The sequence below is a fragment of the Xylocopilactobacillus apicola genome (assembly GCF_033095985.1).
Taxonomy (GTDB): Bacteria; Bacillota; Bacilli; order Lactobacillales; family Lactobacillaceae; genus Xylocopilactobacillus; species Xylocopilactobacillus apicola.
In genome coordinates, this window is sequence record NZ_AP026802.1 from 2,187,087 (window position 1) to 2,244,757 (window position 57,671).

Annotated in this window: 22 protein-coding genes (2 of these 22 cut by a window edge); 12 read left to right on the plus strand and 10 right to left on the minus strand. The window is 39.1% G+C overall.

Annotation, left to right across the window (positions count from 1 at the left end; all coding sequences use genetic code 11):
- From R8495_RS10815 to tkt, 7 genes are all read left to right on the plus strand, one after another.
- Positions 1–289, plus strand: partial view of a helix-turn-helix domain-containing protein gene (locus R8495_RS10815; protein WP_317635467.1) — the 3' portion only. It extends 26 nt beyond the left edge of the window; the window shows 289 of its 315 coding nt (coding positions 27–315); its start codon lies beyond the left edge, outside the window; its stop codon occupies positions 287–289.
- A gap of 41 nt (positions 290–330) precedes the next feature.
- Positions 331–1,224, plus strand: coding sequence for an IS3 family transposase (locus R8495_RS10820; RefSeq protein WP_317636634.1), 894 nt, complete (start codon positions 331–333; stop codon positions 1,222–1,224).
- 286 nt (positions 1,225–1,510) lie between these two features.
- Positions 1,511–7,471, plus strand: a complete 5,961-nt coding sequence (locus tag R8495_RS10825; RefSeq protein WP_317635468.1) for an immunoglobulin-like domain-containing protein — start codon at positions 1,511–1,513, stop codon at positions 7,469–7,471.
- Between the two features lie 541 nt (positions 7,472–8,012).
- Positions 8,013–9,965 carry a BglG family transcription antiterminator gene (locus tag R8495_RS10830; RefSeq protein WP_317635469.1) on the plus strand — a complete coding sequence of 651 codons (1,953 nt, stop codon included), beginning with the start codon at positions 8,013–8,015 and terminating at the stop codon, positions 9,963–9,965.
- The gene (locus R8495_RS10835) at positions 9,958–10,245 is read left to right on the plus strand and encodes a PTS sugar transporter subunit IIB (RefSeq protein WP_317635470.1); all 288 of its coding nucleotides are present in this window, start codon (positions 9,958–9,960) and stop codon (positions 10,243–10,245) included. The genes R8495_RS10830 and R8495_RS10835 overlap by 8 nt, the downstream gene beginning before the upstream one ends.
- A gap of 24 nt (positions 10,246–10,269) precedes the next feature.
- Complete coding sequence (gene ulaA, locus R8495_RS10840) at positions 10,270–11,544, plus strand: PTS ascorbate transporter subunit IIC (RefSeq protein ID WP_317635471.1); 1,275 nt, start codon at positions 10,270–10,272, stop codon at positions 11,542–11,544.
- Between the two features lie 21 nt (positions 11,545–11,565).
- Entirely contained in the window at positions 11,566–13,545 is a 1,980-nt protein-coding gene (tkt, locus tag R8495_RS10845) for a transketolase (RefSeq protein ID WP_317635472.1), read from the plus strand.
- A gap of 49 nt (positions 13,546–13,594) precedes the next feature.
- On the opposite strand, the gene R8495_RS10850 is transcribed toward tkt, so the two are convergent.
- The 7 genes from R8495_RS10850 to R8495_RS10880 form a co-directional block, all read right to left on the minus strand.
- Positions 13,595–14,281 carry a tryptophan synthase subunit alpha gene (locus tag R8495_RS10850; protein ID WP_317635473.1) on the minus strand — a complete coding sequence of 229 codons (687 nt, stop codon included), beginning with the start codon at positions 14,279–14,281 and terminating at the stop codon, positions 13,595–13,597.
- On the minus strand, positions 14,281–15,564 hold the full coding sequence (gene ulaA / locus R8495_RS10855; RefSeq protein ID WP_317635474.1) for a PTS ascorbate transporter subunit IIC: 1,284 nt from the start codon (positions 15,562–15,564) through the stop codon (positions 14,281–14,283). The genes R8495_RS10850 and ulaA (R8495_RS10855) overlap by 1 nt, the downstream gene beginning before the upstream one ends.
- Before the next feature lies 1 nt (position 15,565).
- On the minus strand, positions 15,566–15,859 hold the full coding sequence (locus R8495_RS10860) for a PTS sugar transporter subunit IIB (RefSeq protein ID WP_317635475.1): 294 nt from the start codon (positions 15,857–15,859) through the stop codon (positions 15,566–15,568).
- Positions 15,856–17,871 (minus strand): BglG family transcription antiterminator, encoded by a 2,016-nt coding sequence (locus tag R8495_RS10865; protein WP_317635476.1) that lies wholly within the window; start codon positions 17,869–17,871, stop codon positions 15,856–15,858. Before R8495_RS10865 ends, R8495_RS10860 begins: the two co-directional genes overlap by 4 nt.
- Before the next feature lie 209 nt (positions 17,872–18,080).
- Positions 18,081–19,667 carry a mucin-binding protein gene (locus tag R8495_RS10870; protein ID WP_317635477.1) on the minus strand — a complete coding sequence of 529 codons (1,587 nt, stop codon included), beginning with the start codon at positions 19,665–19,667 and terminating at the stop codon, positions 18,081–18,083.
- Between the two features lie 150 nt (positions 19,668–19,817).
- Positions 19,818–21,404: a mucin-binding protein gene (locus tag R8495_RS10875; RefSeq protein WP_317635478.1), complete on the minus strand. Its 1,587-nt coding sequence runs from the start codon at positions 21,402–21,404 to the stop codon at positions 19,818–19,820.
- A gap of 167 nt (positions 21,405–21,571) precedes the next feature.
- Positions 21,572–27,133, minus strand: coding sequence for an immunoglobulin-like domain-containing protein (locus R8495_RS10880; RefSeq protein ID WP_317635479.1), 5,562 nt, complete (start codon positions 27,131–27,133; stop codon positions 21,572–21,574).
- 53 nt (positions 27,134–27,186) lie between these two features.
- On the opposite strand from R8495_RS10880, the gene mazE reads away from it, so the two are divergent.
- Positions 27,187–27,423 carry a type II toxin-antitoxin system PemI/MazE family antitoxin gene (mazE, locus tag R8495_RS10885; RefSeq protein WP_317635480.1) on the plus strand — a complete coding sequence of 79 codons (237 nt, stop codon included), beginning with the start codon at positions 27,187–27,189 and terminating at the stop codon, positions 27,421–27,423.
- On the plus strand, positions 27,416–27,784 hold the full coding sequence (locus R8495_RS10890) for a type II toxin-antitoxin system PemK/MazF family toxin (protein WP_317635481.1): 369 nt from the start codon (positions 27,416–27,418) through the stop codon (positions 27,782–27,784). Before mazE ends, R8495_RS10890 begins: the two co-directional genes overlap by 8 nt.
- 139 nt (positions 27,785–27,923) lie before the next feature.
- On the opposite strand, the gene R8495_RS10895 is transcribed toward R8495_RS10890, so the two are convergent.
- Both R8495_RS10895 and R8495_RS10900 read right to left on the minus strand, forming a co-directional pair.
- The gene (locus R8495_RS10895; protein WP_317635482.1) at positions 27,924–33,887 is read right to left on the minus strand and encodes an immunoglobulin-like domain-containing protein; all 5,964 of its coding nucleotides are present in this window, start codon (positions 33,885–33,887) and stop codon (positions 27,924–27,926) included.
- Positions 33,888–34,085: 198 nt separating this feature from the next.
- Positions 34,086–38,831: an immunoglobulin-like domain-containing protein gene (locus R8495_RS10900; protein WP_317635483.1), complete on the minus strand. Its 4,746-nt coding sequence runs from the start codon at positions 38,829–38,831 to the stop codon at positions 34,086–34,088.
- Between the two features lie 335 nt (positions 38,832–39,166).
- On the opposite strand from R8495_RS10900, the gene R8495_RS10905 reads away from it, so the two are divergent.
- Both R8495_RS10905 and R8495_RS10910 read left to right on the plus strand, forming a co-directional pair.
- Entirely contained in the window at positions 39,167–44,458 is a 5,292-nt protein-coding gene (locus R8495_RS10905) for a KxYKxGKxW signal peptide domain-containing protein (protein WP_317635484.1), read from the plus strand.
- A gap of 225 nt (positions 44,459–44,683) precedes the next feature.
- The gene (locus R8495_RS10910) at positions 44,684–49,261 is read left to right on the plus strand and encodes a lectin-like domain-containing protein (RefSeq protein ID WP_317635485.1); all 4,578 of its coding nucleotides are present in this window, start codon (positions 44,684–44,686) and stop codon (positions 49,259–49,261) included.
- A 331-nt stretch (positions 49,262–49,592) separates the two neighbouring features.
- Here R8495_RS10910 and R8495_RS10915 read toward each other — a convergent pair whose 3' ends face one another.
- Positions 49,593–53,687, minus strand: coding sequence for a bacterial Ig-like domain-containing protein (locus R8495_RS10915; RefSeq protein WP_317635486.1), 4,095 nt, complete (start codon positions 53,685–53,687; stop codon positions 49,593–49,595).
- A gap of 363 nt (positions 53,688–54,050) precedes the next feature.
- Here R8495_RS10915 and R8495_RS10920 point away from each other — a divergent pair, with 363 nt between their 5' ends.
- Positions 54,051–57,671, plus strand: partial view of a bacterial Ig-like domain-containing protein gene (locus R8495_RS10920; RefSeq protein WP_317635487.1) — the 5' portion only. 2,475 nt of this gene lie beyond the right edge of the window; 3,621 of the gene's 6,096 nt are visible here — the first part of the coding sequence; its start codon is at positions 54,051–54,053; its stop codon lies off the right edge, out of view.

Genomic DNA, 57,671 nt, shown 5'->3' on the forward strand with positions numbered 1-57,671 from the left:
ACGAATGGAAGTCATCAATTGGACTGTTGAACATGACAAGAACTATAACGAGGCAATCAGGAAATTTGGATGTACTTACCAGCAAGTCTATACCTGGGTTAAACGCTACGAAGAGTTAGGAGATGAAGGGCTCGTTGATCACCGCCATGAACCTAAATCACTTAATAACCCTGAAATTTATAAACTACAATCTGAGATCAAAGATCTTAAGAACGAACTGGATGATCAGAAGATTGTGAAATTACTTGAAAAAAAATCGCAGCCTACAGAAAGGAGGGATCAAGACTAAGCAAATTCCCCCACGAAGCCACATACCAGGCTATCAAGGAACTGCAAAGTGATCCCCCGCCCAATTTAGGCCGAATTTCAATTAAACGCCTAACCGAGCTCGCCCAAATCAGTCGACGAGCTTATTACTATTGGCTTAAAGGTGGACGCAGCAAAGGTGACAACGAAGACGAATTTAACGAGCTCCTATTAAATCGCATCAAAATTTTCTTTGAGAAGAGTCATCAAACCAAAGGATATCTCAGCATGACAGCCGAGCTCAACGTGTGGTTGCGCTCTATGCGCCTGCCCCAAGTCAATCACAAGCGCGTCCAGCGCTTAATGCGCCAAGCCGGCCTCCACTCGGTGATCAGACGTAAAACTCAGCGCGAGGCAAAGATCAAAGCCGACTACGTCGTCGAAAATATTTTGAACCGCGAATTTACCCGCAGCAATATCAATGAAGTATGGGTCAGCGACTCCACGCAGGTCCAATACGGCAAACGCGCTGGGAGAAAAATTTGGCTTTGTGGCGTGCTTGACCTTTATAGCGGCGAGTTGCTGGGGTGGTCTCTTAGCCAAAAGAAGACGACCCAAGCAGCTATTATCGCTTTTGATCAAGCCTTTGAGCGCTTTCCTTTAGCGCACCCTTTGGTTCACACCGATCGTGGCTCAGCTTACACGTCATTTGAATTTCGAAACTATTTAGATGATCATCAGGTCCCCCAAAGCATGTCCCGGCCTGGCACACCGCACGACAACGCCGTGATCGAATCTTTTTGGAGCCAGTTTAAAACTGAGTGGCTCCTGCCAAGAACCAGACAAATTGATAATCTAGCTGAATTGGCCAACCTTATCAACGACGGGCTGAACTATTTCATGACCGAACGCCGGACTTTAAAGCACCAGGGCCTAACCCCTTTCGAGCTAAGAGAGACTATTTTGAAAAAAAATTAATTTACCCAAAATATTGTAATAATTAAAGATTTTCCACTCCCAAAAAGGAGTGCCGAAAAGCTTCACAAAACCGTCGTCCCGGAGAGGTGGCGGTTTTTGTGTTCCATTTTAATTTACATGGTGTGCACTTAGCGGGGCTCCAAACATAGCGAGTACAGCACTGTTACTGCTGTCTCCTGTAGCCGGTGCATTTACAGGTGTTGCTCAGGCAATTACTGTTCATGCTGACGATAGTTCTTGGGATTATGATGTTGATAATCCTGGGTTAGGTCAATATGACAAGCTTTTGCAAAATGCAGGGCCATCCGACGGTCAAGTTGACTGGTATCCTGCTGAGCATTTCGCTAGTAGCTCTAACATTCGTGCTTCTAAATTGGTCCAACAATTAATTGATCTTTCCATTGCGACTAATGATGCTAGCTCTAATGCTCGTCATGTCCTATTTAATGATACTAAGGGAGGTAACCCTACTGCTGGCTATGATAAAACTTATGAAAAGTATAAGCTTGCTCTAGGCTTTATCGCCCAAATCCTAGCATTCAACAACCAAAAACCTGGTGTCGGATCTTATTTACACCAAGGGTTTGAAAGTGACTTTGATAGCGATGGAAAGTTAAAAGAGGGTATTTGGGCTCCAAATAAAGAGGATGTCATTGCTACTACTGGCAAGACTCCTGACCCTGATATTCTAGCAATCCCCAAAATTGGCGAAGGCGTCAATATTTCTGACGTTTTAGGCACAGCTTTCTTCGGTAACCCGAATGAAGCTTATGCACAGCTTTATATCAATGGGTACGATAACGTTGCACAAAATGAAGAAAATATTATTCATGAATCTACCTCCAGCATTACTCTTATGGCTCAAAGCAAGATTACTGGCCGGAAAGCTACTGCCGTTTTCAAGCTTAACAATAAGACTTTCAACGTCTTGCCTGAGAAAGTTTTGCTAGAGAATAATATTGACAGCTCTCCTTCCTCTAAAGGTGAATGGGGTACTAGAAATTTTCCGGATTCTGAAGGTTCACCTCGTCTTGGTGATAGTACCGCTGGAACCTTTAATCAGCGTACTAACCTCAAGAATGGTTTGACTCAAGATCAACAGAAATTAATCGGTAGTGGTGGTTCTACTGCTTGGGTTGATCCTGATACTGGTTCTGGGACTATCGTGGTGCCGAGAGGTACTGATGCTGCTACTATCGCTAAGAAGATTAAAGCTCTCGGTTATCAGAGTAACTTCAATATCTCTAACGTTGCTCCTATGAAAGCTATTCATGGCGATAATGTGGCTGGTACTCTCGCTACTGATAAGAATTCTTACAACGCTTCTGGGGTAGTTGGCAGCGGACCTTCTTCCGTTACGTTTGGTGATAATTCTTTATCAAGTCTTAACCCTGATTTGAATGCCACCAGCATTAGTAACGATAATTTTAAACCTGCTGATGGAACTCCTGTAGATAACTACATCGGCGTAGCTGATCCTCGTTTGACATATGATCATACTTCTAACACAATTACCGGGGCTAATAATCTGAAGTCTGACTTCAGTAATTCACTCTTGTTTAATCCTTTCAATACCAACAACAAGGATGAGACCGGAATTGGTAAGGGTGGTTACAACAATGATGTTGCTAAAAAGATTCCTAATCAGGCTGACGCTCTTAATGGTAATACCGACACTCCTACGGGCGCTAGTTCTACCGGTAGAAATCAAGAATTTCAAGGCTATTTAGGAAATAAATCTTCAGACACTCCTGCCGGACCTAATCTTCATTTTTGGCCTGCGTTTGGTACTAATCTTGATCAAACGGTAGCATCTAATAGTACAAATACTATTGCTAATGGTTCTCAAGGTAAGGATGCTTATGGGGACAGCACTTATGCCTTCGGTGGAGCACCTGACGCTTTTGGTGGCGGGGATTCAATTTTTGATCCCGTTCCCCCTACTAATACACCTATGAAAGTTAAAGATAACAACAACGGTGTAGACGTAAAATTAGGTGATGTTGTTCACGCCTTTGAACCTAGTAGTGGAGTTAACAAAACTAAATCTCCATTTATGGTTCGTGAAGCTTGGGATGATACTCATTCTATCTTCGGAACTGCTCCTTTTACTGGTATGTCTGAAGAAACTATCAAGAATCAAATCGCCAATAATGGTTCTTTTAACAACACTTCTGGTGATGAGATTAAGAAGAGTTTCACCTTCACTATGCCTTTAAACAACACTGTTTTGAAGTCTTACCGGAATCCTTACAGTACTGTTATTTCTACCGCGCTGCCTTTTTCTAGAGGAGCTACTGGATTTGTATCAGGTGATGATTATGACGCTAATCCTTTGACTGCTGCTGGTCAGGGTGATCCTTTTGGTTTAACTCATAATGCAGCTAATGATCCTGCTGATATGAATGATTCAAGCAAGGGATTTAATGGTAAATACAAATATGAAGCTGACGGAACTCTATTAACAGGTATATCTGTACCTACTAATCCTTGGTATGTTAATCACAATACAGATAATTCCACTATTGGTTACAACGACGAGATTAAAGATACTAAAGGAAATGCAAATATCAATATTAAAGGCAGTGGCAGTGGCAATGAGCATGCACAATCGCTGCATTTAAGTGATGTTACTTGGGAATCTAAACGTATCGGTGACACTACTACAAGCGGCGGTTCAGGTAGTTCTCATAGTACTCTTGAAGTTAAGATTGATGTTCCCTCACCGACCGAAAAATTAGGTATTTATAATGCGAGTGATTTAGTAGAATTTCATCCATCGTCAGGAGGAGTAACCTCAACCACAGGTGTCGATAATGCAGATTATGGCAAAACCAACAATAAATATAGTACTTGGATTGACGATATTGATGCTACTGGATCAGGTCTTAAAGGACGTAACATAGTTAATACAACGAGTGCACAGTATAAACGCCCACATCCAGATAGCAGTGATGGTTCTTGGAACGCAAATTTAGACTCAACGCTTACTGATGCTCAATTAAAAGCTGTCGACGACGCTAACAATAATGATAATTTTGCTAACAATGACGATACACATCGTACGGGTACAGTCAATTTGCCGTTTTTGGATCCAGTTAATGCAACCAATTGGGGTTCACATGTATCTGGCGGTTCAGGATCTCCAGGGAATAATTATATAGAATACCATACACAAGGTTGGTTAGTACCGGATATGTCAAAGGTCCCTGATGACGTAGATGCTTCAGATTGTGTTGAAGAGAAGGCTTATGATTCATATAATGGATGGCATAGTACTGGTAAAATAATCATAACTAAGTATAAACAGCATCATACCGAAACACATAAGCAGTTTGCTAAGAACGTCGGCTATGTCTTGATCAATGGAACTGGTCTTAGTGAAGCTCAAAAAACTAAACTTTCTACATATCAAATCCCTAGAGGAAAAGATAGTGGTACAGCTAATATCTTAAATGGCGTTCAAAATAACGCAAGATTTGATGCTGTTGGCAATCGTCCGTTCATTTCTCCAGTAAATGATGATTTTAATTATCGTGGTGGATTACTCGGAGTTATGAGTATTCACGGTAACGAAGATAACCCTGGTATGGGAGTGAGTCCATCATACCCAGCTGGAGATACTGATGCTGTGAGTGGCGCAAAAAATTCTTGGGTTTCTCAGTCTTCAGACTTGGCGGGAAGCATTTACAATAACTTTTTAAGAAATCCAATGCCTACTGTAGGCAACCCTGTATTTTTGAAGACCCCGGGACTTTCAACAGTTTCTAGTACTGTCAGAGTAGATGGAAAAGGTCAATTTGCTTCAGATACTGATTTACATTATGGTTTAGCTTGGAATGATTCTTCAGATTTACCTCAAGTGAAGATTAAACGTTCTTTGAATGTTCAGTATTTAGTTCCAGTATCTGTTGCCAGAGATGTTGCAACTACTTGGACTCAAGAAGTAAGAAGAAGATATTATTCAGATGGAATAGTTAATGGAACAAGGGCTTGGCATTGGGATAGACAACAAGATGCAAAGACCACTTATGACAATTATGAACTATATTTGGGTGACGTAAAATTAGGAAACGTTGGCGACGGAGCTCCACAAGATGATGATAATAGGAATCCTATACGCACCAACGATCATAAGGGAACAAACCTAACAAAATTCAATGCTATTAATGCTGCTGATTCAAGTTTGACAAATCTCCGCCCAGTAAACAATCAGATTGCCTACACACGTATTGATCAAAGCTTCCCTCACTATGATTCTGAGTTATTTGACCAAGGTTCTAATACCAAGGCACTAACTGTTGATCGTGGTACAGGCGAGAAATTTGTTGGTACATCAACCGAAAAATCAACAACACCTGAAACAATCGGTACTTCAGACGATTACTCAATCGGTATTGTTAAAGCGCCAGATAAATTCTTTAACGTTGACGATAAAGGTGTCTTGAAACCAGGCGAAACTGGCTTCAAGACTTTACCTGAAAACGAGGGCTATGTTAAAGGTTCAACTCAAAATGCTGCTGATGGCAAAAAAGGTATCAACAGTACTATGGACGTTGATGAAAATGACAACGGAATGGCAATCAGTGATCCTACAAGTTACTCGAAGTTGTCTGATGCTTACAACGTGAACATTTCAGCTGATGGCAAGGTTACTGCTAAAGATGACGATGAAAATTCTAAGTCTAATCAAGAAAACCGTGTTGCCCTTGTTCAACAATTAATGGACAATGGCGGTAACGCTAATGCATATTACTACATTCCATCATTACCTCGTCTCTATGAGAACTGGAACAAAGCTCGAATCAATGTGGTAGTTTACGACAAAGCTGCAGTTCCTGCTCCTACTAAACAAGACACGAAACCATCATTTGCCACAACTGATGTTTCAAGAGGAAATGATCCGTTCAACGTTAAACTTCGTCCATACACCACTGTCTATGATGATGGTGCAGTATTGACTGAAGCAAACGTTCCACAGAACTTCAAGAATATCTTGGCAAAGAGTTTAGTTGCCGGTAATCCTGATTACGCAAATAACACTGAGAAATTACAACAATTATTAGTGAATGCCTTCCTTGGTAGCTGGCAACAAAACAACGGCAGTTTCGATGAAACTGATAGCGGTGCTGGCGTTAAATCACCACTATATCTATATGGCGGCTTTGGAATCAGTAACTCTGACTCTAAGAACTCATATGACAAGTGGCCAACAGGTTACGCAAATCCTGAAGATAACACTTCTAAGTATCACGAAGCTCTTACCAACTTCTCTGGTGACTTCTATCGTGGAGGAGCAGATCTAAAGGATGCGCAAGGAAATACAATCGCTAATACAAAAGTTCCTGCAAGTTCAATTAAGGTTGATATCAGTAAACTTGATTTAACTAAAGCAGGCAGTTACCCAGTAGTATATACTTACACGAATCCAAGTAATGATAAGGATACGGCAAGTATAACAGTACCAGTTCAGGTAACAGATCAATCGGCACCAGTATTTGCCTTCCAAGGCACCAATGATGTAACTATTAATGTGGGAGAGAACTTTGATCCAACAGCTTATAAAGTAGTTGGTTCATGGAATATCTTCAACAAGTACAATGGTGACTATGATCAATTAGTTAACTACGAAGGAATCGCTAAAGATAGTCAAGGTGATCCAGACGTAACCATCTCTGGTACAGTTGATACAACGGTTGCTGGTATTTATCAGTTAACCTATAAAGCTACTAATGCTTCAGGTATTCAAACCGTAATGACCCGCTATATTACAGTATTACCAAAAGAAGCACCATCTAGCGAATGGAGTATCTCAGACTACAACGGAGTAGGATATGTTAACTATGTTCCAGGTTATGGGATCAATGTCTGGAATGCACCAGCAGGTACATTTACAGGTCAAAGATTACAACATGGAACAGCGTGGAAAGTCTTCCAGAAGGCGACAAATTCAAAGGGACAAACCTTCTATAACGTAGGTAAGAACCAATGGATCGATGGACAGTATGTTTCATTTGCGCCAGTAACAGGTGGCATGGAGACATTAGATGGAATCGTAACCATCAAGTATGTCCGAGGCTATGGAGTTAACTTATGGAAAGACTCAAATACGACGGGCGGATACTATGAAGGACGTAAGTTACAAGATGGCACCGAGTGGAAGACATTTGGCCAGAAGAATGGCTTCTACAAAGTTGGTGAGAACCAATGGGTGCAGGGTGACTATGCTTCATACCGTGCTAAATAGATAGATTAAGAGAGATTTGGTTCAAGAGACCAGGTCTCTTTTTATTTTGGGCAAAAAAAATGGCAGTTAACTCTGTTTTCGAGTTAACCACCTATGAGTATGGATCTAGTAGTGATTTAATTATGGAAGCAAATTGAAAGCACTTGTTTAATCTAGTTAACGCCTTATTGTTAGGAGGAAAGAAGGCTTCCGATAAAGGTCGTCATTAAAACTAGAATTGCTGGGGAATGTAATTGAAAATAAACAGAATTTATAATAAGAGGATTTAGTAGGCACTATCATCCCAGCAAAAACAAGCAACTTTGAGATTGTTATCGTGCCATTCGATAACGTTTATATTATATCATAACCTGTACACAAAATAAAGAATCAAGAATTTACATTTTGGAGTGATGCCTGAGCGGTTTCTCTCCTTTTTTGGTTCATAATGATTTATATTAGAGCTACAAGCCGCCAAAATGTCTAGTGCAATGGACATAATGCTGGAAACGCTTTCTAGTTTTGGATTTTATAATTAATTACGGGGGGAGGTGCCAAGTAAATGTTGACCGAGGTCGAAAAAGAAATCATAAATTTTTTGCTTAATACCAACTCTTTTATCACGGCGAAAGAAATTGCTAACCAACTACTGCTTTCGACGAAGACGGTTTATCGTGCTATTAAGCATCTTAACGCGATCCTGTCTTCCGGCGATTTAATTATTAGTAAGAAAGGAAGGGGGTTCAAAATTAATTATGATAATTATCTCAAAGAAATGCTTAAACAGCGCAGTATTGGCAGCTATTCGACTGATAATCGACGCCAATCGGTCTTAACGCGTTTACTTATCTCAGCTCCACGAACTTTGCGAATCAGCACGCTTTTTAATCAATATTACCTAAGCAAAACGATTGTCAACGAGGATCTTAAGTTAATCCGCGATTTTCTAAAATCGTATTCGCTCAAGCTTGAAAGGAAAGACTATCGAGTAAAGATTAGTGGAACAGAAGCTGATATTCGCCATGCCCTCCAAGATCTGCTGATTAAACAAAACTTTCCTGATTTTTCTTTGGCTACGAGTCGCGGACTTGATTTTTTCCTGATCAATTTCTGTTTAAAGCAACTGGATTTCATCAACGCTGAATTAAAGAGCGAAATTACTTATCCATACAACGTAAATATTATGTCGCATTTGTACATCTTACTTACCAGATATCCAAAACTTGCGCTTAATCCCCCAATTCTAACCAAGCTCACTGATTACGACCAAATGATAATTAAGCAAAATCAGCAGTTGTATTCAATTGCCAGCCAAGTGATCAAACACGTCGAAGAGTTCCTGAACACCAAGTTAGAGCCAAATGAAATCTATTTTCTCCTTCAATATCTTTTGTCGTCCCGCTTAAATATTATGGACAAAATTGAAGATGAAGGATTTCAAAATCACTTAGTGCAAGGAGTAACTAATTTTTACATTGAAAACGTTGTTTTGGAATTACAAATTGGGGAAATTAATCAGGATTTTAAAAACGATCTCCAAAATCACATCCGGCCGATGATTAATCGCCTTTACAATCAAATCAATTTAAATAACGTGCTCTTACCTGAGATAAAAAGGGAATATTTCCAGCTGTTTCAAACAGTTGTAAGGATTTCTAGTAAAGTTGCTGTCAAGTTCGAATTACCTCCGATTTCTGCTGACGAGAGCGGATTTATTACGCTCTATTTTGCCCGTTATTTGGAACAAAATCGTCACTACATCCGGGTGTTAGTTGTCTGTACCACAGGCGTTGCAACGTCCCAATTAATTAAGACGAAAATTCAGGCTTACTTTAACAATATCGTCGTGGTTGGCGATGCTCCCAGCAGTAACGTCCAGCAACAAATTGTCGAGAATGCGCCGATTGATTTGATTATTTCAACAATTCCTTTAAATAAAACTTTTGAGATTCCGGTCGTCGTAGTTGGCGCGCTGCTCAACCAGCAAGATAAAAAAAGAATTGAAGATACTATAACCCATAATTATCTTAATCAAGGAAGTGAAAAAATGTTAAGTGAAGTTACTAATGAGTCTTTAATTAGACTCAATATTGAAGCAGCCAACTGGCGGGACGCGATTATCAAAAGTGCAGAGCCCTTAATTCAGGCCGGTTACGCTACTGAGGATTACGTGAAAGGAATGGTGAAAACGACCGAAGAATCTGGCCCCTACATCGTTATTAGTAAAGGGGTGGCTTTGCCCCACGCTCGACCTGAACTGGGGGCCAAGAAAGTCGGGATTACTGTCGCCACTTTGAAAAAACCAATTAATTTTGGTAATCGCAGTAATGATCCAGTTAAATTTGTTTTTGCATTATGTGCCATTGATAATAAGTCGCACTTAAAAGCAATGTCAGAATTAGTAAATTTTATTAGTGATCAGAAATTTCTGGCGCAATTAATTCAGGCAGCTAACCCGTCAGAGGTTTACACGTTAATCAAAGAATTTGAATCGAGGTATAACGAAAATGAGTAAGAAATTTTCAATTTTAGTCGCTTGTCGCACCGGAATGGGGTCTTCCATGATGCTAAAGATTAAAGTTAATCAAGTGGTCAAAGAGAATAATTTCCCATTTGAAGTGTCACACGACGTGATTGATTCTGCCAAAGGAATTGATCCAGATTTATTAATAACCATGGAAGACCTGGTTCCTGATGTGAAAGATGACGTCCGTCAGGTCATCGGGATTAAAGATTTAACCGACAAAGAAGAAATTAAAACAAAACTACAAAATTTTCTCGATCAACAAACTTGATCTCATAAAGGAGAGTGATGAATTATGAATGGAATTCTATCTTTAATCGTTGACTTATTAAGTACAGCTTCAATCATGATCGGACTGATTTCTTTTGTCGGGTTAGTTCTTCAAAAGGAAAGCCCCACCAAAGTAATTAATGGAACATTAAAGACCATTGTCGGCTTCTTGGTATTTAGTATTGGGAGTGCGGCTGCGACGGTGGCTTTGAATGATTTTCAAGCGTTATTTGCTAAAGGATTTCACTTACAGGGGGTCTTGCCTTTAGCTGAGGCAGTAACTGCTCTTGCCCAACAAAGATTTGGCACCGTAGTTGCTTTAGTTATGACTTTAGGATTTGTTGTTAATCTAATCGTAGCGCGAATCACACCGATGAAATACATTTTCTTAACTGGGCAACACAATTTGTACTTATCAGCGCTTTCGACCATTATGTTGAAATCGGTCGGCTTAAACAACACTGCAATTATCATCATCGGTGGCTTGATCGTGGGATTTATGTCAGCTGCCATGCCAGCGATTGCTCAACCTGGAATGCGCAAAGTAACTGGCGGCGATGACATTGCTTTAGCTCACTATGTTTCACTAGGGTACGCTCTTTCTAGTTGGGTAGGCGGTAAAGTAGGAGATCCTAAAGACAGTACCGAAAAGTTGAAGTTACCAGGTTGGCTCAGTATTTTCAAAGATTACGTCATTGGGGTCTCAATTACGATGGTGATCTTCTATTACATTGCTGCTTTATTTGCTGGCAAAGCGCAGGTCGAACATCTTTCAAAGGGAGTTAATTGGTTGATTTATCCCCTGCTCCAAGGCTTACAATTCTCGGCAGCTTTATATGTAATCATTACCGGAGTTCGTCTGCTTTTAGGTGAAATCGTGGGGGCATTTGTTGGAATTTCGGAGAAATTAATTCCAAATGCTAAACCTGCTCTCGATGTTCCGGTGGTCTTCCCTTACGCGCCAACGGCAACGGTAATTGGTTTTGTCTCGGCATACTTAGCTGGACTATTAATGATGTTTGTTTTTGCCATTTTTAAAATGCCCGTAATTATTCCAGTCGCTGTTCCGTACTTCTTCATTGGTGCGACTGCTGGGGTATTCGGTAATGCAACTGGTGGTTGGAAAGGCTGTGTCATTGGCTCATTTATCGTCGGGATCTTGATTGCTGTTGGTCCATCGTTAGTTTATCCCGTTCTTTCGTCGATCGGCTTGAAAGGAACTGCTTTTCCAGAAACAGATTTCAATGCGGTTGCTTTAATCATTAAATTTATTGGTCAGTTAGTTCACGGTATTTTTTAGGAGCAAAGGAGTCAGTTAATAATGGAACAAAAATTAGATCAATTATCGGTCAATACAATTAGAAATTTAACCCTGGACGCAGTTCAAAGAGCCCATCACGGACATTTAGGAATGCCTTTAGGAGCGGCTCCGATGGGTTACATCTTATGGCGTTATTATATGTCAGTTAACCCTGAAGATCCAACATGGTTCGATCGAGATCGATTTGTCTTAAGTGCAGGTCATGGATCCATGCTCTTATATGCTTTATTACACCTTAGCGGTTTTCCTTTAACCATTGAGGATATCAAACAATTTCGCCAGTTAAACAGTATTACCCCTGGCCACCCTGAATATAAGAAAACCATCGGGGTGGATGCGAGTACCGGTCCTCTTGGACAAGGTTTTGCGATGGGAGTCGGGATGGCGATTGCCGAGGCGCATTTAGCCGATCGTTTTAATCAGCCGCATTTTCCGATTGTTAATCACTATACTTATGTAATCTCTGGCGATGGCGATTTTGAAGAAGGAGTTTGTCAAGAGGCTGCTTCAGTCGCGGGGAATTTGGGATTAAATAAACTAATTGTGCTATGGGACGCCAATCAAGTCACTTCTGATGCTGAATTAACGGCTTCAAATACTGAAGATGAAATGCTGAAATTTGAAGCGATGGGTTGGAATACGATCGAAGTACATGATGGCAATAATTGCCTCGAAATCAAATCAGCAATCGCCCAAGCTAAGCGTTGTTCTGATCGGCCAACCCTCATTAAAGTTAATACTATTATTGGTTATGGTTCGCGTTTAGCAGGGACTAGCGCGATTCACAGTGATCCCGTTTCAGATGAAGAAGCGCAATACATGAAGAAGCAGTTTGGCTTTGCCGATCAAGAGCCTTTCTATGTGCCGGATGAAGTCGCAAAATGGTTTGATGCAGTAGGCGATCGAGGTGTTCAAGCTGAAGAGACCTGGTTGAATTTATTTGAGAAATATCGCCAGAAATTCCCCGATTTAGCAAATCAATTAACAAAGATCATGAAAGGTGAACTAACAGAACCTGATTTTGAATCGCTAAAGATTGAAGGAGAAATGGCGACTAGAGCTGCTTCAGGGCAAGTTCTAAATACAGTTTACCCTCAAATGCCGATTTTGGTCGGCGGAAGTGGCGACTTAGGGACGTCTAACAAAACAACGATCAATGATAAATTCTTCATGGCAAAACATCGTTATTGGGGCCCTAATATTTATTTTGGAATCAGAGAGTTCGCAATGGCTGCCATTGCTAATGGAATTACTCTACACGGTGGATTAAGAGGCTATACGGGAACGTTTTTGGTTTTTTCTGATTATATGAGAAGTGCTATTCGGCAAGCAGCGATTATGGGAGTCCCAACGATTTTCGTCTTTACACATGATAGTTTGTATGTAGGTCAAGATGGGCCAACTCATCAGCCGGTGGAACAGTTGATGTCTTTAAGAGCAATGCCTAATATTAACGTATTTCGGGCTGCAGATGACGAAGAGGTCAAGGCAGCTTGGCAATTGGCATTGGCGGCTAATAAGACGCCAACTGCGATAATTTTAAATCGACAAGCAGTGCCGCAATTGGCAGGCAGCGATCGACTGAAAGCTCAAAAAGGCGCTTATGTTATCTCAGAAGCGGCCAATAACAAACCCACCGGGATCATCATCGCAACTGGCTCGGAAGTTGCCCTCGCAATTAAGACCCAAGAAATTCTAGTGCAAAAGCAAATCTTTGTTCGAGTTGTTTCGATGCCTTCTTGGGAGCTATTTGCGCTCCAATCTGCTGAATATCAGGCTGAAGTTTTACCAGATGAGATTGAATGCCGGATGTCGATTGAACTTGGCGCAACCCTTGGCTGGCAGCAGTATGTCGGACTTAAGGGTGTGACTATGGGTTACGATCACTTTGGTGAATCTGCACCCGCAGTTGATATTATTAAAATGATCGACTTTAATCCAGAACACGCAGCAAATTTGTACGTAGCAGCTTTTGCTTAAGATAAATAGCGATTAACTCAAGAACAGAGCTAACCGCTATTTTTGTGCTTTAAAAAGTTTGTAAGTACTGACTTACTCCTGGTAGACCTTGAGTTTCATAGTGCTTCAGTAGTTGTGAACCAATAATTGATCCGTCAGCTCCATTTTCTATGACTCGTTGGACATCTTCATTGTTTTTAATTCCAAATCCAACATAAATTGGAAGTGAGGTCATCTGTCTAATGGACAGAATAATTTCTTTGTAAGGAGCATGTTTCAGATCGATCAACGAGCCAGTCTTGGCATTCGAGGAGGTTAAATAGATAAAAGTATTAGACTGCTCAACTTTTTGTCGAATAGTTTCTAAGGATAAGCCTGGTGAAATGATCGAAACAATATTAGGATAAATTTCTTTTGGCAGCTCATGATCGACACAAAGGATCGCATCGTATAAAGCGTGATCCAGCTGGCCAAATCGTAATTGCTGAATCCCTTCATAATAAGTCATAATCACAATTTTGAATTCATAATTTTGTTTAATTTGTTTCAACGTATCGCTGATATCGTTGATAGTTAATCCATTTTGCAATAAGCACCTATTAATCTTTTGAATTAAAGGTCCGTCTTGGTATGCGTTTGTTACGGGAATGCCTAATTCAATTGTCTTAACATGATTGGCTGCTAGTAAATCCATTAATTGAAAGAATGTTTTGCGCTCCGGGTAGTTAATTGGAATGAAGAAGATCGGCATTGTCATTAAGCACCACCGATTGCTTTAAGAAAGAATCCCAGGATTGGACCATAAACACAGTAGTCAGTTTCGCTTAAGATTCGCATGATTGGCGCAAAACTGCCGACCAGCGGTAATAGCAATGCTTGACCGAAGATTAAAAGGAATCCATTAGCGCACGATCCCAGAATTGCTCCTCTGGTTCCGCCATGAGCGTTGCCGAAAATTGCGGTAACTGCTCCAGTAAAGAAAGTTGGAATCAAAGCCGGAAAGACAATCACCGGATAGTTGGCCGCTCCCAGAATTAACATCCCAATTAATCCCGTGGTTAAACTGCATAAGAATCCAACGATTACTGAAGTTGGATAATTAGGGAATAGTAACGGAACATCTAAACCTGGTTTCGCATTTGGAATCAGCTTATCAGCAACCCCGTGAAATGCTGGAATGATTTCAGCTAACATCATTCTGACTCCAGTAATAATAACTGTAATCCACATTCCAAACTCAACCCCTTTAGTGATACTAAAAACAACAATGTCTTTGCCGCCGCTGACATTTTGCATAATCCAGCCGTTGCCTGAAAATAGTCCGAGAAAGAAGAATAAAAGAGTCATCACAATCGTTAAAGCAATGGTCATTTCTCTTAGAAAATTTAGTTTCTTAGGAATCTTCATTTTTTCCAAGTCATGATCTTTGTTTCCGAGAAATTTCCCTAAAATCGAAGCTACTAACAAGCCAGATGAGCTAGAATGACCTAGAGTAAAGCCGTCGGCTCCTTTGACTGGTTTAATTAGGATATTTACATAAGCACAAGATAATGTCATATACAGACCTAAAATTACTGCGCCAATTAACACGAGCGGTACAATTGTTAGCTTGGTATTGAATTTGAGCAGTGCTGCAATCATTCCGGCGAAAAAGAATGAAACATGCGGCGATAAATGAACGAATTTTAATGGCGTAAATCGCGCCAATAGAATGTTAACCAAGAATCCTAATGCGAAAATTAGAGCCATTTCGGTCCCGATTGAGGCTAAACTGGAAGCTTGGGTTGCACCAATATCGGTTAAATTCGGTGCTTTAACCCTAAAAATTCTTGAAATCATTAACTGCAGCGGCAGAAGTGCCGTACCTAAAGTCTGGCCTCCCACATTGATCATCGTGAATCCGATAATTGCCTTTAGAGTACTGGGCAAGATCTTATCCCAGCTTTTCTTCTCAGCTGCCATGCCGACAATTACAACAATACCAATAATGAAGATGGGTTGGCTAAGGACATTATTTATAAAATAAAGCAGAATTTTCATTTCAATTCTCCTCGCTTTGATTTATTTTGGCAATCGCAGCTAATAGTTCCTTCTTCAAATAATCTTTGTCCATTAAATTATTGATTCTAATTACTTCAGCTTTGGTCTCAGATAGCTGATCAGCAAAGTCTGAGGTTGTAACAACGATGTCATAAGAATTAGGATCCACCGAACCAATATCTGAAGCATCGACAACTCCTTCAATATTTTCTCCGTCCAATATTTGTTGAGTGAATAACCGTTCCATCATTGAACTACCGACACCAGCACCACAAACTGTTACGATTTTAATCATTTTTTATTTCCCTCCCGAATAATTTTGTAAATTTCTTCACTTGTTTGACAACGATTAATTTGTTCCACTACTTTCAAGTTGCCCAAAAGCTCTACAAGTTCAGATAGAGCCAAAAGGTGACTTTGATTGTCAGTTGCACATAAGCCAATAACCAGCTTGACAGGATCGTTAGTTGGATGGCCGAAATTTATCGGCGTTTGTAGCGTCACCAGACTAAATCCAATCTTTAAAGCACCTTTTTCTGGTCGAGCATGCGGCATCGCAATCCCTGGAGCAATAACGATATAATTACCATTAGTTTTGACATTTTGAATCATTGCCGTGACGTAATTGTTGGTTGCATCTCCATCTTTAACCAAGAGATTCCCGCACTCTTTAACTGCGTCTTGCCAATCCTTAGCTAAGTATTTTGTTTTAATTGTATTAGGAGTCAAGACTTCCGTTAACATAGGCTCATAACCATCTTTCTTTAAATTATTTTGTAGCAAGTGTTTTAAATCGACATAGACGAGCCGTTTTTGCTGCTCAGACAAGCGTACATGTCTTGTAAAAATCGATATTATTTCATCAATATTAATTTCATGAAGCGGAATTCGAGAAATTTTCTGAATTCGGTCGACATCTTGAGTTGGAAGCATGGGATTAACTTTGATCGTTGGAGCTTTTTCTGAAGAGAAGTCAATGGTAGAAATTATGAGATCGACCTCATTTCTTCTTAGCCAATTATCAGCCTCTCGTTTACTGAAAGTTCCTAGAAAGTTAAATTTAAAAATCCCCTGCAGTTTACTGTTTAAGAGCTGTGAAGTGCTTAACCCCGAATTGCAGACCACGATAACCTTCTTAAGCTTTCGCACCTTAACGTGTTTCCTTTCAAGTGAGGCAGCAAAGAAAAGGGTTAAAAAAGATATCTCCTGTTTGCTGAATTTAACATCTAATTTCAATTCCAGCTGAGGAATTGCTTTAGTTACCGCTGAATTTAAATTTTGAAATTTAGTTACGATTTGTTCGTAAAGAGGATTATTTAATTCTTCCTGGGAGCGTATGCGATTATACGCGGGCCGAAGGTGAGTTAAAATTCCCTGAAAGAGCTTCTCGTCTTGATCAAAAAATGGTTCTGCAAAGAAAATTCCAACGTGTTTGATGAAATCGATCGTGATAAAATTCCAAAACAGCCAGTCATCAGCAACATTTTCGTTGATGTCTGCTAAAGAGGCCTCAGCAATCAAATTTCCCAAATAATTCATTTCGGCAGGTCGCTTAACACAATTAGGAAACAATTTATTAAATGATTCATTTTCCGTCATTGTTTCGATTTCTAAATAGTGTTTATCAGGGACTGCTAAATTATTCTCAATAAAGAAGCCCTGATTTGTTCTTTCATAACTTGCCCAAAAGTAAGAAATGATTCGATCAAACGAATTCTGAGAAACGTGGCGCTTAAGAGTTTTAAAGATAATACTGATTGTTTTCTCAATCTGCTCAATATTTTCTAGTTGGTCAAATATATTTATTTGCGCGGTTGGGTACAATGAAGCAATTAATTTCCTGATTGTTTCCTCATCGCCAACTAGCACATAGCCCGTAAATGGGATCGACTGAAGTTTAATTCCTTGACTAGATAAAGCCTTCTTTACTTCCCTGATCTCTTTAATAATTGTGTTTTTGGAAAGGCTATATTTTGCCATCAGATTTAAGATACTTAAGTTCTTGGTATTCAGTAATACATCAAGCGTAATCTGCCTCTTACGGAAGTTACTATCCAAATACAAGATATCTTTCTTGTTAGGTAAAATGTTTAAGAATGATGCGTTAATAGACTCTGGATACGTAACTTTTTTATTTCGAACAAGAATTTCATTAAAGCCCGCCTTAGAAAGGAAATCATTGAGCTTTGCGAGATCAGCTAAAATAGTTTTCGATGTTACATTAAACAACTCACTTAATTTATCGATTGTAAAACTTTCTTGTTTTAAACAAATGAGTCGGAATAATTCAGGTAGCCGGCTTTCCATTGTTTTCCCTCCTCAATGAAAAGTATATCTGCTTATAAAATCGCTTTCAAAGACCAATTTAGCATCCAACTTTGGAAATAATTTGAACTCGACAGTTTGAATTATTTCCAAAATTATGAGGAAAATCAAAAAATAAAATCCCCAACCAGAGTTGGGGACAATTTTTTAATATAAATTAGATATTTGTATATATAGTTCGTTATTTCGATTTACATTTTGAGGTAAACAACATCGACAATATCATCTTGAGTAACAAAGTCTACTTCTTGAGTTTGAACCTGTTGATTTGGACGATACCCTACAAAGTTAGGCAATGGAAATGCATCCCATCTGGCTGTTCCCCACTCACCATAAGTCTTTTGACCAGTAACCATATTGGTATAAATAGTTCTTTTGACTACAGCAACCTGTTGGTAGTTTCTTGAGGCACCATTTGGTTGATGAATGTTAATAGTTCTGACTGCCGTTCTAGACTCAGAACTTTGTGTTATCCGAGGTTCAACTTTAACAGTCACACTCTGATTACCGCTACCATCAATAGTAATGCTTTCTTCTGGAATAGAAACAATATCATACTTGCGTGGCGCATGATAATTTGGCGTAATCACATCACCAACGTAACCAGTATATTTCTGAGTTCCGACGACGGTATCGCCATAAACGTAGTTAATATTTACAGTTTGTTCCACTTCGTCATAGTAGACATCGATCGTTGTATCCCAACAATAAGCGTCCACTGACAGGGCTGGAATTACTGCTTGATCAGGTTCATATCCTGGAATTTCTTGTGGTCGATATTGATTCCATTGAGCCTTAGACCAAGGTCCATATGTTATAGTTCCATCAGAATTGACATTAATTAAACGTTTGATTGTAGCAGTTTGTCTATCTGTTGATACTGATCCATCAGGCAGGTGCAGATTAATTGTCCGAGTCACGGCTTTAGATTCATAATTATTGGCACTCGCTGGCGTAGTATCCCAATCGTAAACCGTTACTTGATCTCGTCCCTTCAACGACATTAAATCATCAGGAGTATATTTTGTCCCTTGCTTATAACCGCTGGTTGCAATCCATCTCCGAGAAGTGACTACTTTATCAGTGCCTGGGACCGTTGTACCAATCATAGGAACTTCAAATATTGTGCCATAAGATGGAGCTCCTTTGCTCAAATCTACCTTAGGTCCTACAATCAAGTGATTAAGACTGCAAGTGGCACTAAATACTGTAGAATTGTTCTGTAGATGAGTCATATCAAAATTGCTTAAATTTAGAGATTGTAAACTACCACATTTATAAAACATATCTTCCATATTTGTAACATGACTGGTATCAAAGCTGCTTAAATCGAGATTTAAAAAGCAAATCGATCCACTAAACATACATGACATGTCAGTTACATGAGAAGTGTCAAAATTCTTAAAATCAACGCTCGCATTTTGAACATTAACGTAAGAAAACATCTTAGAACAATTTTCTGGAGCAATCACTCCTGGATCAAAAGTAATTTTAAGATTTTTGCAATTCCAAAAATTAATTCCTTCAGGAACAATTTTGCCTTCTGCCAAATTTCCCGCATGAAATTGAAGAGTGTAATTATTATCATCGTTCTTAATGTAATCCCATTTACAAGTGCCAGAGACTCCAGTTTTAACAATTTCACCGTTCTGACTACCCCTTTCACTAACTGAAGCCGGTGTAGCAGTTTCGGCACCAACATTTTGAGCAGTAACCATCATCCCCATGGATAGAGCGAGGACACTGCTGGAAATAAAAATAAAACTTTTCTTTTTCAAACTTTTCTTCTCCTTATAAATAAATTTTTTGCTATTTTAGTATACTATTTGCGAATTCGATGTCAACATTCAATAAGTACAGCAAGTACTAATATCGGATGATATCAAATTTATCTTTGAAAATTTCCGCCATTAATGGTTAAAAAGAATTTAAATTTTTCGATAGAAGATATCAACGAGATTGTCTTCAGTTAATGCATTCACTATTGTCGCTGGAACAATTTGATTTGCCTGATATCCTTCAAACTTAGGGAGCTTGAATTCTTCCCATTTGGAAGTTCCCCATTCACTATAAGTCTTTTCACCAGTAACCATATTAGTGTAAATAGTTTGCGCAACAACAGCTGTTTGCTGATAACTTCTTAAGGCACCATTTGGTTGATGAATGTTAATAGTTCTTACTTTCGTTCTTGTTCTAGTAGTTTGCGTAATTTTTGGTTCCACTTTAACAATCACAATCTGGTTCCCACTACCATCAATAGTGATGCTTTCCTCAGGAATAGAAACAATATCATACTTGCGTGGCGCGTGATAATTTGGCGTAATCACATCACCTACGTAACCGGTATATTTCTGAGTTCCTACTACTGTATCACCATATACATAGCTAATATTTACGGTTTGTTCCACTTCATCATAGTAGACATCGACCGTTGAATCCCCACTGTTGGAATCAATTGACCGTGCAGGAATCACTTCTTGATCAGGTTCATATCCCGGAATTTCTTGTGGTCGATATTGATTCCATTGAGCTTTAGACCAAGCACCGTATGTTCTAGTACCATCAGGATTAATGGTAACAAGACGCTTAATTGTTGCAGTTTGCCTTTCGGATATGACTGATCCATCAGGCTGATGAACATTAATCGTGCGAGTGAAAGCCTTAGATTCATAATTATTGGTACTAACTGGTGTCGTGTCCCAGTCATAAACTGTCACTTGATCACGATTTGTTATCCCTGATAATGCCATTCCAGTATATCTCGTTCCTTGAGCGTAGCCGCTTGTAGCAATCCAATTAGAAGAAGTAACAACTTTATCCGTCCCTGGCACAATTTCTCCGGGAGTCGGGACTTTGAGATCCTCATACGAAACTGAATCATTCAAATTTACCTTTGGTCCCAATACTAAGTGATTTAGATCAAAAGTAGCAGCAAACATTCCACCACTGTACTTTGTATTACTCATATTAAAGCTACTTAAATTTAAGCTCTGAATCTTGTCGCATTTACAAAACATACCTGACATATCCGTGACTTGGCTAGTATCAAAAGAGCTTAAATCAAGACTGGTCAGATAGTAAGAACTATCAAACATACTTGACATATTAACAACTTTAGACGTGTCGAAATTAGTGAAATCAATGCTTTGAATTTCTTCTTGCAATCGATAAAACATAAAAGAACAATTTTCTGGTGCAACGACTCCCGGATCAAAACTAATTTTTGTCCCCGTAAATAAATTGTCTAAATCTTTGGGAATGATCGCACCTGCTGCCAAATTTCCCGCATGAAATTGAAGAGTGTAATTATTATCATCATTCTTAATGTAATCCCATTTACAAGTGCCAGAGACTCCAGTTTTAACAATTTCACCGTTCTGAGTGTTTGGTAAACTACCTCTTTCACTAACAGAAGGTGTAGCAGTCTCAGCACCAACATTTTGAGCAGTAACCATCAACCCCATAGATAGAGCGAGGACACTGCTTGAAATAAAGATAATATTTTTCTTTTTCAAACTTTTCTTCTCCTTATAAATAAATTTTTTGCTATTTTACTATACTATTTATGAAGACGATTATCAAACTTAGATCTTTGGTGTTGATCAATAAAACCGCAAAAAACACCCCTTTTTCCCAAAATAAAAAGAGACCTGGTCTCTTGGGCCAAATCTCTCTTATCTATCTATTTAGCGCGGTATGAAGCATAGTCACCCTGCACCCATTGGTTCTCACCAACTTTGTAGAAGCCATTCTTCTGACCAAATGTCTTCCACTCGGTGCCATCTTGTAACTTACGTCCTTCATAGTATCCGCCCGTCGTATTTGAGTCTTTCCATAAGTTAACTCCGTAGCCTGGGACATACTTGATGGTTACGATTCCATCTAATGTCTCCATGCCACCTGTTACTGGCGCAAATGAAACATACTGTCCATCGATCCATTGGTTCTTACCTACGTTATAGAAGGTTTGTCCCTTTGAATTTGTCGCCTTCTGGAAGACTTTCCAAGCTGTTCCATGTTGTAATCTTTGACCTGTAAATGTACCTGCTGGTGCATTCCAGACATTGATCCCATAACCTGGAACATAGTTAACATATCCTACTCCGTTGTAGTCTGAGATACTCCATTCGCTAGATGGTGCTTCTTTTGGTAATACTGTAATATAGCGGGTCATTACGGTTTGAATACCTGAAGCATTAGTAGCTTTATAGGTTAACTGATAAATACCAGCAACCGTTGTATCAACTGTACCAGAGATGGTTACGTCTGGATCACCTTTACTATCTTTAGCGATTCCTTCGTAGTTAACTAATTGATCATAGTCACCATTGTACTTGTTGAAGATATTCCATGAACCAACTACTTTATAAGCTGTTGGATCAAAGTTCTCTCCCACATTAATAGTTACATCATTAGTACCTTGGAAGGCAAATACTGGTGCTGATTGATCTGTTACCTGAACTGGTACTGTTATACTTGCCGTATCCTTATCATTACTTGGATTCGTGTAAGTATATACTACTGGGTAACTGCCTGCTTTAGTTAAATCAAGTTTACTGATATCAACCTTAATTGAACTTGCAGGAACTTTTGTATTAGCGATTGTATTTCCTTGCGCATCCTTTAGATCTGCTCCTCCACGATAGAAGTCACCAGAGAAGTTGGTAAGAGCTTCGTGATACTTAGAAGTATTATCTTCAGGATTTGCGTAACCTGTTGGCCACTTGTCATATGAGTTCTTAGAGTCAGAGTTACTGATTCCAAAGCCGCCATATAGATATAGTGGTGATTTAACGCCAGCACCGGTATCAGTTTCATCGAAACTGCCGTTGTTTTGTTGCCAGCTACCAAGGAAGGCATTCACTAATAATTGTTGTAATTTCTCAGTGTTATTTGCGTAATCAGGATTACCCGCAACTAAACTCTTTGCCAAGATATTCTTGAAGTTCTGAGGAACGTTTGCTTCAGTCAATACTGCACCATCATCATAGACAGTGGTGTATGGACGAAGTTTAACGTTGAACGGATCATTTCCTCTTGAAACATCAGTTGTGGCAAATGATGGTTTCGTGTCTTGTTTAGTAGGAGCAGGAACTGCAGCTTTGTCGTAAACTACCACATTGATACGTGCTTTGTTCCAGTTCTCATAAAGACGAGGTAATGATGGAATGTAGTAATATGCATTAGCGTTACCGCCATTGTCCATTAATTGTTGAACAAGGGCAACACGGTTTTCTTGATTAGACTTAGAATTCTCATCGTCATCTTTAGCAGTAACCTTGCCATCAGCTGAAATGTTCACGTTGTAAGCATCAGCTAATGTTGAGTAACTTGTAGGATCACTGATTGCCATTCCGTTGTCATTTTCATCAACGTCCATGGTCTTGTTAATACCTTTTTTGCCATCAGCAGCATTTTGAGTTGAACCTTTAACATATCCTTCGTTTTCAGGTAAAGTCTTGAAGCCAGTTTCGCCTGGTTTCAAGACACCTTTATCGTCAACGTTAAAGAATTTATCTGGCGCTTTAACAATACCGATTGAATAATCATCTGAGGTACCGATTGTTTCAGGTGTTGTTGATTTTTCGGTTGATGTACCAACAAATTTTTCGCCTGTACCACGATCAACAGTTAGTGCCTTGGTATTAGAACCTTGGTCAAATAACTCAGAATCATAGTGAGGGAAGCTTTGATCAATACGTGTGTAGGCAATCTGATTGTTTACTGGGCGGAGATTTGTCAAACTTGAATCAGCAGCATTAATAGCATTGAATTTTGTTAAATTTGTTCCCTTATGATCGTGGGTGCGTATAGGATTCCTATTATCATCATCTTGTGAAGCTCCGTCGACAACGTTTCCTAATTTAACATCACCTAAATATAGCTCATAATTGTCATAAGTTGTAACTGCTTTTTGAGATCTATCCCAATGTAAATTATTGGCACCCCCTAGAGTATATCGTCTAGGTTTTACCTCTTGAGTCCAAGTAGTTGCAACATCTCTAGCAACAGATACTGGAACTAAATACTGAACATTCAAAGAACGTTTAATCTTCACTTGAGGTAAATCTGAAGAATCATTCCAAGCTAAACCATAATGTAAATCAGTATCTGAAGCAAACTGACCTTTTCCATCTACTCTGACAGTACTAGAATTTGTCAAAAGTCCCGGGGTCTTCAAAAATACAGGGTTGCCTACAGTAGGCATCGGATTTCTTAAAAAGTTATTGTATATGCTTCCCGCCAAGTCTGAAGACTGAGAAACCCAAGAATTTTTTGCACCACTCACAGCATCAGTATCTCCAGCTGGGTATGATGGACTAACTCCCATACCAGGGTTATCTTCGTTGCCGTGAATACTCATAACTCCCAGTAATCCACCACGATAATTAAAATCATCATTTACTGGCGAAATGAACGGACGATTGCCAACAGCATCAAATCTTGCGTTATTTTGAACGCCATTTAAGATATTAGCTACACCACTATCTTTTCCTCCAGGGATTTGATATGTAGAAAGTTTAGTTCTTTGAGCTTCACTAAGACCAGTTCCATTGATCAGGACATAGCCGACGTTCTTAGCAAACTGTTTATGTGTTTCGGTATGTGTCTGTTTATAATAAGTTATAATACTGTGATTTGGGTAAGATATATACCTGGGTTCACCCGGATTTCCCCACAAAGGATTATTTTGATAAGCAGGAATGGAAGTCGATCCATTAGGGACTTTACTATCAACAACTAACCAACCATCCGTTCTCCCGTTTGAGGATGATGGGTGTGATCCAAAATCGCCATTACCAATTGGATTGACAAACGCTAAATTGGTAGGACTACTATCGTCTCTATTAGCAAAATTATCATAATTGTTAGCGTCGTCGACAGCTTTTAATTGAACATCGCTTAAAATATTGTCATAATTAGTATCATCATTACTGTTGCCCTTAAGCGAAGTAAATGGTGCACTTGTTGTATTATCTATTTTACGTCCTTTAAGACCTGATCCAGTAGCATCAATATCGTCAATCCAAGTACTATATTTATTGTTGGTTTTGCCATCATCTGCATTATCGACACCTGTGGTTGAGGTTACTCCTCCCGACGCTGGATCATGAAATTCTACTAAATCACTCGCATTATAAATGCCTAGTTTGTCGGTCGTTGAGGGAACATCAATATTGACTTCAAGAGTACTATGAGGAATAGCTGAACCCCCGCTTGTACTTGTGCCACCGATACGTTTAGATTCCCAAGTAACATCGCTCAAATGCAGCGATTGTGCATGCTCATTGCCACTGCCACTGCCTTTAATATTGATATTTGCATTTCCTTTAGTATCTTTAATCTGGTCATTATAACCAACAGTGGAATTATCTGTTTTGTGATTAACATACCAAGGGTTAGTAGGAACAGATATACCTGTTATTAGAGTTCCATCAGCTTCATATTTGTATTTACCGTTAAATCCAATGTTTGAACTGTTCATATCAAAAGGATCATTAGCAACATTATTGTTTACTCCTGTACCAAAAGGATCACCCTGACCAGCAGCAGTCAAAGGATTAGCGTCATAATCATCACCTGATACAAATCCAGTAGCTCCTCTAGAAAAAGGCAGCGCGGTAGAAATAACAGTACTGTAAGGATTCCGGTAAGACTTCAAAACAGTGTTGTTTAAAGGCATAGTGAAGGTGAAACTCTTCTTAATCTCATCACCAGAAGTGTTGTTAAAAGAACCATTATTGGCGATTTGATTCTTGATAGTTTCTTCAGACATACCAGTAAAAGGAGCAGTTCCGAAGATAGAATGAGTATCATCCCAAGCTTCACGAACCATAAATGGAGATTTAGTTTTGTTAACTCCACTACTAGGTTCAAAGGCGTGAACAACATCACCTAATTTTACGTCTACACCGTTGTTGTTATCTTTAACTTTCATAGGTGTATTAGTAGGGGGAACGGGATCAAAAATTGAATCCCCGCCACCAAAAGCGTCAGGTGCTCCACCGAAGGCATAAGTGCTGTCCCCATAAGCATCCTTACCTTGAGAACCATTAGCAATAGTATTTGTACTATTAGATGCTACCGTTTGATCAAGATTAGTACCAAACGCAGGCCAAAAATGAAGATTAGGTCCGGCAGGAGTGTCTGAAGATTTATTTCCTAAATAGCCTTGAAATTCTTGATTTCTACCGGTAGAACTAGCGCCCGTAGGAGTGTCGGTATTACCATTAAGAGCGTCAGCCTGATTAGGAATCTTTTTAGCAACATCATTGTTGTAACCACCCTTACCAATTCCGGTCTCATCCTTGTTGTTGGTATTGAAAGGATTAAACAAGAGTGAATTACTGAAGTCAGACTTCAGATTATTAGCCCCGGTAATTGTGTTAGAAGTATGATCATATGTCAAACGAGGATCAGCTACGCCGATGTAGTTATCTACAGGAGTTCCATCAGCAGGTTTAAAATTATCGTTACTAATGCTGGTGGCATTCAAATCAGGGTTAAGACTTGATAAAGAATTATCACCAAACGTAACGGAAGAAGGTCCGCTGCCAACTACCCCAGAAGCGTTGTAAGAATTCTTATCAGTAGCGAGAGTACCAGCCACATTATCGCCATGAATAGCTTTCATAGGAGCAACGTTAGAGATATTGAAGTTACTCTGATAACCGAGAGCTTTAATCTTCTTAGCGATAGTAGCAGCATCAGTACCTCTCGGCACCACGATAGTCCCAGAACCAGTATCAGGATCAACCCAAGCAGTAGAACCACCACTACCGATTAATTTCTGTTGATCTTGAGTCAAACCATTCTTGAGGTTAGTACGCTGATTAAAGGTTCCAGCGGTACTATCACCAAGACGAGGTGAACCTTCAGAATCCGGAAAATTTCTAGTACCCCATTCACCTTTAGAGGAAGGAGAGCTGTCAATATTATTCTCTAGCAAAACTTTCTCAGGCAAGACGTTGAAAGTCTTATTGTTAAGCTTGAAAACGGCAGTAGCTTTCCGGCCAGTAATCTTGCTTTGAGCCATAAGAGTAATGCTGGAGGTAGATTCATGAATAATATTTTCTTCATTTTGTGCAACGTTATCGTACCCATTGATATAAAGCTGTGCATAAGCTTCATTCGGGTTACCGAAGAAAGCTGTGCCTAAAACGTCAGAAATATTGACGCCTTCGCCAATTTTGGGGATTGCTAGAATATCAGGGTCAGGAGTCTTGCCTGTCTTAGTTGCCATAACCTCACTGCTGATATATACTGGTATACGTAAGATATATAGGAGTTTTCAAAATGCAAAAGGTAAAGGCGCGAAAAGTAGGAAGTTCCATCGTAATTTCTTTAACCAAAGATTTAAATGTTAAAGAAGGGCAAGAGTTTTATTTACATAAAGGTGCTGACGGCTATATTTCGTTGATTCCTAAGGTACCAGATATTTATGCGGATGCAACAGCTGAAGATTTAAAAGATATGGACACCGATAACATCGCTCGTGATTATCGTCCAAGAGGCAGTGAACTCAGTGAGTAAATTCTTAGAAAGAGACTTAATTTACATCGATTTTGACCCTAGTAAAGGGAGCGAAATTAATAAAAGACGGCCTGCGTTAGTGATTAGTAGAAACGAGTACAATCAAAATGGTCGTTTGGCAATAGTTTGCCCAATCACTTCAACTCCCAAAGAAAGAAGATTTTTGGTTCCGTTAAATAATGCGATCGAGAAGGGGCTTCTAAAAGAAGGAAGCAAGGTGAATATTGCCCAAGTAGCTAGCTTAGATGTATCAGAAAACGGCGATCGAAATCCTGAGAAAATCGGGGAATTAGATCTTGAAGAGTTTTATAAAGTGATCCAATACTTTTTGTATAATTTTAATAATCCAGCTAGATTTTAGATATCAGAGTATCATTTACCCAGGAATAAGGCGATTAACTTGACATCGGAAGATGTCGGGCTTAATCGCCATTTTTTTGTTACATTTTCCCAAAATAAAAAGAGACCTGGTCTCTTGAACCAAATCTCTCTTAATCTATCTATTTAGCACGGTATGAAGCATAGTCACCCTGCACCCATTGGTTCTCACCAACTTTGTAGAAGCCATTCTTCTGGCCAAACGTCTTCCACTCGGTGCCGTCCTGTAACTTACGTCCTTCATAGTATCCACCCGTCGTATTTGAGTCTTTCCATAAGTTGACTCCGTAGCCTGGGACATACTTGATGGTTACGATTCCATCTAATGTCTCCATGCCACCTGTTACTGGCGCAAATGAGACATACTGTCCATCGATCCATTGGTTCTTACCTACGTTATAGAAGGTTTGTCCCTTTGAATTTGTCGCTTTCTGGAAGACTTTCCAAGCTGTTCCATGTTGTAATCTTTGACCTGTAAATGTACCTGCTGGTGCATTCCAGACATTGATCCCATAACCTGGAACATAGTTAACATATCCTACTCCGTTGTAGTCTGAGATACTCCATTCGCTAGATGGTGCTTCTTTTGGTAATACTGTAATATAGCGGGTCATTACAGTTTGAATACCTGAAGCATTCGTAGCTTTATAGGTTAACTGATAAATTCCAGCAACCGTTGTATCAACTGTACCAGAGATGGTTACGTCTGGATCACCTTTACTATCTTTAGCGATTCCTTCGTAGTTAACTAATTGATCATAGTCACCATTGTACTTGTTGAAGATATTCCATGAACCAACTACTTTATACGCTGTTGGATCAAAGTTCTCTCCCACGTTAATAGTTACATCATTAGTGCCTTGGAAGGCAAATACTGGTGCTGATTGATCTGTTACCTGAACGGGTACTGTTATACTTGCCGTATCCTTATCATTACTTGGATTCGTGTAAGTATATACCACTGGGTAACTGCCTGCTTTAGTTAAATCAAGTTTACTGATATCAACCTTAATTGAACTTGCAGGAACTTTTGTATTAGCGATTGTATTTCCTTGTGCATCCTTTAGATCTGCTCCTCCACGATAGAAGTCACCAGAGAAGTTGGTAAGAGCTTCGTGATACTTAGAAGTATTATCTTCAGGATTTGCGTAACCTGTTGGCCACTTGTCATATGAGTTCTTAGAGTCAGAGTTACTGATTCCAAAGCCGCCATATAGATATAGTGGTGATTTAACGCCAGCACCGGTATCAGTTTCATCGAAACTGCCGTTGTTTTGTTGCCAGCTACCAAGGAAGGCATTCACTAATAATTGTTGTAATTTCTCAGTGTTATTTGCGTAATCAGGATTACCGGCAACTAAACTCTTTGCCAAGATATTCTTGAAGTTCTGTGGAACGTTTGCTTCTGTCAATACTGCACCATCATCATAGACAGTGGTGTATGGACGAAGTTTAACGTTGAACGGATCATTTCCTCTTGAAACATCAGTTGTGGCAAATGATGGTTTCGTGTCTTGTTTAGTAGGAGCTGGAACTGCTGCTTTGTCGTAAACTACCACATTGATTCGAGCTTTGTTCCAGTTCTCATAGAGACGAGGTAATGATGGAATGTAGTAATATGCATTAGCGTTACCGCCATTATCCATTAATTGTTGAACAAGAGCAACACGGTTTTCTTGATTAGACTTAGAATTTTCATCGTCATCTTTAGCAGTAACCTTGCCGTCAGCTGAAATGTTCACGTTGTAAGCATCAGATAACTTCGAGTAACTTGTAGGATCACTGATTGCCATTCCGTTGTCATTTTCATCAACGTCCATGGTCTTGTTGATACCTTTTTTGCCATCAGCTAGATTTTCTACTGAATGTTCAACTTTGGCATCAGCTGTATTGGTTAACGTAGTTTGACCATTAGCAAGACTTCCGTCTTCATTGACTTTGAAGAATTTACTTGGAGCTTTAACAATTCCGATTGAGTAATCATCTGAGGTACCGATTGTCTTAGGATCACTAGATTTTGTCTTCATCTCAGCGGAACTACCAACAAATACTCCGTCGTCTTCACCTTGATGAGTAGTAAGTGCCTTGGTGTTAGAACCTTGGTCAAATAACTCAGAATCATAGTGAGGGAAGCTTTGATCAATACGTGTGTAGGCAATTTGATTGTTTACTGGACGAACACCCTTAAGAGCATCTTTGACTTGAATCACGTTCATATTGTTTAACGAAGTGTCATGTCGAAACGGCGGACGAGGAGTAATATTTGATCCGTTAGAATTAGTATCTATGAAATCAATTTTGTCTTCATTTCCTGGGTTAAATTCTGCATCTTCTAATGCTACATCACCCAAATACAGCTTATAGTTATTGTATTCGGTTTTTACAGATTGTTTTCTATCCCACGTATAACCTGTGGGAAGACTTACGCTTCTTACTTGAAGATCTTGTGTCCAAGTAGTTTTTACATCTCTGGCAACTGAAACTGGAACCAAATATTGAACATTCAAAGAACGTTTAATCTTCACTTGTGGTAAATCAGATGAATCATTCCAAGCTAATCCATAATGTAAATCAGTATCTGTTGCAAATTCACCTTTGCCATCTACTCTAACTTTACCATTAGTAAGTCCAGGAGCATCTAAAAATACGGGGTCATTAGCGCTAGGAGTTCCTAAAAATCTGTTATAAATACTGCCAGCAATTGTAGATGATTGGGTAACATTGAGTTTACTATCATAAGTTCCTTTTACAATACCAGAATCAGTAGAATTACCGTGAATACTCATTACTCCGAGTAGACCACCACGATATCCTAAATCATCATTTACTGGTGAGATGTATGGACGATTTGTAGCATGAGTACCCAAATCGTTGAAGTTTTCATAATTTGAAATACCATCTAAAGTAATAGACCCCGGATTAGTTACGCCATCTGGAACCTGATATTTAGACAACTTTTTACTTTGATCTTCACTTAACCCACTGGCGTTAATTAAAACATAACCAGCATTCTTTGCGAATTGTTTATGGGTTTGTGAATGTGTTTGATGGGCACTGGTAACTACATATTGACCATCCCATCTTGCATAACCATCAACTTTGCCTGGACCCCAATCTGAAGGATCAATGTCATTACCAGGAACTAGCCAACCCATCCTAACGTTTACACCCCCCGAAGGATTAGTAATTTGATGATTAGCAAAAGTATATCCATTTGGGTCAATGAATTTAGATCCAGCATCAGTCCCTTTATTGAACTGATCTTTATTATTAGCGTCTTTAACATAACCTAGTTGAGCTGGTGATAATGGATGATCATGCGGATATTGATCCGAACTATTTTCTCCAGGAATCATATAGCTTGTTCCCACTTCATTGGCGAAAACACGGCCTTTGATTTTGCCAGAGTCTTCTTTCAACCAAGTATCATATACATTATTATATTGTACATCAGAAGAAGAATCTAAATCACCTGTAGTAGTTGTCGTCGGACTCGTTGTCCCTTTATTAAATTGTACATCAGGGCTAGCATTGTAAATCCCAGGTTTATCACTGGCTTGGTTTCCTTCACCCCAGCTCTTAGATTCCCAAGTAGTAGTACTGAGATGCAAGGACTTCGCATCAGTGTCACTACTACCATTCTTTCCCTGAATATTTATATTCGCGTTACCAGTAGTATCCTCAATTGAATCATTATAATCCATAACGTCTTTATTAGCAGTTCCATGGTTCACATACCAAGGATTAGTTGCTGGTAGTTTTGATACCTGATTAATTTTGCTACCATTGACTGAGTCATAAATGTACGCTCCTGTGAACCCAACACTAGTGGCATTCATATCAGAATCATTACCAGCAGCATTGTGCCCAGTACCAAAAGGATCACCCTTGCCATCAGCAGTCAAAGGATTAGCGTCGTAATCAATACCCGATTTAAAAATTCCACTATCCTTAGAGAAAGGCAGTGCGGTAGAAATAACAGTACTGTAAGGATTACGGTAAGACTTCAAAACAGTGTTGTTTAAAGGCATAGTGAAGGTGAAACTCTTCTTAATCTCATCACCAGAAGTGTTGTTAAAAGAACCATTATTGGCGATTTGATTCTTGATAGTTTCTTCAGACATACCAGTAAAAGGAGCAGTTCCGAAGATAGAATGAGTATCATCCCAAGCTTCACGCACCATGAAAGGAGATTTAGTTTCGTTAACTCCACTACTAGGTTCGAAAGCATGAACAACGTCACCTAATTGTCCATCTACACCGCTGTTGTTATCACCAACCTTTAGATTTACAGATCCAGCACCACCACCGAAAGCATCGGTAGGACCACCGAAGGCATAGGTGCTTTTTCCGTAAGTGTCATTATTTTGACTTCCGTTTGCATCATTGTGAACACTTGTAGTACCGGCAGGTATAATAGTATTTCCATTAGAATAAGCAGGCCAGAAGTTAAGGCCTTTACTTGCTAAATTACCTTGGAAGTTTGCATCTCTATCAGAAACACTAGCTGCAGGACCAGGCACAGAATCAACTTTACTAGAGTCTGTATCAGCCTGATTAGGAATCTTTTTAGCAACATCATTGTTGTAACCACCCTTACCAATTCCGGTCTCATCCTTGTTGTTGGTATTGAAAGGATTAAACAAGAGTGAATTACTGAAGTCAGACTTCAGATTATTAGCCCCGGTAATTGTGTTAGAAGTATGATCATATGTCAAACGAGGATCAGCGACGCCAATGTAGTTATCTTCAGCTTTTCCGTCACCATCAAATTGATCATTACTAATGCTGGTGGCATTCAAATCAGGGTTAAGACTTGATAAAGAATTATCACCAAACGTAACGGAAGAAGGTCCGCTGCCAACTACCCCAGAAGCGTTGTAAGAATTCTTATCAGTAGCGAGAGTACCAGCCACATTATCGCCATGAATAGCTTTCATAGGAGCAACGTTAGAGATATTGAAGTTACTCTGATAACCGAGAGCTTTAATCTTCTTAGCGATAGTAGCAGCATCAGTACCTCTCGGCACCACGATAGTCCCAGAACCAGTATCAGGATCAACCCAAGCAGTAGAACCACCACTACCGATTAATTTCTGTTGATCTTGAGTCAAACCATTCTTGAGGTTAGTACGCTGATTAAAGGTTCCAGCGGTACTATCACCAAGACGAGGTGAACCTTCAGAATCCGGAAAATTTCTAGTACCCCATTCACCTTTAGAGGAAGGAGAGCTGTCAATATTATTCTCTAGCAAAACTTTCTCAGGCAAGACGTTGAAAGTCTTATTGTTAAGCTTGAAAACGGCAGTAGCTTTCCGGCCAGTAATCTTGCTTTGAGCCATAAGAGTAATGCTGGAGGTAGATTCATGAATAATATTTTCTTCATTTTGTGCAACGTTATCGTACCCATTGATATAAAGCTGTGCATAAGCTTCATTCGGGTTACCGAAGAAAGCTGTGCCTAAAACGTCAGAAATATTGACGCCTTCGCCAATTTTGGGGATTGCTAGAATATCAGGGTCAGGAGTCTTGCCAGTAGTAGCAATGACATCCTCTTTATTTGGAGCCCAAATACCCTCTTTTAACTTTCCATCGCTATCAAAGTCACTTTCAAACCCTTGGTGTAAATAAGATCCGACACCAGGTTTTTGGTTGTTGAATGCTAGGATTTGGGCGATAAAGCCTAGAGCAAGCTTATACTTTTCATAAGTTTTATCATAGCCAGCAGTAGGGTTACCTCCCTTAGTATCATTAAATAGGACATGACGAGCATTAGAGCTAGCATCATTAGTCGCAATGGAAAGATCAATTAATTGTTGGACCAATTTAGAAGCACGAATGTTAGAGCTACTAGCGAAATGCTCAGCAGGATACCAGTCAACTTGACCGTCGGATGGCCCTGCATTTTGCAAAAGCTTGTCATATTGACCTAACCCAGGATTATCAACATCATAATCCCAAGAACTATCGTCAGCATGAACAGTAATTGCCTGAGCAACACCTGTAAATGCACCGGCTACAGGAGACAGCAGTAACAGTGCTGTACTCGCTAAACCGGCAAATTTGAATTTATGATTTGCTTTCATAATTCTCCCTTTCTTTTTTATAGAACACCCTTAATTTTACATCAACACGCGATTGAATAAAACAATTTATGTCCTAATAAAGATACTGTAACATATTTGAAACCATTATGGGAGAAAAATTTTGAGATTAAAAATCAGAAATTTTTATCTGTCTAAACAAATAAAGAGATTTGATCACCATTGACCAAATCCCATTATTTAATGCACCTTAAAATTTACAAAATCGCCTTGAATCCATTGGTTATTGCCAACCTTATAGAATCCATTTTGTTTACCAAAAGTCCGCCACTCGGTGCCGTCCATTAGCTTTCGATCCTCATAATAGCCGCCAGTTGTATTAGGGTTCTTCCATAAATTAACCCCATACCCTGGAACGTATTTGATCGTCACGACTCCATCTAGCGTCTCTAAACCACTGACGGGAGTAAACGATACATACTGGGAATCGATCCACTGATTTTTTCCTACATTATAGAAGGTTTTGCCGTTAGAATTGGAAGCCTTTTGGAATATTTTCCAAGCAGTTCCGTGTGCAAGGCGCTGTCCTGTGAAGGATCCACCCGGTGCATCCCAGACATTAATGCCGTATCCGGGAACGTAGTTGATGTAGCCTGTAGAAGGAGATTCGGTAATCTGCCAGTCCGAGGTATCGCCTTTTGGCAACACGGTGATATTTCGAACCATCGAGGTCTTTTGACCGCTTAGGTTTATTGCCTCATAGGTTAGTTGATAGATTCCTGGGCGGTTAGTATCAACGGTACCTTGAATCGTCACCTTTGGTTTCCCCTCAGCGTCTCTTGCGATGCCCTCGTAATTCACAATTTGGTCGTAGTTTCCTTTATATTGGTGGAAAATCTCCCAGGAACCCACCACTTTGAAATCATTTGGATTAAAGTGATCACCGACATGAAGAGTCATACTATCAAGCCCCTGGAAACTAAACACCGGAGCGCTTGAAGAATTAATCTTGATCGGTACGGTAATTTTCGCAGTTGCCTTGCTATCTGGACTGGTGTAAGTAAACACTGCTGGATAGGTGCCTGGCTTAGTTGCATCGATTTCGCTAACGTCAACGTTCAAAGCACTCATTGGAATGCCTTTGATTTTTGACTTTCCATCCGCCAGAGTTAAATCACTACCGCCACGGTAAAAGTCCTGTGGAAATTTGGTCGTTGCAGTCAAATAGTTGCCCGTATTTGTCTTGAAACCGCTTGGCCACTGCGAATATGAATTCTTAGTGTCAGAATCGCTGATGCCAAATCCGCCATAAAGATATATTTGCGAACTAGTGTTCGCACTCTGAGCGTTTTGTTGCCAACTATTTAGAAATGCGGTGACTAGGAGCTGTTTGAGCCTATTTTGAGCAACTTGACCTTGACTATCGACAAGATCAGGATTTCCAGCTACAAGAGTGGATGAAATCTGATTTTTGAAGCTATCAGGCACATCGCCCGCTTTAAGAACTGCTCCATCATCATAAGTTGTTGTATATGGGCTCAACTGAACGTTGAACGGATCGTTCCCGGTAGCGATATCAGTCGTCGAGAACGATGGCTTCGTTTTAGGTTTACTGTGATCTACTGCTGTAGAATCTTCTGTTGATCGATCGTAGACAACCACGTTGATGCGTGCTTTACCTGCGTTTCGTTTAATTCGCGGCAAAGTTGCTTCCACCCATTTAATGCTCTTAATCCACGAAGTGCTTTTGTTAGTGACTTTAGCGATCTCGTTTGCGAGTTCATTTTCCGAGATACCCTGCTTAGCTGCCGCATCAGCGATCGATACCAACTTGTAGCCGGAACCGTCTTGGCCAAATCCATTGCCATCACCTTTATGGTTCCGATCAGTACTATACCCGTGACCATCGGTAAATTCAGATTTACTGACGTCGTTAGCCCGATTTTGAGTCGGATCATTATGTTTAACTACCAGTTCGAGAATCTTAGCAGCATCATCTTCACTATTATTTTCTGACGGATACGTAGTTCCATCGATCGATAGGTCATTTCCCCCAGGACTAGCAATCATATCGCTTGAGACCGGTCCGATTGCAAAATCTTGAGAAACAAACAGACGACTATTGTTTTTGTTGGATCCGTTATTAGAGAACGAGCCTTTCGGATTATTGTAAAGATTGGAATTGAAGTACGCCCGCTTGGAAGCTGCCGTCTGGGCAATATGTTCGCCTAGAGTATAGAAAGGAACAACGTTACTACCACCACTGTAACGCTGAATGAAACCAGCCAAATAATACTTAGCCTCAAAATTTGGCGAATCAACTTTCCCAATCGAACTTGCATCAAGTGTATGGTTAGAATTATAGATCAAAGGTTTAGAGTTGGAAGTGTCCACATAACTGCCACCTTTCTTTTCTTTGACCGTTGTGTTTTTATCCCAAGTTTGAACAAAGTATTGCGAATCATCCCAAATTTCTACTCCTCGATAAGGAACGGACAGATTATTTACTAATCTAGAATCATCAGTTTGGCTGAAAGGATAATCATTTTGCCGATTCATTGTGTACCCTAACCCGTTATTTGGCATATTTGCTGGAGTAAAATATGCTGCAGGAGAGCCGTAACCCTTTGGTTCGCTTTTAGTTTCTTCGTTTTTATTATCCTCACCGTCTGTTCCAACAGCACCATACTTTACAAGAGTTCCCTTATCTCCAGCAGTTATTACAAAATTCCCCCTAATATCGTTTCCATCTTTGATTGTAAATTTCGAATTAAAGTCTTCTGTTGGAGCATTAGCTTCATTTCTCTGCTTTTTATAAGTTGCCGCATAGAAGTAAGTTGGAGTCCAAGAAGCTCCACTTCCGTTAAGAGAAGTAATTGGTTGACTAACAAATCCCTGACCTGGGGTCAACGCAATCTTAGTAGGCGACGGGGAGTCTAAAGTTGCATCAGGATTATTCGGATCATCTAGATCTAACACCGCTTGCGGCTGGATCGTTGAATTAGATCTATCCGATTCCAAAGCTTCTCCATCAATTGTTTGGGCACCCGCACTACTCATTACTGTTGAATACGGATTATCGTAGGACTTATAAATCCAAGAAGAAACTGGTGCCTGGTATGAGAAGCTCTTTTTGATCTGTCCATCAGTAAAACTTCCGTTATCCGATATCTCTTTAGCAATTGCATCCACATCAGTATTTTGAGACTCAGGACTGTTCGTAACGAAATGATTAGCATCGTAAGCCTCTTTAAAATAAGAGGAAGGCTTAAATAGATGCTTAACTTTCCCGACGTTGGTCGTTGACTTAGGATCACTTACTCCAGCCACTTTACTAACCTGTTTGACGCTGGGACTCTTCATATTTCTAGCTGGTGTTAAAGAATTATCTTCCGAATCTGGTGTTCCTTCTGAAATTCTGACGTCTGGAATCGAGGCAGCCGATTTAGTTGACCAGTTTCCTCCATTAAATAGTGAATTGGTGTCAAGTGAATGACCTCCGCCGCCAAACCATCCATCCTTCGTCGGATGATTGGAGTCTGTCAAGCGAATGGGGTAAACCCCCGTTCCTCCGTGATTGTTAACGGATTGCGAGTCTTCCCCACCCAAATTTGTATTAAACACATTGTTATATTCTCGATATTGGGCAGTGGTTTTATTGCTCCATTTCTGCGAATCATAATTGTGACCCCCGGTATTACCAAAGTGGAAATTCTCTGGGCCGTCGATTCCCGAATGAACTTGCGCAGAATTATTATAAATGGACCCACTTCCTCCATCTCCATTTGCCCAAGGAACCCCAATAGTATTTACCCCATCAAGTGTGTTCTGAGTTGCTTCATAGAAATGACTATAAGATGCCTGACCAAGAGTTTTATTGCCATCAGACCCGACGATTACTTTGTTTCCTTCTGCTGTATCAGGTATGGCGGCTCCTTGGACAGCCTTCATCGGCGCACTTTCCTGAAGCGTATTACTACCTGCAACCTTCTTCTTGGCAATCAACTCTGCAATTTGTTTAGCTGTGGTGCCGCGAGGAACGACAATTGTTCCCCCGCCGTCGTTACCGTCAATCCAAAAAGTCGGCTGGTGAGAAAATCCGATTCCGTCAATAAACTCTTGCGGCGCAGTCGTCAAATTAAGCCCCGCGATATCCGTGCCTTCAGAATCATTAGCGTAAACACTGTTGTCAACATAGTTATTAAGCTTCGTGTTCTCCACACCTCGCGGCACAGTTTTGTTATTTAGTTTAAAAATGGCCGTTGCTTTCCTGCCAGTAAGTGAGCTTTGAGCTACTAAAGTGATACTGGTAGTCGCTTCGTGAATGATATTGTCCTCACTTTGTGCAACGTTGTCATAACCGTTCACGTAAATTTGGGCGTAGGCTTTATTGGGATCGCCAAAGAACGCCGTTCCTAGGATGTCTGCCATGTCACGACCAACCCCACTTTTCGAGGGATCTTTAGTGATATCGCCGTTGATTATACTTTGTCCCTTAGCATTCTCCGGGTCAGCAAATCCCGGTTGAGCTCCCTGCTCAAGTTCAGCGCCAATTCCTGGCTTCTCCCCGTTAAACGCTAAAAGCTGCGCAATAAATCCAAGCGCAACACTGTACTTATTATATGTTTCACGATAGCCATCTTTTGGATTATGTCCCGTCGTATTATTAAATAAGACATTGCGAGCATTTGAAGTGCCGTCATTAGTTGCGATCGAGAGGTCAATCAGTTGTTTAACCACCGTCTGGGCACTCGGTTTTGCGCCCAAAGCATTTTTTGTAGGATACCAATCCACTATTCCATCGCTCGGCCCCGCATTTTGCAACAAGCGATCATATGCCCCCAGCTCCGGTTCGTCTACATCGTAATCCCAGCTATAACTCGATTTAGCTGCCTTTACCGATGCCTCAGTGGCAACCATTGATTCAGTAAAAGGCGTAGCCATAAGTAAGAGCGTCCCCGCAATATTCAAAAATTTAGATTTCATTTGTTTCTCCTTAAGATGCCTAAAGTACATCCTACCCAAAAAATTGCTTGCTGTACATCACAATTTCATTTCTTTTTGAAATAAAGGATAAAGATTTGTAATCCCCATAAGACTATTAACCAATTTAAACCCAACGAATAAAGATAACAAAAATAGATTTTTCAAAAAATTTAATACTCATCCACATAAAAAGCCGTTTTCAAAATAAGATTAACCGATTAATTTTTAGTTAAAGAAGAAATTCGAAAAAAATAATTACAATTTCTCAGATTATGTTATAATGCATTCTTGTAAGTATGATTTTATTATAGCTTAAAATTTAGGAGGATTTATATTTGAAACTTAATAGAAACAATCATTTTAAGATGGACGCAAAAGTTCATTATAAGATGTATAAATCAGGTAAAAGCTGGGTAATTGCTGGAATTACTTCCTTTGGCCTTTTACTTGCTCTTGGTTCGCCTGCATCATCAGTTAAGGCTGACACAAAAGCAAGTCTAGCACCAATGGTATCAAACATCGGTACTGCCAAAAATTCAGAGATAACACGTAATTTTAGTGGCAACCCATTGCTTAGAGATTCAAGCAAAACTTTTGCTGAGCAATATGGAACACCGTTAAATTCCACAAATTCTGCTCCGATTTACGGCGAAGTTAAAACCGGCAAAACTTCTACATTACGTTATTTTTATGGTGATGGACAACAAAGCCACCCTTTGTCGACTCTTTACTATAGTGATCCTACTGGTCAAATGAGCGGGGGAAGAAATGTTTCGTTGTATGGAGCACTAGCTAATTTCAATGTAGTGGACAATGGCCAAGTAATTAGTAACGCCCTATATAATTATGGTTCTCAGCGCGGAAGAATTAAGATTGGGATTAATAATAATATTCAAACCCTGGCTGCCCCAATTGAAGGAGGTCAAAAACTTTGGTATGTGGGAAGTGAGAATGGTGGTTTGCCATCTGATCCCTTGAATCCGAGATTAAATAAGACTTTAATTGCAAAGTATTCTTCTGATTACCTGATCAATGGAAAAACTTATACCATTGATTATACCCAAACTTTTAAACCAATGGGTAGTTATGTCAACTATACAATTTCTGCAAGAAATGTTACTGGTCTAAATAGTAGTAACCCTAATGATCCATCCAATGATATAAAGGGATTATTCTTTGAATCAGATTTTGACACTTTGTTCATGCATGAGGACGATAGCGCACCAATGTACTATATTGCTGATAATGCCGGTCTATATAGTCGTGGTCATGATAAAAACGGGACTTATTATCGACTAAATTATTACTTTACTGCTCCAACAGCTCCAACTGGTTGGAAGAGCCCAAATAACGCTTATTCTGATGCAAAAAATGTTTTTGACCAAACTCCAGATTCTTTAGGAAGCAAAGTGCCTCAGGGGAAAACACCACATAAAGAAGGAGATTTAGCGACTACTGCAACAGGCTCAGACAATGGTTATGATCCAGGCTTATTTATGATTTGGAAAGGTCAAGATCTAAAAGCTGGTGAGTCTCGCGAACTCAGCTATCAAACTGGGTTGGATAAAGAAGGAGAAAAATTCGATACTCCTAAAGTTACACTTGACAAATCATCTGATGATTATGCGGGTGAAGATTACGAAGTTACTGGAAAAGTTTCTGATAGTGACACTTCAGCTTTGCCTTTGAAATACTACTACATTCTTGATGGCGCGAATCCGGTTGAATTTACAGGACCTACTTTAACCGATAGTTCAGAAAAATCTTTTAAGTTTACGATTAAAAAATCTGAATTTACGACAGTTTCAGCTACGCACCAGGTAACAGTTTATGCTGTTGACAAAAACAATGTAACGTCACCTACTGTGTTTTTAAAATTAAATTCATTAGCTCATGTCGATACTAAACCAATTGATTTAGTTATTGATGAAAAGTTCGATAAATTTGCTGGCTTTAATGGTGGAACTAAAAATGATGGAACTATATTAGCGCCAAATGATGTTTCTCATGTTGATGCAACCGTAGTTGATATAAAGACTAATCAAACGGTTAAGGAAAATGATTATGCAAAGATAACTGCGTCCGCCAACAAAGATCAATACGAAGTTCAATACGTTTATACATACACTGATGCTGCTGGAAATAATAAAACTACTACAGCAAAATCTCCAATAACAGTAATCGTTCCACCAACAATTAAGGCCAAACCTATTGATATCATGGTTGGTTCCACTTTTGATAAAAATGCTGGATTTGATAAGGGTACTGGCATGAATGGATTACCACTGGATATGATTACAAATGAAAAAGACATCGATGTAGTAGTTACAGATTCCAATAACCAAACAATTACTGATCTATCCAATATTACTAAAAAACCAGGCAATTACACGATCACTTATACTTATAACTATCAATTTGGTGGTAACAAGAATGTCAGTGATTCTGCTAAGCTAACAGTAATGGCTGAACCAACTATTGTTCCTCAAGATGTTAACTTATTCGTAAATGATACGTTTGATAAGTTTGATGGTTACAAGGAAGGAACTGATATTAAGGGTGATCAACTTAAACATGACGATGTTACAGTAGTAATTACTGATTCTGACGATAATGATAAAGTAGTTACAGATCCAAGCACAGTTACTAAAAAAGCTGGTAACTATAAGATCACTTATACTTATACTTATACTTACAACAATAACCCGGTACCAGTTGTCAAAGTTTCAAACGTTAGCGTTGTTGCAGGTAACGATGCTAAGCGTGGTGCAGATTTCTCCTTAAATGATCCAACTTATTACGTTGGAGATCCGTTTAAACCTGCCGATGGCTTTAAGGAAGGTCGCAAGAACGGTACTGATAAGATGAAGGCCGGCGATCTACAGGCAACTCTTGATGGAACACCAGTAACTGATCAAAATACTGTTACCCAAAGTGAAGGTACAAAAACTATTAAATATGACTATTATTATGGTAATAATGGTCAAAGTATTAGTAAAAATACTAGTGTTAAGGTTATTGCACGGAAACATATTACTTTAAACTATGTTGATCAACATGGTAAATCAATTGATACCAACTTATTAACAGGTTTAAGGCATGGTGAGCAGTCTGGGGCTTATGGTTCAGATTTAGGATTTGAAGCAGCTCCAAAACTATCTTTCAATAACAAGGATTATTATAAATTCGATCACGCTGATATTAGTGGTACAACTGAAACTGATCTTTCAAAAATTAAGTTTGGTGATAAAGATATCCAAATAAATCTTGTCTATAAAGGATTAGATGCAAGCAGTATAGATGTTAACTTTAAAGACATAAATAATCCAAATGCCACTTTCACTCCTGCTCCGACTTCGGGTAAAACGGGTGATAAGCTAGACGTTGCAAAAATTGACCTTCCTAACGGATATCATATTGCTTCTTCTACTGAATTAAATGGCAAAACCGATTCAGCAGGCAACGATCTTAAACAACCGGATGTTTCATTTACAGCTGGATCTCAAAACACAACCGTTTGGATCGTAGGCGATACTATTTCTAAAGGTGATAATAATGCATTGATCGTTCACTATTATGTCAAAGATCCAAGTAGTACAGATGCAGATCCAAAACCGGCAAAGGATAAAGTCGGCAAGATAGTAACACTTAAAGACGATGTTGAATTTGGTGGTCGAGTTGGCGATAATCAGGATCTTTTAGCTAAAGACCAAACAATTAAAGGATACACATTAATAACTGGTGATCAACATTATACTTTCAAGCCAGCTAAAGATGCTAATGGTAATCCTACAAATAAAGATGAAATTACTTTCTACTATAAGGCAAATACGCAAACAAACATCACAGTAGATTTTGTTAATATCAATGGTGCTGGCAAAGATATCGTTGGTAATATCACTCCTCAGAACCACTTCACAGGGGATGAATTAGATTTACGTAATGATCCAGAAATCAAGAGTGCAATACCAAATGGATATCAATTGGCAACTGATCCTGAATTGAAGGATAAGGGATTAACAAGACCCCAAAACCCAACATATGGAACAGAAGCTCCAAAAGAAAATCCAATTGTTTATGTAATTGGTAAAGAAACTACTGCAAGTAATGCATTAACTGTTCATCATAAGGTTAAAGGACCGAATAACACTGAAATAGATATTCCAGGAATGCCTGATATCACAATGAATGGACGTGTTGGCGAAACTATCAAGGTTCAACCAACAGCACCAATAGCAGGGTATACTTTAGCTTCTGAATCTAAAGAGATAGCTTATAAGTTTAAGCCTGATAGTACAGGAGAAATTACTTTCTACTACACAGCGAATGAACAAAGCAACGTTACAATTAAATTTGTAAACGCGAAGAATGGTAAGACTGTTAAGACTGATTCTCCAAAGGGTAAGACTGGCGATACTTTAGATCTTACAAGCAAAACTGCTGGAAGTTATATTGATAACACGCTGAAACAAACGGGTTATCACTATGCAGAAAATGGTGAACTGAATGGTAATAAACAACCAGATAAAAACCTAGAGTTCTCAACAACTCCACAGACACAAACTGTATATGTAGCAGGAGATGTAGTTGATGGTACAAGTCATGCATCAAGCAGAGTAACGGTTCATCATTATCTTAAAGGCACAACAAAAAATGTACCTAGAATGACTGATACTTATAAAGGTGGCATAATCGGAGATAACGTAACAGTTAGTCCAGATGATCCAGAACAAAAAGCACCTGCAGGCTATACAATTGTTCCAAACCAACAACCTGATACATGGGAACTAACAGCTGATGGCGGACATGAAGTTACTTATTACTATACAGCCGATTCAATAGATAACATTTCAATCCAATTTGTAAATGCTTCCGATCCTACGAAGAAAGTAGGTATGCCATATATCCCATCAGGACATGTAACCGGCGACAACTTAAAGGTAGATAGTGACGAGGTCAAAGGACATGTTCCAGCAGGATATCATGTAGCAAGTAAAGCTGAGTTAGATGATTTGGGAAGTAGTTTGACGCAACCAGAATTAGTGTATGGTGTTACAAGTGGAGTTCAGACAGTTTATGTTATTGGTGAAGCACAAAGTAATATTACAGTTCACTTTTTAGATGCTAAAACGTTGAAAGAACTCGGAACTGTAACTCCAAAAGAGAATCCTGATTCAAATTCTAATCCTAAAGCCTCTTATAGGACGGGAGATGTATTAAAATTAGATGCTGCAAGTAATTATGTTTCGGACTTTATTAATGCTCATACGGGCTACTCCTATACATCTAATAGTGAGTTATCAAGTATGAATCTGAAACAGCCAGAAAATCCAACATATACAACTCAATCTCAAGATATAAATGTGTATTTGAGCCCTCAATCAAAGGCAACACATATTTTGAAAGTTATACATAAGGAACAACTTCCTTCAACAAGAGGTGTTAGAGGATTAAAAGACTTCCAAACTTCTATAGAGGAGGGTTCAGATTATGACTTTGATATTAATGACAGTGCACATAAAGCACCGAGAGGCTATACATTGATACCGGGTCAGGAAAGTAAGCTGAAAGGAACTATGGGTACTGACGGCAAAGAAATAATCCTGTATTACGCAAAGATTCGTTAGAACTGGGTTTTAGCACAAGCTAAATACAAGAGTTCATAACATAAGTACCAAAGAAAGAAGCTTCCAAGACAGTCGAGAGACTGAATTGGGAGCTTTTTGTGTTGCGTAAATTTTTTTTCTTAAAACATATTATTTAGCAAAAACGTTAACCTTAAACCTTGTTTAATGTTAGAATGTTATGGTAGGTATTGTAGTTTTGAAGATGATTAAAGAAGGAGTTTTTTAGTGAAGGATAAAAGAAGTTATGTGGACGAGAAAGTCCATTTTAAGATGTATAAATCGGGGAAATTGTGGTTAGTTGCAGGTATTACCACATTAGCTCTTGGTGCTGGAATGGATTTGGGGTCAAATCCAGTGAAGGCTGATTCTCTTCCTGTACGTCCATTGATTAGTAGCAACACTGGCTCTGCGTTGAGTTCAAATCCGTTTCTAACTCGCGATGGCACTAATATTGGAAACATTGATGTCACTCCCGCAAATTTTGGTGATTACTTCAAGGTTAACGGGGATGCAAAATGGGATCCAACTAATGCTACTCTCACATTAACCGAAGATAAAAAGGGTCAAACCGGGAATGCGACTTTAAAAACTAAGATCAGCGTTAATGATGATTTCCACTTAAAAGGAGAAGTCAATTTAGGTAATAAGAGCAGGGGTGCAGGTGGAGCCGACGGGATCGGTATTGCATTCCATACTGGTGAAAATTCAGAAATTGGCGTTGCTGGAGGTTGTTTAGGGCTCGGGGGTCTGCCCAATGGGTTCGGATTTAAACTGGATACCTATTGGAATTCTGCTGGAGTTTATGGCAGTAATGCTGGATATGATGATGATCCACAGGATTTTAATAAACCTCAGAGCGCATTTGGTGCGTTTGCTCATAATGTAATCAAAAATGGCATATCAACCGTTGTAACTTATGATGGAGATGATGCTAAAGCTTTTAAGATTTCGGAACCGAATAATAATAGTTTTTTGCCAATCGAAGCTGATTATTCAGGCACCACTCACGAATTAAAAATTACATATGATGGGCACACTTGGACTAAGAAGATTGATGAAGACAAGTGGATTCCGGAAGGAACTACATCACTTTCATTTGTAATTTCTGGCTCTACGGGTGGCAGTTGGAACCTCCAGCAATTCAAATTAAAGAATTTCGAATATACTGGCTATGGAGTGCTTAACAATAAATTTGTCGGACCTGATGGTAAAACAGAAGTTGGTACAATTCCTCAGGCAAACGCAAAGGTTGGCGACGATATTTCTTTAACCGATGCTGTTGATAAAATTAAAGCTATTGAGCAAGCAGGCACATATTATTTCGATAAGGCTACTTATTCAAATGATGACGGAAAACCCGAAAAAGATTTTGACCTAACTACTCATTCTTCTGTTAAAGCGACGGAAGCGCCTCAAACGATTACTTATAAGTTTGCTAAGAATCAGGCTAGTATCCAAACAAAACCTATTACAATGTATGAAGGCGACACTGTGGATATGAGTAAGGGCTTCGATACTGCCAAAGACAAAGATGGAACAAGTTTAAGTTATGATGACATCAGTAAATCTAGCACCGTTGGTGTTGATGGAAATACTACTGTAACTTATAGCTACACACCGACTGGCTACGGCAATGTTGCGCTAAAACCAGTTACTGCTAGTCCGAAAATTAATGTTATCGCGCGCAAAAAAATTACCATTAAATACGTTGATGCAAATGAAAACGCGATTGATAATAAATTATTAACTGGGATTACTGAGGGTGATCAAACAGGAGCATATGGGTCAACTTTAGAATTTACTAAACCAGAGAAATTATCTCTAAATGATAAAGTCTATTATGAATTTGACCATGCTGTAATTACTGGAACAACAGAAACTGATCTTTCTAAGATTAAATTTGGCGATAATGATATTGAACTCAAATTATATTATAAAGGTGTTGCATCAGATGGTATTAAGGTTAATTTTAAAGATGTCAACGATTCAAAGAAAGCTTTCGAACCTGTCACTATATCTGGTAAAGCCGGCGATAAATTAGTAGTCAATGATATTAAGGCGCCAAACGGTTATCATATTGCTGATCCTTCAAAAGAAAACTTGCCAGTGGGAACGTCGCAACCAGATATAGAGTTTGGAGCAGAGGCTTCCGAAACTACCGTATATATCGTGGGTGACGATATTGCTGAAAATGATGACAATGCGTTGATTGTCCATTACTACCTTAAAGACAAGAACAGCAAAGATTTGAAGCCGGCTCTAAATGATGAAGGAAATCCGGTAACAGTTCATGATGATGTTAGAAAGGGCGGACGAGTAGGCCAAACAATTACACTTTCTTGTAACGATCAGCCAACTGTTGCTGGGCATACCCTTGCAAGCAAAGATGACATTTCTTATGAGTTCAAGCCGAAGACCACTGGTAGCAAGCCTGGGGAAGTAACTTTCTATTACACAGCTGATGAACTTAAGAATATTCAGATTGATTTCACAGATATCAATAACCTTAATAATGATAAGAATGGCATTGTAGATTCAGTAATCCCTGAAGGAAATCATACGGGAGACAAACTAGATATATCTAGCGTAAAAGTTCCTGATGGTTATCATGTAGCGAGTGCTGATGAATTGAACGGTACTCAGTTAAACCAGCCAGACAATCCAATATATAAACCAGGCACCGCCATTGTTCCAGTCCCTGTTTATGTCGTTGGTAATGATATTGCTGAGGGCGATAATAACGCAATGGTCGTTCATTACTACCTCAAGGACAAGAATAGTCAAGATTTGAAGCCTGCTTTAGATAAAGATAATAAACCGGTTGAAGTAAAGAAAGATCGGAGAATCGGTGGAAAAGTCGGAGAAACAATTAATCTTTTAGCAACTGAAAGTGATCAAGCAGTTGATGGCTATACAGCAGTAAATCCAAGCGTCTCGGGTACTTTAAAATATGGTCAAAAACCAACTGAAGTAACTTTCTACTATACAGCAGATGGAAAAAGCAATATCCAAGTAGATTTTGTTAATATCAATGGTGCTGGCAAAGATATCGTTGGTAATATCACTCCTCAGAACCACTTCACAGGGGATGAATTAGATCTAAGTAATGACCCAGAAATCAAGAGTGCAGTGCCAAACGGATATCTAATGGCAACTGAAGAAGAATTGACGGCTAAGGGATTAACAAGACCCCAAAACCCAACATATGGACCACAAGCACCAAAGGAAAATCCAATCGTTTATGTTGTTGGTAAAGAAACTACTGCAAGTAATGCATTAACTGTTCATCATAAGATTAAAGGACCGAATAATACTGAAACAAACGTTCCAGGAATGTCTGATATCACAATGAATGGACGTGTTGGAGAAACTATCAAAGTTCAACCAACAGCACCAATAGCAGGGTATACTTTAGCTTCTGAATCTAAAGAGACAGCTTATAAGTTTAAGCCTGACAGTACAGGTGATATTACCTTCTATTACACAGCTAAAGAACAAAGTAACGTTACAATTAACTTTGTAAACGCGAAGAATGGTAAAACTGTTAAGACTGATTCTCCAAAGGGTAAGACTGGTGATACTTTAGATCTCACAAGTGTAGGTCCTGATAGCTATATTAAGAAGACAATTCCAGCAGGATATCACTATGCAACAAATGGTGAACTGAATGGTAATTCTCAGCCAGATAAAAACCTAGAGTTCTCAACAACTCCACAGACACAAACTGTATATGTAGCAGGAGATGTAGTTGATGGCACAAGTCATGCATCAAGCAGAGTAACGATTCACCATTATCTTAAAGGCACTGCTACTCCTGTACCAGGCATGGGGGAAGTTGGAACTGGAAATAGTTATAAAGGTGGCATAATCGGAGATAACGTAACAGTTAGTCCAGATGATCCAGAACAAAAAGCACCTGCAGGCTATACAATTGTTCCAAACCAACAACCTGATACATGGGAACTAACAGCTGATGGCGGACATGAAGTTACTTATTACTATACAGCCGATTCAATAGATAACATTTCAATCCAATTTGTAAATGCTTCCGATCCTACGAAGAAAGTAGGTATGCCATATATCCCATCAGGACATGTAACCGGCGACAACTTAAAGGTAGATAGTGACGAGGTCAAAGGACATGTTCCAGCAGGATATCATGTAGCAAGTAAAGCTGAGTTAGATGATTTGGGAAGTAGTTTGACGCAACCAGAATTAGTGTATGGTGTTACAAGTGGAGTTCAGACAGTTTATGTTATTGGTGAAGCACAAAGTAATATTACAGTTCACTTTTTAGATGCTAAAACGTTGAAAGAACTCGGAACTGTAACTCCAAAAGAGAATCCTGATTCAAATTCTAATCCTAAAGCCTCTTATAGGACGGGAGATGTATTAAAATTAGATGCTGCAAGTAATTATGTTTCGGACTTTATTAATGCTCATACGGGCTACTCCTATACATCTAATAGTGAGTTATCAAGTATGAATCTGAAACAGCCAGAAAATCCAACATATACAACTCAATCTCAAGATATAAATGTGTATTTGAGCCCTCAATCAAAGGCAACACATATTTTGAAAGTTATACATAAGGAACAACTTCCTTCAACAAGAGGTGTTAGAGGATTAAAAGACTTCCAAACTTCTATAGAGGAGGGTTCAGATTATGACTTTGATATTAATGACAGTGCACATAAAGCACCGAGAGGCTATACATTGATACCGGGTCAGGAAAGTAAGCTGAAAGGAACTATGGGTACTGACGGCAAAGAAATAATCCTGTATTACGCAAAGATTCGTTAGAACTGGGTTTTAGCACAAGCTAAATACAAGAGTTCATAACATAAGTACCAAAGAAAGAAGCTTCCAAGACAGTCGAGAGACTGAATTGGGAGCTTTTTGTGTTGGTTCTGTTAACGTATGTACCAAATAACCGACGTATATTAAAAGGCTCGCGATTCTGTTATTCTTAAAATCAGAATTGCGAGCCTTTCTTTTGTGGTACGCATCATCTTGGTTGTGCCCGCCTTCAACTTTCACATTGATCAAAAAAAGAACCACAATTCTTCTATAATCATAGAAGAATTGCGGTTCGCAATGTGAACAGATAAATTATATGTCCAAAATAATAATATTAACGAATTCTTGAGTAATATAAAATAACTACTGTATCACGTTCAACTGTTCCATTTGTCTTGCTTTCTTGACCAGGTATTAACGTATAGCCTCTAGGTGCTGCGTGATCCTTATTATTTAAACTAAAGTCATACTGATAACCTGTACGTACCTCCATATCCAAATCTCGCAGACCCTTAACGTCTTTTGATGGGTTCATATAAATACGATGTAGAATCTTGAATCTAACTGGTTTTCCTAAAAGATAAACATTGACATCCTGGGCCTTAGCAAGGAATTTAACCTCAGGTGTTTGTTTTAATCCATTGCCTGCTATTTCACTATCTTTCGCATAAACGTATCCATCAGGAATTTTACTTTTAATATAGCTGCTGGTTTCACTTAAATCTAAAGGTGTACTGCCAATTTCTTCCGTTTTAACATCCTTAGCAAGTTCTTTGCCCTTACCTGCGTCTATAAAGTGGATTGTAATAGTGCTCTTAGCCTTCTTATAGACCAGATCGATACTTTGAGCAGCATTACCAAAGGTTAGCGTATTACTTGGTAATTTGGTATGCGTTGAATCCCCTGTCTTCTCAGCTTGGACAAATTGATAATAAACATCTTTGTCGAAGGTAAGATTAGCTTGTGGATTCAGGGTAAATGTTGATTGATATGGACCAAAATGAGCTCCACTTGCCATTTCTGGTGAAATTCCATCCAGATACTTAGAATCAATTACATTTCCTGCTTGGTCAACGTATCTTATTGTAATAGCTTCTTTAGGAGTGACAATTACCTTTGCCGTTGCTGTAACCTTAGGCAAATCTTTAAATGCGCTTGTGCCTGGAATTGGACGTTTTGGCGTATATTCATAGGTTACTGTATATTCTCCATCCTTACTGGCATCTACTGTACCTGTGCAGGTAACTTTATCAACCGTTAGGTTAGAGCCATTATAATCAGTTCCTTTATCAAATGAAGCTGCAGGTGTCCAAGATTCACCTTTTTGAATTGTCACGTCTTTACCCTTCAATGCAGCTTGGCTCTTCTTGAATTGATAAGTGATTATCTGCGGCTTACCGTTTGATTGGATCTTATCTTTTGAATCTTCAGCAAAAGTTACTTTAGCTCCGCTATCGCTTTCAGCCTTGTCTAAGTAGTATTTGCCTGTCAATTCGATTCTACCGATAATTGATTGAGTGTTGTCTAACTCGACTGCCTGACCGCTTGGAACACCATCTTGACTGAGTGGATCATTAAGCTTATTGCCCTCTTCATCAACAAATTTGATGGTCAAGACGTTCTTGTAAACTAGCTTAATTGTTTGAGCAGTTTCATTGAATGTTAACTGATAAGGCTTTTGATAATCCCCTGATAAAATTTCGGTTTCATCTTTTTCCGCTTTAACGAATTTATAGCTAACGTTTCCGTCCTTGGTCAAAGTTTTACTAGGTTCAAGTTTAAATTCGGAACCATAGCTACCAACATGATCACCGCTTGCCATATCTTGCGATAGACCGGCTAAGTATTTAGTATCAATTTTATTGCCATCTTGATCCACGTACTCAAGTGTAATTGGCTGCTTGTCAACAACCGTAACATTTGCCGTTGTAGTAACTTCCGGTAATTCCTTGGAGTCATTTGCGCCTGGAATTGGGCGTTTTGGTGTGTACTTGTAAGTTACGGTGTATTCTCCAACTGTACTGGTATCAACTGTTCCAGTATAGTTAACAGTTCTTTCACTGTAGTTAAATTCAGTTCCATCGTAATCAATTCCTTTATCAAGTGTTGATGCGGGATCCCAAGTGCTGCCTTTAGCGATTGTAATGTCTTTGCCTGTTAGTTTAGCTTGGTTGTTCTTGAAGTGATAAGTGATTACTTGCGGCTGACCGTCTGAGGTAATCTTATCGTTTGTATCTTTAGCAGAAGTAACAGTCACGCCACTTTCAATTTTACCAAGATATCGATCTTTGCCTTCGATTCCATCAACGATAGTCTTGGTATCTTTTAACTCAACGACTTGATCTTTGTTACCACTATCTTGAGTAAGTGGATCATGAAGGTTTGCACCTTGGTCGTCGTCATTGACAAACTTAATGGTTGCGATACTCTTGTAGACTAAGTTGATCTCTTGGGCGTCATCTCCAAACGTTAAGGTGTTGCTTGTTAATGGAGTATGGCTTGTATCGCCTGCCTTTTCTGCTTGAACGAATTCGTAACCGTCGGAAAGTTTACTAACTGGATTCAGGGTAAATTGAGTCCCCTTCTTCCCTTGGTGTTCACCTTTCTTCATTATATTCGGGATCCCACTTAAATATGAATCAGCAATTGTTTGACCATCTTGATCCACATAATTTAATTTAATTACTTTAGCAGGTGCAACAATTACTTTCCCTGTAGCTGTTACTGTGCGCAAATTTTTAGGTCCCGCACTTGAAAACGTTGCTACATTTGAAATCGGTCCAAGACGTTTTGGAGTGTACGAATAAGTTACTTGATACGTTCCTGGCTTATTAACATCGACATTGTTAGTATTAGTTACTTTATCAAAATTAACGGTATTGCCTTCATGATCAGAGGCACTTACAAAATTATCTTTTGGTGCCCATGAATCACCTTGTTCAATTGAAACATTTTTAGCAACTAATTTTGCTTCGTTCCTTTTAAAAGAATACGTAACTGTATCATCGCTGCCAATTCCGTAGATCGTGTCATAATTTCCATCCCCCAGGGTCACAGCACCGTAAGTGGTGTTAGCTACTTTTGTTAGATAGTAATTTCCCTGATGTTCAATTTCAGATACCCTTTGTGTAGCACCAATTAATGGAACTGTTCTAGCTTCTTGAGCGTTACTTAAAATTGGGGGCATTATGTCTTGTTGTGTGTCATCGTCGACAAATTTAGCTGTAATCACGCCCCCAGCACTATAGTTTAATGACTCAAATTTGATTTGTTGTAGGTTACTGGAATTACTGGTGGAACCCGTAATAGCAAATTTTAGAAAATCCGATTTTGCAGCAGAATTCTGATATGAATCCATATTATAGATATCTGTTTCCCACATGCCAATAATAGAGCCGTTTAAATCTGAGTAAGTAACAGACAACGTACCCATATTATAATCAAGCTTGATCCGTGTAAGTTGGTTGTTATTTGGTTCAGAAATCTTTGTAGAAGGCTTACGAGAGTAAATAGGAAAATCATCAGCTTTAGATGACAGGGTACGAAGTTCTGTTGTTTGTCCATCAGGGCCAAAGGCTGGCTTAGTATAGAAATATCCCCCGAAAGATTGTTTTCCATCACTACTATTAAATTTAGCAGGATCCGCACCATAAGTGAGTTTACTATTCTGTGGATAGTTAGGATCACTGGAATTGGTTTTTTCATAAGTACCGGCTTCAGTGTAGCGGGTATCAAGTTTAAATCCATATGCGTAGCCAGGACCATTTTTGTCAGCTAATACCCCTAAACTTGGACCCCCAGCCCCCATCTGCTGACGTCCAATTGGATAGCTTCCGCTAGGAATAACAACTTTGTTAGGGTCCCAACCACCAGGTGAACTAGGATCAGAAACTGAATTTCCCGGATAATTAATTCCCGGCTCATTAGTGCCAGGATTATTCCCTGGTTTACTAGGGTTCATGTTGTCGTAATCAGGGTAAAAGACAAACCCAATTCCTTCGCCGCCGTTATCACCAGCAGTTTTGTTCCCTAAATTAACAGTGGCACTAAGAGAAAACCTCGAATTAGCGTTAACTGCAAAGCCTAAATACGCCGTTCCTGTTAAATTTTTGTTGTCTTTAACAGATGTTGCATCAGGTGTTAAAGTTAATGTACCATCCGATTCCCAAGTTGCTGAATTGCCATTTTGATAACCATAAATATTAAAATACTTTTGCACATTTTCACCAGAAATACCTAGTGGCATCGAAACTCTTGGGTTAATATCATTTCCTTTAGTGGAAATGGAGGGTTTGATCAATCCTGCATCACTTGAAAATGCTGGTTTTACATCGGCGTTTACGGAATTGGCACCTAATCCAACTCCTGTAAACATTGCGGCCAAAAGCCAAATATTTTTGACTTTGCCATTATTGCGGATAAAATTCATAAAATTTCTCCTTCTAATTTTCATTATGAAATTATTCGTTGTAACAAGCTTATTCTAACATTAAATGCATCTTTTTCGCAAAGATGATAATCAAACTAATAAAGATCTTAATTATCAGATTTAAGCTGGTTTTGTTTAATGGCTAACACTAATCAATCGTTGTCTAAAAACGCCAAAAAAAGAATTGTAATCATTTATTTTATTAAACTATAAAACATTAAATTCTACTCAGCGATAAATGACAAGTAAAAAACACGTATAAAAAGTAAGCAATAATTATTTTGCCAAAAACGTATAATGAATGTTAGAATAACGATGTTGAAACGAAAATTTTCAAAAATTAAATTTAAGAGGAGAAATTTAATGAATTCAATTCGTAAAAAAGGTCGAGCCAGGAAATTATGGCTCATGGCCGGAATATTACTAGGGCTGGGAGTAAGCGCTACATCAGTAAATGCTGAACCTAAAGAATCGGTACCAGTACTGCCAAGCAATAATCAGGGATTTACACAACCGAGATTACAATCCTTAAATGATCCAATAAACGATCAAGATTCAATAAATTATTATCTTGAAGTGGCTCCTAAGGATATTTGGCGCTATTTCAACATTTATGATTTTGGTAAGCAAAACTCCGCGCGCTGGGAGGATAATGGAGATCTAACGTTAACTCCTGAGACAACATCCGATAAAGATAACAAAAACTTAACTGGGACGGCTAATTTAGGCTTCTCTTTGCTTGCTAATAGCACGTTCGAAATTTACGGTGAGGTTAATTTAGGGAGCAAATCTGCCGGAGCTAACGGTGGAGAAGGTCTGGGATTCGTATTTTATTCGGAATATGACCCACATAACAATTATCCCGGAGACAATTGGCCAGCAGGAAATAACTTTTACCCTGGTAATGGTGATTACCCTGACTATAATAAGAGTAATAGAGCTCCTGAAGGAAGTTACCCAGCTAATCTGTTTCCAAACGGGTACCATCCTTATGACTTAAGTGATGGGATCAATGGAAAGCAGCCAGGTGTAAACTATAAACCCAATCCAAAACAGCCATACGACCCTGTCGACCCGAACGATCCGAGTAATCCGAGCAATCCATCTTACCCTGGTATTCCCGGCTATCCGGGAACAAGTCCAGTTTACCCAGGTTACGAGTACGCTAGCTTTGATCCCGGCTATTCTGATACTCCTGGTTACACTGTTGATCCTAACTATCAATGGTGGATAAATTCTAGCTCCAGCAATCTGCCTAAAGGAAGTTACAAGACCGGGTATCAACCAATCGGTGCAAGCGGACCAGGGTTAGGAATAACTGGGATCAGCTCTGATGGTTATAGTAGCCAAGAGTTTTTCGGATTTAAGCTTGATACTCGTTATAGTGAGGCTGGAACTTATGAGAGACAAGGCACTCCATCTTATCCCGAAATGAAATTAAATTACGATGCAGATCCAGCTAAATATAACACTCTCGATGGGAACCAAGCATTTGGAGCCTTCATTCATAGTAAAAGTGGATATCGCACTTCTACTCTTCATACTGTTAGTTCAAGATATACAAATTCTGACTCTGCCAAAATCTCCGAACCTGAAGGGAACAATTTTCAGCCGATTCGAATTAGATATGAATTGGGTCGCTTAACTGTAGAATATTACCGTTATACAAATGCAGAGCACACAAACTGCCAGTTGGTTTATACGTGGTCAGAAGATTTCAGGGATCATTACGAAGATCAGAATAATTATTTCTTCCTCAGATATCCTTTTTTGAGATTTGCAATCACCGGTGCAACTAGCGAAGCTAGTAACGCTCAACAGTTTAGATTCAAAGGGATGCGTTATGAAGTTTCTCCTTCCGTAACTGCAAGATATGTTGATGAAAAAGAAAATGAGCTTTATCGAAATGATGTTACAAGAAGTTTTGGTAAAGGGAACTATGTTGAATTATATCGCACTGATTCAATAACTTCTTATATTGAAGGTTGGAAGAATGAAAAAGGATCTGGTCGATATTACTTATCAAAAGTAACAAGCGATGATAGTAATTGTCCCGTTATTTTTGGTGAAAGGTCCAATCCTGATAAGATTATAGGTAACGGAAAGAACCAGACAGTTACGTATCGCTTTAAACAAAATAAATCTGACATAATTACGAAAAATATTTCAATTGAGCAAGGAGGTAGCTGGGAACCTGGAGACAGTTTCGATAAAGGATTCGACTATGATGGATCCAACTTATCTCTTTCTAGAATTAGTCAAACTAATAATGTTAACGTTAATAAACCTGGAATTTACGAAGTAACTTATGAATACACTCCGTTTCGTCCGACACCAGAAAACGGATTTGATACGCCAAATCTCAATAATGGCTTAAATCATAATCTGATTCAAAACCAACAAATTGGGACATTCTCGTCTACAAGGGGGCCTCATGCGTTACCTAAAGTTAGCGCTACAGCAACTGTAAAAGTTAGTGGTCCAGTCCAATTAAACTACGTGGATCAAGACGGTAACGACATTGAGGATCCGTATTTAACTGGTATCCCGGATGAGATGAAGAAAGGCGCCCACAAAGGTTTAATAGACGAGCGATTCACGTTAAATGCACCTTCAATTACTGGTTATGAGTTTGTTCAAGCTGAGAAGAAAGGCGATGCAAGCCATACCAAATTACCAAGCAATGATTTAGTTTTTGATTACACCGTCCAAGAGATTAACCTAGTTTACAAGAGTATCTGGAACATTAAATTTGTCAACGACGATGACAACGGCACTCAACTGAATGACCCAATTACGATGGATGGGGCCAAAAATGGTGAGACCGTTGAGTTATCAAAGGCTAGTGATGTAGTTGATAAGATTGAAGGATATGGCGAATATTACTTTGCCGGCGCCGATAGCGATAATGGCGCAACTTTAACTTTCGCTAACGATCAAAAAGACAAGATCACATCGAACGGCAAACCGCAAATGATTACTTATCATTTTAAGAAGAATCAAGCGGAGATAAAAACCTGGTCTGATCTAATGTTTAATTTTGGAGAATGGTGGGAGCCGAGGCTTTCATTTAAGAAAGGGATTGATTACGATGGGACCGAATTTGATTACCAAGATCGCAAGATTAAAACCTTTCTTAATGGTTCCGAGATAATAAATGGATTAGTAGTGACTATTGATTGTACTGCATTTTTCTACTATACTCCAAAACGCCCGATTCCAGGGACAAATGACTTCAAAGAATTGCCTGAAGTTATTAGTCAATATGCAAATATCCGTGTACGTCATGTTTCACAATCGATCACCTTACATTATGTTGATCAAGATAACGCCGAGATTGATAATGATTATCTGACGGGAATTGGGCCAGATATGAGTAAGGGTGCTCATAATGGTTGGTATGATTCATCATTCATGCTAAATCCCGCAAAGATGCTGACCAAGGATGACAATGTTGGCTATAAACTTATTGCAGTCAAAAGAGGAGACAAAGAACTTAAGGAATCAGATTATAAGTTAACCTACGGGGATTATCCCCAAGATATAACGCTGGTTTACCAGAGCGTTTGGAACATCAATTTTGTCAACGACGATGACAATGGCACTCAACTGAATGACCCAATTACGATGGATGGGGCCAAAAATGGTGAGACTGTTGAGTTATCAAAGGCCGTTGATATTGTTGCTAAGATCGAAAAACAAGGCAAATGTTATTTAACTGGTGCTAAAAGTGATAATGGGACACCAGTAAGATTTTTTAGCGGCCAAAAAGATAAGATTACATTAGATGGCAAACCCCATACGATTACTTATCACTTTAAGAACAATCAAGCTAAATTAACTGGTAAGAACATCTCAATTGCCGTTGGTGACTCATGGAAGCCAGAAGATTCCTTTGATAAAGGGATAGATTACGATGGAACTGAATTCAACTTTAATGAGAGAAATGTTACCTATACTGGCAATGTCGATCCGAGTAAAGCT

Bases quoted from the DNA above. Each gene is read 5' to 3' on its own strand.
- R8495_RS10830 (WP_317635469.1), top strand. From the start codon at position 8,013: ATGTTGACCGAGGTCGAAAAAGAAATCATAAATTTTTTGCTTAATACC.
- R8495_RS10835 (WP_317635470.1), top strand. From the start codon at position 9,958: ATGAGTAAGAAATTTTCAATTTTAGTCGCTTGTCGCACCGGAATGGGG.
- ulaA (WP_317635471.1), top strand. From the start codon at position 10,270: ATGAATGGAATTCTATCTTTAATCGTTGACTTATTAAGTACAGCTTCA.
- tkt (WP_317635472.1), top strand. From the start codon at position 11,566: ATGGAACAAAAATTAGATCAATTATCGGTCAATACAATTAGAAATTTA.
- R8495_RS10850 (WP_317635473.1), bottom strand. From the start codon at position 14,281: ATGACAATGCCGATCTTCTTCATTCCAATTAACTACCCGGAGCGCAAA.
- ulaA (WP_317635474.1), bottom strand. From the start codon at position 15,564: ATGAAAATTCTGCTTTATTTTATAAATAATGTCCTTAGCCAACCCATC.
- R8495_RS10860 (WP_317635475.1), bottom strand. From the start codon at position 15,859: ATGATTAAAATCGTAACAGTTTGTGGTGCTGGTGTCGGTAGTTCAATG.
- R8495_RS10865 (WP_317635476.1), bottom strand. From the start codon at position 17,871: ATGGAAAGCCGGCTACCTGAATTATTCCGACTCATTTGTTTAAAACAA.
- R8495_RS10880 (WP_317635479.1), bottom strand. From the start codon at position 27,133: ATGGCAACTAAGACAGGCAAGACTCCTGACCCTGATATTCTAGCAATC.
- mazE (WP_317635480.1), top strand. From the start codon at position 27,187: ATGCAAAAGGTAAAGGCGCGAAAAGTAGGAAGTTCCATCGTAATTTCT.
- R8495_RS10895 (WP_317635482.1), bottom strand. From the start codon at position 33,887: ATGAAAGCAAATCATAAATTCAAATTTGCCGGTTTAGCGAGTACAGCA.
- R8495_RS10900 (WP_317635483.1), bottom strand. From the start codon at position 38,831: ATGAAATCTAAATTTTTGAATATTGCGGGGACGCTCTTACTTATGGCT.
- R8495_RS10915 (WP_317635486.1), bottom strand. From the start codon at position 53,687: ATGAATTTTATCCGCAATAATGGCAAAGTCAAAAATATTTGGCTTTTG.